This window comes from Streptomyces sp. NBC_00353, assembly GCF_036108815.1.
Taxonomy (GTDB): domain Bacteria; phylum Actinomycetota; class Actinomycetes; order Streptomycetales; family Streptomycetaceae; genus Streptomyces.
The window spans coordinates 3,611,055-3,667,703 of sequence record NZ_CP107985.1; the positions used below are offsets into that span (position 1 = coordinate 3,611,055).

Annotated in this window: 52 protein-coding genes and 5 tRNA genes (2 of these 57 running past the window's edge); 21 read left to right on the forward strand and 36 right to left on the reverse strand. The window is 69.6% G+C overall.

From position 1 onward, the window contains the following. Positions 1-640 carry the 5' portion of a transcriptional repressor NsdA gene (nsdA, locus tag OHA88_RS16370; protein ID WP_093778632.1) on the reverse strand. It extends 836 nt beyond the left edge of the window, so the window shows 640 of its 1,476 coding nt (coding positions 1-640); it begins with the start codon at positions 638-640; its stop codon lies off the left edge, out of view. A 424-nt stretch (positions 641-1,064) separates the two neighbouring features. Here nsdA and OHA88_RS16375 point away from each other — a divergent pair, with 424 nt between their 5' ends. Continuing rightward, the gene (locus OHA88_RS16375) at positions 1,065-1,766 is read left to right on the forward strand and encodes a bifunctional DNA primase/polymerase (protein WP_326626931.1); all 702 of its coding nucleotides are present in this window, start codon (positions 1,065-1,067) and stop codon (positions 1,764-1,766) included. Positions 1,767-1,802: 36 nt separating this feature from the next. On the opposite strand, the gene ftsY is transcribed toward OHA88_RS16375, so the two are convergent. Next, positions 1,803-3,017 carry a signal recognition particle-docking protein FtsY gene (gene ftsY, locus OHA88_RS16380; protein WP_328626087.1) on the reverse strand — a complete coding sequence of 405 codons (1,215 nt, stop codon included), beginning with the start codon at positions 3,015-3,017 and terminating at the stop codon, positions 1,803-1,805. Positions 3,018-3,126: 109 nt separating this feature from the next. Between ftsY and OHA88_RS16385 the strand changes: the two genes are divergently transcribed. Continuing rightward, complete coding sequence (locus OHA88_RS16385; RefSeq protein ID WP_328626088.1) at positions 3,127-4,497, forward strand: purine-cytosine permease family protein; 1,371 nt, start codon at positions 3,127-3,129, stop codon at positions 4,495-4,497. An 82-nt stretch (positions 4,498-4,579) separates the two neighbouring features. Beyond that, on the forward strand, positions 4,580-5,539 hold the full coding sequence (locus tag OHA88_RS16390) for an LLM class flavin-dependent oxidoreductase (RefSeq protein WP_328626089.1): 960 nt from the start codon (positions 4,580-4,582) through the stop codon (positions 5,537-5,539). 75 nt (positions 5,540-5,614) lie between these two features. Here the strand turns inward: OHA88_RS16390 and OHA88_RS16395 are convergent, their stop codons facing one another. The 4 genes from OHA88_RS16395 to OHA88_RS16410 all read right to left on the reverse strand — a co-directional run bounded on the left by OHA88_RS16395 (position 5,615) and on the right by OHA88_RS16410 (position 12,114). Continuing rightward, positions 5,615-7,033 carry a sugar porter family MFS transporter gene (locus OHA88_RS16395; protein WP_328626090.1) on the reverse strand — a complete coding sequence of 473 codons (1,419 nt, stop codon included), beginning with the start codon at positions 7,031-7,033 and terminating at the stop codon, positions 5,615-5,617. 230 nt (positions 7,034-7,263) lie between these two features. Further along, positions 7,264-10,884 (reverse strand): chromosome segregation protein SMC, encoded by a 3,621-nt coding sequence (gene smc / locus OHA88_RS16400; protein WP_328626091.1) that lies wholly within the window; start codon positions 10,882-10,884, stop codon positions 7,264-7,266. A 296-nt stretch (positions 10,885-11,180) separates the two neighbouring features. After that, positions 11,181-11,393 carry a hypothetical protein gene (locus OHA88_RS16405; RefSeq protein WP_018551753.1) on the reverse strand — a complete coding sequence of 71 codons (213 nt, stop codon included), beginning with the start codon at positions 11,391-11,393 and terminating at the stop codon, positions 11,181-11,183. A 439-nt stretch (positions 11,394-11,832) separates the two neighbouring features. After that, positions 11,833-12,114 (reverse strand): acylphosphatase, encoded by a 282-nt coding sequence (locus OHA88_RS16410; RefSeq protein ID WP_326605963.1) that lies wholly within the window; start codon positions 12,112-12,114, stop codon positions 11,833-11,835. Positions 12,115-12,259: 145 nt separating this feature from the next. Here OHA88_RS16410 and OHA88_RS16415 point away from each other — a divergent pair, with 145 nt between their 5' ends. Further along, positions 12,260-13,216, forward strand: coding sequence for a CAP domain-containing protein (locus OHA88_RS16415; protein WP_328626092.1), 957 nt, complete (start codon positions 12,260-12,262; stop codon positions 13,214-13,216). A gap of 1,055 nt (positions 13,217-14,271) precedes the next feature. On the opposite strand, the gene OHA88_RS16420 is transcribed toward OHA88_RS16415, so the two are convergent. After that, a complete protein-coding gene (locus OHA88_RS16420; RefSeq protein ID WP_328626093.1) occupies positions 14,272-15,543 on the reverse strand; it encodes a Gfo/Idh/MocA family protein in 1,272 nt (423 codons plus the stop codon). A gap of 281 nt (positions 15,544-15,824) precedes the next feature. On the opposite strand from OHA88_RS16420, the gene OHA88_RS16425 reads away from it, so the two are divergent. Continuing rightward, on the forward strand, positions 15,825-16,223 hold the full coding sequence (locus OHA88_RS16425; protein ID WP_328626094.1) for a winged helix-turn-helix transcriptional regulator: 399 nt from the start codon (positions 15,825-15,827) through the stop codon (positions 16,221-16,223). A gap of 29 nt (positions 16,224-16,252) precedes the next feature. Here the strand turns inward: OHA88_RS16425 and mutM are convergent, their stop codons facing one another. From mutM to recG, 8 genes are all read right to left on the reverse strand, one after another. Beyond that, complete coding sequence (gene mutM / locus OHA88_RS16430; protein WP_267001402.1) at positions 16,253-17,107, reverse strand: bifunctional DNA-formamidopyrimidine glycosylase/DNA-(apurinic or apyrimidinic site) lyase; 855 nt, start codon at positions 17,105-17,107, stop codon at positions 16,253-16,255. A gap of 101 nt (positions 17,108-17,208) precedes the next feature. Further along, positions 17,209-18,033 (reverse strand): ribonuclease III, encoded by an 825-nt coding sequence (rnc, locus tag OHA88_RS16435; RefSeq protein WP_328626095.1) that lies wholly within the window; start codon positions 18,031-18,033, stop codon positions 17,209-17,211. Positions 18,034-18,052: 19 nt separating this feature from the next. Beyond that, a complete protein-coding gene (rpmF, locus tag OHA88_RS16440; RefSeq protein ID WP_003965982.1) occupies positions 18,053-18,226 on the reverse strand; it encodes a 50S ribosomal protein L32 in 174 nt (57 codons plus the stop codon). Between the two features lie 2 nt (positions 18,227-18,228). Then, the gene (locus tag OHA88_RS16445) at positions 18,229-18,897 is read right to left on the reverse strand and encodes a YceD family protein (RefSeq protein ID WP_030978751.1); all 669 of its coding nucleotides are present in this window, start codon (positions 18,895-18,897) and stop codon (positions 18,229-18,231) included. A 154-nt stretch (positions 18,898-19,051) separates the two neighbouring features. Further along, a complete protein-coding gene (locus OHA88_RS16450) occupies positions 19,052-20,173 on the reverse strand; it encodes an ATP synthase F0 subunit B (RefSeq protein ID WP_328626096.1) in 1,122 nt (373 codons plus the stop codon). Positions 20,174-20,271: 98 nt separating this feature from the next. Further along, positions 20,272-20,751, reverse strand: a complete 480-nt coding sequence (gene coaD / locus OHA88_RS16455; protein WP_267007937.1) for a pantetheine-phosphate adenylyltransferase — start codon at positions 20,749-20,751, stop codon at positions 20,272-20,274. Positions 20,752-20,777: 26 nt separating this feature from the next. Continuing rightward, the gene (gene rsmD, locus OHA88_RS16460; protein ID WP_328626097.1) at positions 20,778-21,362 is read right to left on the reverse strand and encodes a 16S rRNA (guanine(966)-N(2))-methyltransferase RsmD; all 585 of its coding nucleotides are present in this window, start codon (positions 21,360-21,362) and stop codon (positions 20,778-20,780) included. A gap of 190 nt (positions 21,363-21,552) precedes the next feature. Next, positions 21,553-23,763 carry an ATP-dependent DNA helicase RecG gene (gene recG, locus OHA88_RS16465; protein ID WP_328626098.1) on the reverse strand — a complete coding sequence of 737 codons (2,211 nt, stop codon included), beginning with the start codon at positions 23,761-23,763 and terminating at the stop codon, positions 21,553-21,555. 274 nt (positions 23,764-24,037) lie between these two features. Between recG and OHA88_RS16470 the strand changes: the two genes are divergently transcribed. Next, entirely contained in the window at positions 24,038-24,886 is an 849-nt protein-coding gene (locus OHA88_RS16470) for an IS5 family transposase (RefSeq protein WP_267007542.1), read from the forward strand. Next, on the forward strand, positions 24,883-25,287 hold the full coding sequence (locus OHA88_RS16475; protein ID WP_327129827.1) for a hypothetical protein: 405 nt from the start codon (positions 24,883-24,885) through the stop codon (positions 25,285-25,287). The genes OHA88_RS16470 and OHA88_RS16475 overlap by 4 nt, the downstream gene beginning before the upstream one ends. Before the next feature lie 100 nt (positions 25,288-25,387). On the opposite strand, the gene OHA88_RS16480 is transcribed toward OHA88_RS16475, so the two are convergent. Then, the gene (locus OHA88_RS16480; RefSeq protein ID WP_328623705.1) at positions 25,388-25,810 is read right to left on the reverse strand and encodes a hypothetical protein; all 423 of its coding nucleotides are present in this window, start codon (positions 25,808-25,810) and stop codon (positions 25,388-25,390) included. A 200-nt stretch (positions 25,811-26,010) separates the two neighbouring features. Between OHA88_RS16480 and OHA88_RS16485 the strand changes: the two genes are divergently transcribed. Then, complete coding sequence (locus OHA88_RS16485) at positions 26,011-27,822, forward strand: HSP90 family protein (protein ID WP_443044236.1); 1,812 nt, start codon at positions 26,011-26,013, stop codon at positions 27,820-27,822. Beyond that, complete coding sequence (locus OHA88_RS16490; RefSeq protein ID WP_328626099.1) at positions 27,819-30,767, forward strand: tetratricopeptide repeat protein; 2,949 nt, start codon at positions 27,819-27,821, stop codon at positions 30,765-30,767. Before OHA88_RS16485 ends, OHA88_RS16490 begins: the two co-directional genes overlap by 4 nt. Before the next feature lie 138 nt (positions 30,768-30,905). Here OHA88_RS16490 and OHA88_RS16495 read toward each other — a convergent pair whose 3' ends face one another. Then, on the reverse strand, positions 30,906-32,543 hold the full coding sequence (locus OHA88_RS16495; RefSeq protein WP_328626100.1) for a DAK2 domain-containing protein: 1,638 nt from the start codon (positions 32,541-32,543) through the stop codon (positions 30,906-30,908). A 259-nt stretch (positions 32,544-32,802) separates the two neighbouring features. Between OHA88_RS16495 and rpmB the strand changes: the two genes are divergently transcribed. Beyond that, positions 32,803-32,988, forward strand: a complete 186-nt coding sequence (gene rpmB / locus OHA88_RS16500) for a 50S ribosomal protein L28 (protein WP_030928661.1) — start codon at positions 32,803-32,805, stop codon at positions 32,986-32,988. An 80-nt stretch (positions 32,989-33,068) separates the two neighbouring features. Here the strand turns inward: rpmB and thiD are convergent, their stop codons facing one another. Both thiD and OHA88_RS16510 read right to left on the reverse strand, forming a co-directional pair. Beyond that, entirely contained in the window at positions 33,069-33,884 is an 816-nt protein-coding gene (gene thiD, locus OHA88_RS16505) for a bifunctional hydroxymethylpyrimidine kinase/phosphomethylpyrimidine kinase (RefSeq protein ID WP_328626101.1), read from the reverse strand. A 42-nt stretch (positions 33,885-33,926) separates the two neighbouring features. Next, positions 33,927-34,898 carry a thiamine-phosphate kinase gene (locus OHA88_RS16510; protein WP_093778662.1) on the reverse strand — a complete coding sequence of 324 codons (972 nt, stop codon included), beginning with the start codon at positions 34,896-34,898 and terminating at the stop codon, positions 33,927-33,929. A gap of 318 nt (positions 34,899-35,216) precedes the next feature. Between OHA88_RS16510 and OHA88_RS16515 the strand changes: the two genes are divergently transcribed. Together OHA88_RS16515 and OHA88_RS16520 are read left to right on the forward strand one after the other, a co-directional pair. Then, positions 35,217-35,450 carry an Lrp/AsnC family transcriptional regulator gene (locus tag OHA88_RS16515; protein WP_030928667.1) on the forward strand — a complete coding sequence of 78 codons (234 nt, stop codon included), beginning with the start codon at positions 35,217-35,219 and terminating at the stop codon, positions 35,448-35,450. Positions 35,451-35,470: 20 nt separating this feature from the next. After that, positions 35,471-35,959, forward strand: a complete 489-nt coding sequence (locus OHA88_RS16520; protein WP_326626964.1) for a DUF3515 domain-containing protein — start codon at positions 35,471-35,473, stop codon at positions 35,957-35,959. Positions 35,960-36,014: 55 nt separating this feature from the next. Here OHA88_RS16520 and OHA88_RS16525 read toward each other — a convergent pair whose 3' ends face one another. The 3 genes from OHA88_RS16525 to OHA88_RS16535 all read right to left on the reverse strand — a co-directional run bounded on the left by OHA88_RS16525 (position 36,015) and on the right by OHA88_RS16535 (position 39,005). Continuing rightward, positions 36,015-37,172 (reverse strand): D-alanine--D-alanine ligase family protein, encoded by a 1,158-nt coding sequence (locus tag OHA88_RS16525; protein WP_328626102.1) that lies wholly within the window; start codon positions 37,170-37,172, stop codon positions 36,015-36,017. Between the two features lie 73 nt (positions 37,173-37,245). Continuing rightward, positions 37,246-38,256 carry an NAD(P)H-dependent glycerol-3-phosphate dehydrogenase gene (locus OHA88_RS16530; protein ID WP_328626103.1) on the reverse strand — a complete coding sequence of 337 codons (1,011 nt, stop codon included), beginning with the start codon at positions 38,254-38,256 and terminating at the stop codon, positions 37,246-37,248. Further along, positions 38,253-39,005 (reverse strand): lysophospholipid acyltransferase family protein, encoded by a 753-nt coding sequence (locus OHA88_RS16535; RefSeq protein WP_328626104.1) that lies wholly within the window; start codon positions 39,003-39,005, stop codon positions 38,253-38,255. The genes OHA88_RS16530 and OHA88_RS16535 overlap by 4 nt, the downstream gene beginning before the upstream one ends. 151 nt (positions 39,006-39,156) lie before the next feature. Between OHA88_RS16535 and cofC the strand changes: the two genes are divergently transcribed. Then, positions 39,157-39,840, forward strand: coding sequence for a 2-phospho-L-lactate guanylyltransferase (gene cofC / locus OHA88_RS16540; RefSeq protein ID WP_328626105.1), 684 nt, complete (start codon positions 39,157-39,159; stop codon positions 39,838-39,840). 10 nt (positions 39,841-39,850) lie between these two features. Next, a complete protein-coding gene (locus tag OHA88_RS16545) occupies positions 39,851-40,054 on the forward strand; it encodes a hypothetical protein (RefSeq protein WP_267001434.1) in 204 nt (67 codons plus the stop codon). A gap of 120 nt (positions 40,055-40,174) precedes the next feature. Here OHA88_RS16545 and OHA88_RS16550 read toward each other — a convergent pair whose 3' ends face one another. The 4 genes from OHA88_RS16550 to leuC form a co-directional block, all read right to left on the reverse strand. Then, on the reverse strand, positions 40,175-40,822 hold the full coding sequence (locus OHA88_RS16550; RefSeq protein WP_328626106.1) for an HU family DNA-binding protein: 648 nt from the start codon (positions 40,820-40,822) through the stop codon (positions 40,175-40,177). 143 nt (positions 40,823-40,965) lie between these two features. Beyond that, positions 40,966-41,193 (reverse strand): hypothetical protein, encoded by a 228-nt coding sequence (locus tag OHA88_RS16555; protein WP_030978727.1) that lies wholly within the window; start codon positions 41,191-41,193, stop codon positions 40,966-40,968. A 104-nt stretch (positions 41,194-41,297) separates the two neighbouring features. After that, complete coding sequence (gene leuD / locus OHA88_RS16560; protein ID WP_328626107.1) at positions 41,298-41,891, reverse strand: 3-isopropylmalate dehydratase small subunit; 594 nt, start codon at positions 41,889-41,891, stop codon at positions 41,298-41,300. A 5-nt stretch (positions 41,892-41,896) separates the two neighbouring features. Beyond that, the gene (gene leuC / locus OHA88_RS16565; protein ID WP_328626108.1) at positions 41,897-43,321 is read right to left on the reverse strand and encodes a 3-isopropylmalate dehydratase large subunit; all 1,425 of its coding nucleotides are present in this window, start codon (positions 43,319-43,321) and stop codon (positions 41,897-41,899) included. A gap of 174 nt (positions 43,322-43,495) precedes the next feature. Between leuC and ndgR the strand changes: the two genes are divergently transcribed. Further along, positions 43,496-44,212 (forward strand): IclR family transcriptional regulator NdgR, encoded by a 717-nt coding sequence (ndgR, locus tag OHA88_RS16570; protein WP_030928691.1) that lies wholly within the window; start codon positions 43,496-43,498, stop codon positions 44,210-44,212. A 54-nt stretch (positions 44,213-44,266) separates the two neighbouring features. On the opposite strand, the gene OHA88_RS16575 is transcribed toward ndgR, so the two are convergent. Next, a complete protein-coding gene (locus tag OHA88_RS16575) occupies positions 44,267-44,773 on the reverse strand; it encodes a DUF4188 domain-containing protein (protein ID WP_328626109.1) in 507 nt (168 codons plus the stop codon). Positions 44,774-44,873: 100 nt separating this feature from the next. On the opposite strand from OHA88_RS16575, the gene OHA88_RS16580 reads away from it, so the two are divergent. Beyond that, on the forward strand, positions 44,874-45,515 hold the full coding sequence (locus OHA88_RS16580) for a MerR family transcriptional regulator (RefSeq protein ID WP_267001446.1): 642 nt from the start codon (positions 44,874-44,876) through the stop codon (positions 45,513-45,515). 91 nt (positions 45,516-45,606) lie between these two features. Here the strand turns inward: OHA88_RS16580 and OHA88_RS16585 are convergent. From OHA88_RS16585 to OHA88_RS16625, 9 genes are all read right to left on the reverse strand, one after another. Then, a tRNA-Glu gene (locus OHA88_RS16585) sits at positions 45,607-45,679 on the reverse strand. Between the two features lie 18 nt (positions 45,680-45,697). Further along, positions 45,698-45,769 (reverse strand) — tRNA-Gln (locus OHA88_RS16590). A gap of 12 nt (positions 45,770-45,781) precedes the next feature. Continuing rightward, positions 45,782-45,854, reverse strand: a tRNA-Glu gene (locus OHA88_RS16595). A 60-nt stretch (positions 45,855-45,914) separates the two neighbouring features. Then, a tRNA-Glu gene (locus OHA88_RS16600) sits at positions 45,915-45,987 on the reverse strand. Between the two features lie 24 nt (positions 45,988-46,011). Further along, positions 46,012-46,083, reverse strand: a tRNA-Gln gene (locus OHA88_RS16605). Between the two features lie 87 nt (positions 46,084-46,170). Then, entirely contained in the window at positions 46,171-46,890 is a 720-nt protein-coding gene (locus OHA88_RS16610; RefSeq protein WP_328626110.1) for an HAD family hydrolase, read from the reverse strand. Between the two features lie 98 nt (positions 46,891-46,988). After that, positions 46,989-48,461, reverse strand: coding sequence for a glutamate--tRNA ligase (gltX, locus tag OHA88_RS16615; RefSeq protein ID WP_328626111.1), 1,473 nt, complete (start codon positions 48,459-48,461; stop codon positions 46,989-46,991). Then, positions 48,454-49,239 carry a fumarylacetoacetate hydrolase family protein gene (locus OHA88_RS16620; protein ID WP_030978713.1) on the reverse strand — a complete coding sequence of 262 codons (786 nt, stop codon included), beginning with the start codon at positions 49,237-49,239 and terminating at the stop codon, positions 48,454-48,456. The genes gltX and OHA88_RS16620 overlap by 8 nt, the downstream gene beginning before the upstream one ends. Before the next feature lie 82 nt (positions 49,240-49,321). Further along, a complete protein-coding gene (locus tag OHA88_RS16625) occupies positions 49,322-49,510 on the reverse strand; it encodes a hypothetical protein (RefSeq protein WP_267001453.1) in 189 nt (62 codons plus the stop codon). Positions 49,511-50,089: 579 nt separating this feature from the next. Here OHA88_RS16625 and OHA88_RS16630 point away from each other — a divergent pair. The 5 genes from OHA88_RS16630 to OHA88_RS16650 all read left to right on the forward strand — a co-directional run. Next, positions 50,090-53,797: a nitrate- and nitrite sensing domain-containing protein gene (locus OHA88_RS16630; RefSeq protein ID WP_328626112.1), complete on the forward strand. Its 3,708-nt coding sequence runs from the start codon at positions 50,090-50,092 to the stop codon at positions 53,795-53,797. A gap of 9 nt (positions 53,798-53,806) precedes the next feature. Then, positions 53,807-54,220 carry a roadblock/LC7 domain-containing protein gene (locus OHA88_RS16635; protein WP_024495006.1) on the forward strand — a complete coding sequence of 138 codons (414 nt, stop codon included), beginning with the start codon at positions 53,807-53,809 and terminating at the stop codon, positions 54,218-54,220. Between the two features lie 136 nt (positions 54,221-54,356). After that, positions 54,357-54,764, forward strand: a complete 408-nt coding sequence (locus OHA88_RS16640) for a DUF742 domain-containing protein (protein ID WP_030978706.1) — start codon at positions 54,357-54,359, stop codon at positions 54,762-54,764. Further along, positions 54,745-55,326, forward strand: a complete 582-nt coding sequence (locus OHA88_RS16645) for a GTP-binding protein (RefSeq protein WP_267001457.1) — start codon at positions 54,745-54,747, stop codon at positions 55,324-55,326. Before OHA88_RS16640 ends, OHA88_RS16645 begins: the two co-directional genes overlap by 20 nt. A 359-nt stretch (positions 55,327-55,685) precedes the next feature. Continuing rightward, positions 55,686-56,649 carry the start of a sensor histidine kinase gene (locus OHA88_RS16650; protein WP_328626113.1) on the forward strand. Its footprint extends 2,219 nt past the window's final position, so only the first 964 of its 3,183 coding nucleotides appear in the window; it begins with the start codon at positions 55,686-55,688; its stop codon lies off the right edge, out of view.

Here is a 56,649-nt window from a genome sequence, read left to right on the forward strand (position 1 = left end):
CCTCGTGGAGCTGGCCCACGACGGCCTTGCGTCGCAGGCCACCGCCGCACTGGGCGTCCCACTGGCGGAACATCACAGTGGTGGACTCCAGCAGGTCGAGTTCGGGGCTCGAGAGGCGGGAGGGGCGCCGGTCCGCCGCGGACGGCTCCGGATCCGCCGGGGCCGCGGCGGCGACCGGCACCAGCCACCGCTGCATGGGCTCGATGAGAGCCGGGCCCGCGGCGAGGGCGAGCGAGGTGCCGAGGAAGCCGCGGCGGGCGAGCATCAGGTCGCTGCGGGAGAACTCGCTGAGCAGCGCGACGGTCTGCGGGCCCGCCCAGGGCAGGTCGACACCGGCCACCGACGGTGACTGATGGGCGGAGCGCAGCCCGAGGTCCTCGACGGCGACGACGGTGCCGAAGCGCTCCGAGAAGAGCTCGGAGAGGATGCGCGGAATCGGCTCACGCGGCTGTTCACCGTCGAGCCAGCGCCGGACCCGGGAGGTGTCCGTGCTGATGTGGTGGGCGCCCATCTGGCGCGCCCTGCGGTTCACCTGCCGTGCCAGCTCGCCCTTCGACCAGCCGCTGCGCACGAACCATGATCCCAATTGCCCGTTGGGGCGCTTACCGGCATTCGAATCGCCTGCGCCGCTGCCACTCACTGGAACGCCCCCATCCCGCTGAATACGTGTCGCGCGAACCACTATCAGAATGCCGTGGGCCGAAGCCGTCCGTACGGCAGTTGCGCACCATCGAACAGGAAATCGATTTGCCTCCGGCATACCCATCGGCGCACATACTTCCATGGTTCGTGTACCGACGGTAATCCTACGATCACCCGCTCGGCGACCGTGATTACAGAAACGCCACCATTCGCCACCCCATCGAATGAACGCGTTCACCGTCGGGCGCGATTCACTTGACAGACGGCGATCAGTGGCAGACGCAGTGACGCGCACAGGGGCGCGCGGACCGTGTCGCACCACCTGGGGTTCGTGCGTGCGCCGCTCGGTCGACCGGGCGACGGAATGTAACGACCGCACTCCGCGTCGTAACCACCGGCGAGCCGGACCCGTTGGAGGGGGCATGGGCTTCACGATCGGCGGCATCCGTGAGATGCGATCCGGCTCACGGCGGCGAGGCCGTACGGCCGAGTGCACCGCGGTGGCCGAATACACAGGGCTGTGGGGCTGGGCCGTCGCGCCGGGAGCCCGGGCCGCGGCCGGCCGCTGCTCGTGCGGCGACAACGGCTGCGCCTCCCCCGGCGCGCATCCGCTGGACTTCGCCGACGAGGTGCCGGCCGGCGCCACGCTGGACATGGCGGCGAGCGCGTGGGCGGAGGTGCCGGGCGCTTCGATGCTGCTGCCGGTGGGGCGCACGTTCGACGTCCTCGATGTCGCCGAACCGGCCGGGCGCCGGGCGCTGGTGCGGCTGGAGCGGATGGGGCTGCCGCTCGGCCCGGTGGCGGTGACACCGTCCGGACGGGCCCAGTTCTTCGTCGCGCCGGGCGCCGCCGCCGAACTTCCGCAGCTGCTGTACCGGATGGGCTGGGACGACGCGGATCTGGATCTGCGGGCGCTGGGTCCCGGCTGCCACATCACCGCTCCGCCGTCCGACGAGGGCGGCCTCGGCCCGGTCCGCTGGCTGCGTCCGCCGGTGCTGGACACGTCGGGCAGGCCGCCGCAGGCGCGGCTGCTGCTGGGCACGCTGGCGTACATCTGCCATCGCTCCAGGGGCGTGAAACCCAATTGCCGGACGGGCTCGAAAGCGAGCCCGTCCGGCAATTGAGGACGAAACGGCGACCGGGCGGACCCGGCGGCGGCGTCAGTCGCCGATCAGCGCGTCGACGAACGCCTCCGGCTCGAACGGAGCCAGATCGTCCGGACCCTCGCCCAGACCCACCAGCTTCACCGGTACGCCCAGCTCGCGCTGGACGGCGATGACGATGCCGCCCTTGGCGGTGCCGTCCAACTTGGTGAGGACGATGCCGGTGATGTCGACGACCTCGGCGAACACCCGGGCCTGAACCAGGCCGTTCTGCCCGGTCGTGGCGTCGAGGACGAGCAGGATCTCGTCGAGCGGGCCGTGCTTCTCGACGACACGCTTGACCTTGCCGAGCTCGTCCATGAGCCCGGTCTTGGTGTGCAGCCGGCCGGCGGTGTCGATGAGCACGACGTCGGCGCCCTCGGCAATGCCTTCCTTCACCGCGTCGAAGGCGATCGACGCCGGGTCGCCGCCCTCGGGTCCGCGGACGGTGCGGGCACCGACGCGCTCGCCCCAGGTCTGCAGCTGGTCGGCGGCGGCGGCACGGAACGTGTCGGCGGCGCCGAGCACGACACTGCGGCCGTCGGCGACGAGGACCCGGGCCAGCTTGCCCGTGGTGGTGGTCTTGCCGGTGCCGTTGACACCGACGACCATCACGACGCCGGGGGTGTCGACACCGCTCTCCGTCTTGACCGCACGGTCGAAGTCGGTGCCGAGCAGGGCGAGGAGCTCCTCGCGCAGCAGCGTGCGCAGCCCCTCGGGGGTACGGGTGCCGAGGACGCGGACGCGCTCGCGCAGCCGCTCCACCAGCTCCTGGGTGGGTGCGACGCCGACGTCGGCGGTCAGCAGGGTGTCCTCGATCTCCTCCCAGGTGTCCTCGTCCAGATTGTCGCGGGACAGGAGCGTGAGGAGCCCCTTGCCAAGGGTGCTCTGTGAACGGGCGAGCCGGGCACGCAGCCGTACGAGACGGCCCGCGGTGGGCTCGGGGATCTCGAGCGCGGGGGCAGCGGGTGCCTCCGGCTCGGCGACTGCCGGGGCTTCCGCGACGGGAGCCTGGGCGTCGGGGGGACCGGCCTCCTCGATGGTGCGGCGCGGTTCCTCGCGCGGTGTCTCGGCTTCCTCGCCGACATGGGGTTCGGCGGGAGGAGTGAGGGTCGGCGTGCTCGACGGTGCCGGGGGCAGCTGCCTCTTCTTACGGCCGCTGACCACGAGCCCGCTGACCAGGCCGACCACGACCAGGGCGGCGATGACTACAGCAAGGATGACGAATTCCATAACCCACCCAGTATCAGTCACGTCCGCGTCCACGGGCGGCACCGGAAGATCACCCCGGAATCCAACAGGGCGTTATGCACCCTTTGGCGGTAAAGGTACGATCCCGTTCGTGGAGACCCGCGGCCTGGAACCCGTCCCCGACAGCGAGCGCACCGGTCGGGTCCGCACCCTCTTCCCCACCTGGGCCGCCGCCAATATGACCGTCCTGCTGCTCACCGTGGGCGCGGGGCTCGTCGTCTTCAGCGGCCTGAACTTCTGGCAGGTGCTGATCGTCGCCGCCACGGCACCGGTCGTCAGTTACGGACTGGTCGGCCTGGTCTCGGTCGCCGGGCAGCGGGGCGGCGCGCCAGGCATGGCCCTCTCCCGGGCCGTCTTCGGGCAGCGCGGCAATCTGCTGCCCGGTGCGCTGATCTGGATCGCCCGCTGGGGCTGGGAGACCGTGAACGCGGTCACCGGCGCGTACGCCCTGCTGGCCGTGCTCGATCTGCTGTTCTCCGTCCGCTCCACCACAGGCCTGGTCACGGCGGTGCTGGTGGCCTTCGTGGCGAGCAGCTTTCTGGTGTCCGGGCTCGGGGCGGGCGCACTGCGGGAGTGCTGCACCTGGTCGGCGTATCTGTTCGGCGGGTTCAGCGTCCTCGTGCTGATCCATCTGGGGGTCGGGACCGACTGGCGGGCCGTCCTGGACAGACCGGCCGGACCGACGGCGCTGATGATCGCCGGGATCGGCACCCTGGCGGCCGGTGGCATCAGCTGGGTGCCGTCCGGCCCGGACTTCACCCGCTATCTGCCGCGCACCACTCCCGGCAGGGCGGTGGTCGGGGCGACCGTGGGCGGTGCGGTGCTCGTCTCGCTGCCCTTGGTGCTGATGGGTGCGGTGATGGCGGTGGCCACTCCGGGCCTGGCCACCAGCAGCGATCCGGTCTCTTTCATCGGCACGCTGCTGCCGGACTGGATCTCGGTGCCGTATCTGCTGATTGCCGTGGTGGGAATGGTGCTGATCAACGCGATGTCGATGTATTCGGCCGGTTTCACCGCGCAGACGCTGGGATTCACGATCCCGCGCACCTGGGCGGTCGGGGTGAATGCCACCATCAGTCTCCTACTCGGCGGATTGCTGATAATGGCGACGAGTGGCTTTATCGATCCGTTCGTCTCCTTTCTGACGTTGCTCGCGGTGACGTTCTCCGCCTGGATCGGCGTCTTCGGCGTGGATCTGCTGCGGGGGCGTACGTACGATGCGGCGGCGCTGCTGGACACCACTTCCGCCGGCGCCTACTGGTACACGGGCGGCTTCTCCGTGCCCGCCGTGGCCGCGTGGGGTTCGGGGCTGGTGGTCGGGCTGCTGCTGACCGCCGTGGAGTGGTTCACCGGCCCGCTCGCCACCACCTGGATCGGGCGCCACGGTCTGGGCTGGGCGGCCACCATCGCCGTCTCCGGCGCCCTGTACGCCCTGCTGCCGCGCCCGGCCGGGGCGCGGTGACGGCACGCCCCTACACTTCTGACGCCACGTCAGCTACTCTCCCGGCGCGCCAAGCCCGCCCGGCGAAAAGGGGACACCCGTCATGGCCTTCACAGTGGTCCGGTTCAATCTCGTCGATCCCGCCGCCACCCCCGAGTCCCTCTCGGCCCGCTACCGAGCGGCGCTGGAGATGGCCGCGTACGCCGACGGGCACGGCGTCGACACCGTGCAGACCGAGGAACACCACGGAGCCGCCGACTCCTGGCTGCCCTCCCCCTTCGTCTTCGCAGGATCGGTCTTCGGCGCCACGAACCGGATCGCGGTCACGGTCTCGGCGATCATCGGCCCGCTGCACGACCCGCTGCGGCTCGCGGAGGACATCGCGGTCCTCGATCTGCTGAGCGGGGGCCGGCTCGTGACGGTCGCAGGCATCGGATACCGGCCCGAGGAGTACGAACAGGCGGGCGTCGAGTGGGGCAGGCGCGGCCGACTCCAGGACGAGCTGCTGGAGACCCTGTTGCAGGCGTGGACCGGCGAACCGTTCCCGTACCGCGGCCGCACGGTCCAGGTCACTCCGCGCCCCTGTACCCAGCCGCACCCGCTGCTGCTGGTGGGGGGCAGCTCGCGGGCGGCGGCGCGGCGGGCGGCCCGGCTGGGGCTGCCGTTCTTCCCGAGCGCGCATCTGCCCGAACTGGAGGCGTACTACCACGAGCAGCGCGCGGTCCACGGCACGGAGGGGTTCTGCATGATGCCGGCGGCCGAGACGCCGTTGCTTCATGTCTCGGAGGATCCCGACCGGACCTGGGCCGAATACGGTCAGCACTTCCTGCACGAGGCACGGACGTACGCCTCCTGGCAGTCGAAGGACATCCGCTCGGCCGTACGTTCGGCGGCCACGACGGTGGCGCAGCTGCGGGACGAAGGGGTCTACCGGATCGTCACCCCGCAGCAGCTGACCGCACTGGAGGCGGACAGCCTGGTGCTGCATCCGCTGTGCGGTGGGATGCCGGTCGAGGAGGGATGGCGCAGCCTGCGGTTGTTCTGCGACGCACTCGCACGATGACGTAGGCGGATGCGCGCGTCCCCGGCTCGCGGGCGCGGGCCGGGGACGCGTGGTCGAGGAGAGGGGCAGCGGGGATTAGCCCATCTCCTCCAACGCCTTGCCCTTGGTCTCCTTCACGAACTTGAGCACGAAGGGGATCGAGAGCACGGCGAAGCATGTGTAGATGATGTAGGTGCCCGACAGGTTCCAGTCGGCCAGGCTCGGGAAGCTCGCGGTGATCGCCCAGTTGGCGATCCACTGGGCGGAGGCGGCGACACCGAGTGCGGCGGCGCGGATCCTGTTCGGGAACATCTCGCCGAGGAAGACCCAGACCACGACACCCCACGACAGGGCGAAGAAGAGCACGAAGACATGGGCCGCGATGAGGGCGACGACGCCCTGGGCGGTCGGGAGTTTGCCGTTGACCAGATCGGCGGAGAAGGCCCAGGCCTCGAAGGCCAGCGCGATCGCCATACCGGCGGAGCCGGCCAGCGCGAGCGGTTTGCGGCCGATACGGTCGACCAGGACCATCGCGATCACCGTACCGATGATGTTGACGATCGATGTGGTGAACGACCAGAAGAACGAGTCGGTCGGGTCGATACCGACGGACTGCCACAGCGTCGCCGAGTAGTAGAACGCCACGTTGATGCCGACGAGCTGCTGGAAGACCGAGAGGCCGATACCGACCCAGACGATCGGCAGGAAGCCGAAGCGGCTGCCGAGCAGGTCCTTGAAGGTGGACTTGTGCTCGCGGTGCATGGCTGTCTCGATCTCCAGGACGCGGGCGTCCAGGTCGACGGTCTTGCCCTCGACCTCACGGAGGATCTCCCGGGCCCGCTCCCTCTTGCCGACCGAGATCAGGAACCGCGGCGACTCGGGGATCGCGAACGACAGCAGTCCGTACAGCAGCGCGGGAACGACCATCACACCGAGCATCCACTGCCAGGCTTCCAGGCCGCCGATCGTGCCGCGCTGCTTGCCGTCGGCCATCTGCAGGATGCCGAAGTTCACCAGCTGCGAGATGGCGATGCCGATGACGATCGCAGCCTGCTGGAAGGAGCCGAGCCGGCCACGGTAGGCGGCCGGCGAGACCTCGGCGATGTAGGCCGGGCCGATGACCGAGGCCATACCGATGGCGAAGCCGCCGATGATCCGCCAGAAGGCAAGATCCCAGAGGGCGAACGGGAGCGCCGAGCCGACTGCGCTGACGGTGAACAGCACCGAGGCGATCCGCATGCACCGGATGCGGCCGATCCGGTCGGCGATACGGCCCGCCGTGGCGGCGCCGATGGCGCAGCCGATCAGAGCGATGGCGATGACCTGGGCAAGCGTTCCGGAGCCGATGTCGTAGCGGTCCCGGATCGCCTCGACGGCGCCGTTGATCACGGCGCTGTCGTAGCCGAAGAGGAAGCCACCCATCGCAGCGGCTGCCGTGATGAAGATGACGTGGCCGAGGTGTTCCGGATGGGCTGCTCGGGCTCCGGATCCCGGTGTCTGCGATGTGCTGGTCACATGAACTCCTGGTGCCTGGCCGCGTCGTCAGGCGTGGGGGGGCGAGTCGTCAGGCGTGGGGGTGAACTCTTCTCAAGTGGCACACAACTTTTCGTCCGCCACCACTTGAAGTTAAAAACGACGTTTCAGAGAGTATGTGTTCAAGTTTCGAAGTCAAAAATCACCCATGGCCCACTTCTACCCAGGACCACCCAAAAGGTGCGTTGAAGACTTGAAGAATATGTAAAGCTTCAGCGCAGCCGCTGGCTGATGACCTTGGAGACCCCGTCACCCTGCATCGACACGCCGTACAGCGCGTCGGCGACCTCCATCGTCCGCTTCTGATGCGTGATCACGATGAGCTGCGAGCTCTCCTGGAGCTCCTCCATGATCCGGATCAGCCGCTGCAGATTGGTGTCGTCGAGCGCGGCCTCGACCTCGTCCATCACATAGAACGGGCTCGGCCTCGCCTTGAAGATCGAGACCAGCAACGCGACGGCCGTCAGCGACCGCTCGCCGCCCGACAGCAGGGAGAGCCGCTTGACCTTCTTGCCCGGCGGGCGGGCCTCGACGTCGACACCGGTCGCCAGCATGTTGTCCGGATCGGTCAGGACGAGCCGGCCCTCGCCGCCCGGGAAGAGCCGTGAGAAAACGCCCTCGAACTCGCGGGCCGTGTCCCGGTATGCCTCCGTGAACACCTGCTCGACCCGCTCGTCGACCTCCTTGATCACCTGCATCAGATCGGCCCGGGTCTTCTTCAGGTCTTCGAGCTGCTCGGAGAGGAACTTGTGCCGCTCCTCCAACGCCGAGAACTCCTCGAGGGCGAGCGGATTCACCTTCCCGAGTTGCTGGTACGCCCGTTCGGCGGACTTCAGCCGCTTCTCCTGCTCAGCCCTGACGAACGGCTTCGGCTGGTTGCGCGGGTGCTCCGGGTCCTCCGGCAGCTCCTCGCCCTCCGCGGCCGGCGACGGCGGCACCAGCTGGTCGGGTCCGTACTCGCCGACCAGTCCGGCCGGCTCCACGCCCAGCTCCTCGAGGGCCTTCGCCTCCAGCTGCTCTATCCGCAGCCGCTTCTCGGCGCCCAGCACCTCGCCGCGGTGGACGGAGTCGGTCAGCTTGTCCAGCTCGCCCTTGAGCTCACGACCGTGGCCACGCTCGGCGGTCAGCTCCCGCTCGCGCTCCGCCTTCGCCGCCTCGGCCGCGACCCGCTCCTCCTCGGCCCGTACGACGGACACCTCGACGTGGGCGAGGAGCTGACGGGCGCCGGACGCGACGGCTGAGGCGACCGCGGCCTCGTGGCGCAACCGGGTGCGGCGCTGCTCGGCGCGGGCGCGGGCCTCGCGTTCGGCACGGGCGCCGCGGTCGAGGGAGTCGGCGCGGCCGGCGAGCCCCTTGACGCGTTCCTCGTGGGTACGCACCTGGAGGCGGGCCTCCATCTCGGTCTGGCGGGCATTGGCCCCGTCGGCGGCGAGCCGGTCGCGCACGGAATGGTCGGGCTCCTCCTCGACCGGCATCTCCTCGGCCACGAGCAGCCGCTCGGCCAGCTCCTCGGCCTCCTCGGTCGCCCGCTCCAGGGCGTCCTGGGCGCGGGCGGCGGAGGCGGCCGATCGCTCGGCCTCACCCGCGGCGCCGCGCGCCTGCCCGGCAAGCCGCCCGAGCTGCTGGGCCACCCCGGACTTCTCCCGCTCGGCGGCCCTGCGCCGCTCCGCCAGCTCCTCCACAAGTTCGGCGCAGGCGCTGCGCCGCTCCCCCGCGAGCCGCTGGGCCTCGGCCAACTCGGCGCACCGAACGGCAAGTTCCGCCAGCTCGGCAGCGGCCTCGTCGACGGACGCCTGCACCTCGAGAAGACTGGGCGCGCCGGCGGACCCGCCGTGCGCGAAGTGGGCCCCCAGAACATCTCCTTCGCCGGTCACGGCGGTCAGCTCGGGATGCGCGGCAACGAGATCCTCGGCGTCCTCCAGCGTGGGGACGACCACCATGCCCCGCACGAGCCCGCGCACGGCGCCCATCAGCTCGGCGGGCCCCTGAACAAGATCGGCCACGGCCGGCGGGGCGTCCGGGCCCGCCGCACGAGGCACCGGGCCGGACGCCCCGGCGAGCCCGGCGACACCGTGGGCCGGGGCGCCCTGACCCGGTACCTGCCCCACACCCGCCGCGCCACCCAGCAGCAACGCCGCCCGCCCCGCGTCCTGCTTGCGCAACAGGCGGATCGCGTTCGCTGCCGTGGCCGGATCCGTCACGGCCACCGCATCCGCCGCAGCGCCCAGTGCCGCCGCCACCGCCACCTCGTGGCCCGGGGCCACCGTCAGGAGTTCCGCGGCCGGGCCGAGCAGACCCGACAGGCTGTCCTTCGAGGCGAGCAGCACCCCCGTGCCGTCCTTGCGGCGCAGGCCCAGGGCCAGTGCCTCGTGGCGGGCCGCTACCGCCGCCCGCTTGCGCTCCGCACCGGTGGCGGCCTCCCGGGCGGCCGAGAGGGCCGCCTCCGCCTCCGCCAGCTCCCGTCTGGCGGCATCGTGGCGCTCGCCCAGCTCCGCGTCGCCCGCGTCCAGACCCTCCACCTCGGCCTTGAGCTGCTCGTACTCCTCCTGCGCTGCGGCCGCCCGCTCCTGCGCCTCGTCGCGCGAGGCGGCCAGCCGGTCGATCTCCGCCTGCGCCGAACCGGCCCGGCTTCGGGCCGCATTGACCTGTCCGGTCAGCCGCGCCAGCCCTTCGCGCCGGTCCGCGATGGCTCGGGCCGCGTCCTTGAGCCTGCGTTCTTCGGCGGCCAACTCCCTTTCCAGTTCGGCCCGGTGGGCGGCGGTGTCCTCCAGCGCGTGTTCCGCCGCCTCCAGCGCGGCTTCCAGCTCCGCCTCCTGCTCACGGATCCGGGCGGCCTCGCGCTCCATGTCCTCCGGGTCGCGACCGCGCCGCTCCTCCTCCGGTGCGGCGGTGGCGCTCTTCACCCGGGCGTCGGCGAGCGAGATCGTGCCGCGTACCCGTTCGGCCAGCTGCGAGAGCTCGTACCAGGTCTGCTGGGCGCGCTGCAGCCGCGGCGCCAGCCGCCGTACCTCGTCCTCCAGCTCCGCCTCACGTGCCAGAGCCGCTTTGAGCTCTGCCTCAGCCGCTTCCCGTCGCTGCTTCAGGGCAGCTTCGTCGGCGATCTCGCTGCGCAGCGCGTTGCGCAGCCGCATCAGGTCGTCGGCGAGCAGCCGCAGGCGGGCGTCGCGCAGATCGGCCTGGATGACGGCGGCCCGCCGGGCCACGGCCGCCTGCCGGCCCAACGGTTTCAGCTGCCGCCGCAGTTCGTCCGTCAGATCCTGGACGCGGGCCAGGTTGGCCCCCATCGCGTCCAGTTTCCGCAGCGCCTTCTCCTTCCGCTTGCGGTGCTTCAGCACGCCTGCGGCTTCCTCGATGAACGCGCGCCGCCCCATCGGATCGGCATGGAGTACGGAGTCCAGCTGGCCCTGCCCCACGATGACGTGCATCTCCCGGCCGATACCGGAGTCCGAGAGCAGTTCCTGGATGTCGAGGAGCCGGCAGGTGTCGCCGTTGATCTGGTATTCGCTGCCGCCGTTGCGGAACATGATCCGAGTGATCGTCACTTCGGCGTATTCGATGGGCAGCGCACCATCCGCGTTGTCGATGGTCAGCGATACTTCGGCGCGTCCGAGCGGCGGCCGCCCGGTGGTGCCGGCGAAGATCACGTCTTCCATCTTGCCGCCGCGCAGGGATTTGGCTCCCTGCTCACCCATGACCCAGGAGAGCGCATCCACCACATTGGACTTGCCGGAACCGTTGGGACCGACGACACACGTGATCCCCGGTTCGAACCGCAGGGTCGTGGCGGAGGCGAACGATTTGAAACCACGCAGGGTCAGGGCCTTGAGATGCACGCCGCCGGACTCTACCTTTCGCTCTCGGTTTCGCTGATGAAGGTGCAGGGCACATCAGACGGTAAGGGAAGGGGTGTACGTCCGGGGGCGGTCCGGCGCAGGTCCGCGAGATAAAGAAAGAAGGGACGCCGAGGCGCCCCTTTAAATCTTGCTGCTGTGCTGCGTGACGGATCAAGAACGCGGCGGATCAATAGCGCGACAGATCAGATCGATGATCTTCAGTGATCCGGTGACGATCCGGTGATGAACTCAGACGGCTGACGCAAGCAGCCCGACCGGCCCCTGTGGGCCTTCGGTCAGGTCAGCGCCGGCTCCGCCTGGGGTACGTCAATGTCGATGCTGTCGAGCAGCGACTCTTGGTGCTGGGCGGCGGCGTTGAGCGCGTCGTTCTCGTCCTGAATCCGTACGAGCTCGGATTCAAGATCCTGGACGCGCTGCTGGAGCCGTCGCATCTCGGCGAGGAGTCGCGGGTCGGAACCGCCGACGTAACCGAGAAGCGCCTTTGCCATGATGGATGGTCCTCCACACTGAGTGACCGACCGATGCGGTGTGGGTCGTGAGGGAATCGCACCCGCGGTGCTCGGCAGCGCTCTGTCATCACTGCGGTTCTGCTGCCAACCAGCTCTGCCAAACAGCTAAGGTGCGCGGGGTTTTCAGCGTCTCACCAAAAAGTTTGACGGTCAACACGATCACACCCCGTAAAGGCGGGCGTCCCCGGGGCGCGCGGCTTGACGATCATGCGGCGCGACTCTCCTGCGGGTCCCTGAAGGGCGTGGAGATCATCCTTACTGCCGCAGCCTGGCATGCCGGCCGATTCTTGGCAACCACCCGGTCCTTCCGCAGGTCATTTCATGTGTACGCGGATCAGCGGCGCACACCGTCACGCCGCGCCGCCCGTCGAACACGGTCCGAACACGGCCCCGAATTCGGTCGGCATTCGGATCACGGTCAGCGGATGGCGAACCCCTCGTAACCACCGCGCGGGGTGTCCCAGATCTCAGTGACTCCGTCCACGCGGCCGGGTGTGTCGTCGGACTGCAGCCACTCCAGCAGACGGTGGCAATTCTCACGTTGCCCTTCGGCGACAACCTGCACCCGACCGTCGTCGAGATTCAGGGCGAATCCGGTGAGCCCGCCGATCTCCAAAGCATTTGCCCTGGTGAACCAGCGGAACCCTACTTGCTGTACTCGGCCGCGCACCCAAGCAGTGAGCCGCACATCTTCGTCCATGCCGGAACGCTAACCGGCCAATTGCTCAACGAGCACTTCGGCCCCATAGGCCATGGCGTACAGTCCGGTCGCAATAGCCTCACCTGATCGGGTGAGGCATGTTGACGCCGGGAATGGCGTCCAGATCGCCAGAAGGGGACAGCAGATGGGCCGCCATCGACGCTCCGCCGCAGGTCCCGAAGCAGGTCCGGCCGGCGATGCGTACCCGACCGCGAACATCCGCCGCCACCGGGGCGCACGCCGCAGGAAGCGGTCCGCCATGCAACTGCGTACCGGACTGGTCGGCGTCTCCGCGGCCATGGCCGTCGGAGCCGTGGCCGTGGCCTCCGGACTGCTGCCGGGCGGCGCCGGGTACCACGTGAGCGGCGGCACGGCCGCCGACCAGGTCCGCGCGAAGGGGGTGCCGGACCTGCTGACGCAGGGCGGTTCCACCACGGCGCCGGCCGACCGCGGCATGTCGTCGGCCTCGGCCAGCCGCGGTACGGGGCGGTCCCAGGGGCCCGAGGGGTCGCGATCCACCAGTTCCTCCGCAACACCGTCCGCCTCGCCTTCGAAGAAGACCGAGCAGACGAAGCAGGCGGAGAGGACGGAAGAGAGCGCCGCGCCCTCGGCGGCCGACAGGACCGGCGCCGCCCCGGCGACGGCGACCCCGACGGCCAAGGCCTCGGCGCCCCCGAAGGCGTCGGCCGCCGCTCCGACCCGCCAGCCCTCGCCCTCGGCTGCCGACACCTCCGCACAGGCGGCCGTGCTCGCGCTGGTCAACGAGGAGCGCGCGAAGGTCGGCTGCAGCCCGGTGACGGCCAGCGCCTCGCTCGCGTCGCTGGCCCAGGACTTCAGTGACGACATGGCGGCCCGCGGCTTCTTCAGCCACACCGACCCGGACGGCCAGACCCCCTGGGACCGTGCCACCAAGGCCGGCGTGAAGGGGCTCGGCGGCGAGAACATCGCCCGCGGCCAGGCCGACGCACAGGCCGTGATGGCCTCCTGGATGAACAGCGAAGGCCACCGAGCAAACATTCTCAACTGCGACTACAAGACGCTCGGTGTCGGAGTGCACTACGGCTCCGGCGGCCCCTGGTGGACGCAGGACTTCGGCTTCTGAGGTTTTCGCAGGTCGGCGACCTGCCAGCTTACCTGGGCCGTCTCGGGGCCGTTATCGGCAACCGAGGCGGCCCGAACTGTGTCCACGGCCGCCCGCGTACTCCGCCCTCTCTGCTCATGGTCAGCCGTGAGCTCGCAGCCGTCATCAATCCCGGCTGCGCCACGGAGACGGCAGGCCGCACGTACCTGGATCACCTGAACACACTCACGCGCACCGAGGGGCGTGTCACCGTGAGGCTCCGTCCGGGCGGGCGGGGAGCGGCCCCGTAGGCTCCCCGCCGTAGACTTGACAGGGGGCTTGAGCCTTGTCAGCCGTCCAGTTCAGGCGGGCTCCACCCGCCAAGGGCAGCGGGATTGGAGTTTCCCACGGCTCCGGCCACCGCGGGCTCTCTCCAATGAGCGGAAGCCTCTGGCTCGCTTTGTGAGCGGTGGAATCCCCTCAGGAAGGACGTGGGCCAGATGAGCCACCATGTGAGCCAGGTGCCCATCCGTGACATCACAGTGGCCGCTTCGACTGTGCGCTGGATTTTCCCCCATGTGGCCGCGTCGGCTGTGCGCTGGATTTTCCCCGTCGTCATAGCAGTGGTCGTAGTCGCTGTTCTGATCGGCCTCGTCCGGCGGGACTCGCGCCGTCGGTCTCGAGCACGACATCAGGGACCACGGGCCGAGCGTTCCCCCCGAAGCCGGCGGCTGAGGGATGCAGACGATCTCGGGGAAGGTCTCAGCCCATATGAGCTCAACCGGCCCTCTTCGCCAAGGGACACACACAAGGATGACAACGGTGGGGCTTTTGGCAGTGGCGGACCCAGCGGCTGACGGGTCGGCGACGTGGCGGCACGTGTCGAGATCGTCGCGCCTCGCCTGCCCAGAGACGTAACAAAGCCCTGCTGGAGCTGTCACGACCTTCCCCCAGACAGAGCCGAGCAGTCGCGGCCCAGGGCGTCAAGGTCGTTCGCACAGTGGTGGATTGAGGACAGTACGTAAGCAGCGCTCGGAGCTGGTTGGGCACGGATATGAGGATGGACAGCAGCCGAGGACCGGTCCCGGTCCTGCTCGTCAGTTCGTCATGTCCGACAGTGGAATGCTCTCGACGGTGTTGTTGTGCCGGGCTCGTTCGGCGGCCAGTACGGTCAGGTGGCTGGTGAGGGAATCTTGCGGGCCGGACTGCACCAGGCCGGGGTCTCCGGTGGCAATGGCGGCGACGAAGGCATCCATCAGTCCGGCGTCGCCGCCTCCGTGGCCGCCGGCGGCATCCATCGTCCCCTCAGTGCCGAGGTCGATGAGCTCCTCGCTGCGGGTCAGGAAGTCGTAGACCAGGAGGTGTTCGCCGTCGCCTCTCAGTTCGGCGCGGGTTCCGAAGATGCGGGTCTGGCGGTCTGCCTGTTCCGTGAACGCGGTCATGGTGAACGTGCCGGTCGCCCCGGAGGCGAACTCCATCGCCACCACCTGGTGGTCGACCACGTCGTTGTCGCAGGCGTACACGCACCGCCCGTAGGGGCCCTCCCTCAATGCGGTGTCCAGGGCCTGTGGGGTGAATTCGTCGATCACCACACTGAGCGGCCAGCTGTGCTCGCCACGGGCGAGCTGGTCGCCGTAGTCGCGCTTGGCGGAGTACGGGCAGCTGGTTTCCACTGCGCAGTCCAGGCAGCGGTCAGCAGCGCCACCGGGCTTGTTCTCCGGGCGGAAGTGAGAGAGGCGTCCGAAGCTGGAGACGCGTACCGGCGGCCGGCCGAGCACGTACTGCAGCCAATCCAGGTCGTGGCAGGACTTCGCCATCAGCATGGACGTCGCCTCGTCCTCGCGGCGCCAGTTGCCCCGTACGAACGAGTGGGCCTGGTGCCAGAAGCCGACCGGTTCCAGGTGCTGGACGCTGACGATCTCTCCCAGCCTGCCGGAGTCGACGATGCGCTTGAGGGCCTGCGTGTAGGGCGTGTAGCGCAGGACGTGGCCGACCGCGAGAATCACTCCGGCCTTCTCCACCGCTGCCACGATCCGCCGGCACGCGTCCTCCGTCAGCGCCATCGGCTTCTCAAGCATGATGTGGTAGCCCAGGGCGGCGAACGCCAAAACCGGCTCCAGGTGCTCACGGTCCAGCGTGCAGATCAGCACCGCGTCCGCGATCCGCCCACGGGCGGCCAGTACCCGCCAGTCGTCCACTGCCGACGCGGCTTCCAGGCCGTGGTCGGCTACAAGCCGGTCCCGCCTGACTCTCCGAGGTTCAGCCACCGCAACGACCTTGGCCCGCTCCGGATACGCCAGCGCCCAGCCCGCGTGACCGGTCCCCCGGTCGCCGGCACCAACGACAGCAATAGTGACGACGGAGGGCATATGTCTCACTTCCAGGACCGGTAACACATGGGGCAAGCGCTTTCCATCGAGAAGGTAGCGACTGACGATCCCGGAGGACAAGAGTCGGCTCGGTCGAGCCATGCGTCCGGTGAAACGCTCCGTTACGGGGGGGTGGCACCAAGACTGTCCCCCGGTGACACCACGCCACTTCTTCGGCTTCTGACCCGCCGGACACCCGCCCAGGAGCCTTCCCGGCCCCACCGCTTACGCCCGCACAGCGCACTCCGGAAGTGAGCACTGTGCGGGCGTAAGCTGTTTTCGTGGACGAGAGCACCTGGCGGGACGGCGCCGACAGCCTGCCCTTCGACGTGTTCTCCCGGCAGTGCCCCTCGCGCGGCACGCTGGAACATGTCACCGGACGCTGGGGCAGCCTGACGCTGACCGCGCTCCACGATTCCGGTGCCCGCTTCAACGAGCTCCGGCGCAGGGTCGACGGGGTGAGCGAGAAGATGCTCTCCCAGACGCTTCACGCACTGGAGCGGGACGGCCTCGTCCACCGGGAGGCGCAGCCCACCAACCCGCCGCGTGTCGACTACGAGCTGACCCCGCTGGGACGCGAGGTCGCCGGCCGGCTGCGGGGGCTGATCCAGCTCGTCGAAGGCCGGATGCCCGAGGTGCTGGACGCCCAGAACCGTTATGACGAGGCCCGCGAGAGCTGAGGCTCTCCGGCCTGATCGGCCGGACGCGCTCAGGGCCGCGGCGGCCGCTGGCAGCGCGGGCAGAAGTAGCTGGAGCGGTTCATCCACGGGCGGCGGCGCATCGGCGTACCGCAGCGGTGGCAGGGCTCGCCCTCGCGCCCGTAGGCGTCGAGCGACCGGTCGAAGTAGCCCGACTCACCGTTCACATTGACGTAGAGGCTGTCGAAGCTGGTGCCGCCCTGGTCGAGCGCCGCGTTCATCACGTCGCGGACATGACCGAGCAGCTCGGCCGACCTGGGCCGGGTCAGCGTCGCCGTGGGCCGGTCGTAGTGCAGCTTCGTGCGCCAGAGCGCCTCGTCCGCGTAGATGTTGCCGACGCCGCTGATCAGCGACTGGTCGAGCAGGGCGCGCTTGACCGTCGTACGGCGCAGCCGCAGCGCGGTGTGGAACGCGGCGTCGTCGAACGCCGGGTCCAGGGGGTCGCGGGCGATGTGCGCGATGGTGTCGGGCAGCCCGTCGGGGGTGTTCTCGTGGAGCGAGAGACCGCCGAAGGTCCGCTGATCGACGAAGCGCAGCTCGGTGCCGAGGGTGTCGTCGAAGCGGATCCGGATCCGCAGGTGCTTCTCGTCGGGAGCCTCCTGCGGCTGCACGAGCAGCTGGCCGCTCATGCCGAGGTGACCGAGGAGCGAGGAGGACACCTCGTCCAGCGGCACCCAGAGGTACTTGCCGCGGCGCATGGCCCTGCCGAAGCGGCTGCCGCTGAGCCGGGCCGCGAAGTCCGTGGAGCCCGCGATATGGCGGCGGACCGCGCGCGGGTGCAGGACCTCGACGTCGGCGACCGTGCGGCCGGTGATCCAGCGGTCGAGACCTCGCCGTACGACTTCGACCTCGGGCAACTCGGGCACGGTGCAGCTCCTTCAGTTCCTTCGGAACAAGGTTACGTACCTGTCTTTGATTCCGGACACGGCAAACCCCCCGGTGCACAAGGCACCGAGGGGTCGACGCGTCAGGCCGGAGCGACGTCCGTGGACGGCGACGGGTCGGCAGGGGTGTCGGCGGCCCCTTCGTCGGCGGCGGCCTTGGCCGCAGCTTCCCGTTCCTCCGCGGCGGCGCTGATCTCGCGCCAGGCGGACTCGGCCGCCTGCTGCTCCGCTTCCTTCTTGCTACGGCCGGTGCCGGTGCCGTACGAGACACCACCGACGCGAGCAGCAGCAGTAAAGGTCTTCTCGTGATCCGGGCCGGTCTCCGTGACGAGGTACTCGGGGACTCCGAGGCTCTCGCTCGCGGTGAGTTCCTGGAGGCTGGTCTTCCAGTCCAGGCCGGCGCCGAGGTTGGAGGACCTGTCGATCAGCGGGTCGAAGAGCCGGTGGACCAGCTCCGAGGCCGCACTGAGGCCCTGGTCGAGATAGACCGCGCCGATCACCGCTTCAAGGGTGTCGGCGAGGATGGACGCCTTGTCCCTGCCGCCCGTGCCCTCTTCGCCCCGGCCGAGCCGGATGAAGGAGCCGAGTTCGAGGCCGCGGCCCACTTCAGCAAGTGCACGCGAGTTGACCACCGCGGCCCGCAACTTGGCCAGCTGGCCTTCGGGCAGGTCGGGGTGGGTGCGGTACAGCGTGTCCGTGACCACCAGACCGAGCACCGAATCCCCGAGGAATTCGAGCCGCTCGTTGGTGGGCAGACCGCCGTTCTCGTATGCGTACGAGCGGTGGGTCAGCGCACGCACCAGAAGGGCGGACTCGAGGTGATACCCGAGCCGCCCTTCCAGAAGCGTGTGGGACGAGGCTGTGTTGACGTTGTCTGCCTGCTTCTTGGCTTGGGACAACTCAGACATCGGGCCTCTCACCAGCCGCTCAGACCTCGAGGACCTGGCGCTTGTTGTACGTGCCGCAGCTCGGGCACGCGATGTGCTGCAGCTTCGGCTCCTGGCAACGCTCGCACGAAACCAGGGTGGGGACCGCAGCCTTCCACTGCGACCGGCGGTGGCGCGTGTTGCTGCGCGACATCTTCCGCTTCGGAACAGCCACGGCTACTTCTCCTGCTTCTCGTCGACGCCCGCTTCGGCGCCGCCCATGTTGTCCTTCTCGCCGTCCGAAACGGTCTCGGCGAGTCCTTGCAATGCCGCCCAACGAATGTCGACGGCATCGTGGTGGTGACCGGGGTTCTCGTCCAGCCTGATTCCGCATTCGGAACACAGACCGGCACAGGACTCCCGGCACACCGGCTGCATCGGCAGTGCGAGCACCACCGCATCGCGCAGCACCGGCTCGAGGTCGAACAGGCCGTCCTCGATGAAGAGCCTGTCCTCGTCGTCCTCGGCGTCGTCGGCCGGTTCCGCTTTGATGCGGCCCCGGTCATCGGCGTCAGGGTACGAGAACATCTCCTGGAAGTCCGCCGCAACCTCTTGGCGCAGCGGCTCCAGACACCTTACGCACTCCCCCTCGGCCGACGCACGGGCGGTGCCTGTGACAAGCACCCCTTCCATGACCGATTCGAGGCGGAGGTCCAGCTCCACGGGTGCGCCTTCCGGCACACCGATGACCCCGTCGATACCGAGGTCCTTGGGGGCGTCCACCGAGCGGGTCAGCCGCAGGAGGGCACCGGGACGCCGACCCAGCTCGTGCGTATCGAACACGAGAGGGTTTCGGTGGTCGAGGTGGCCGTTCAGGGCTTTTCCTGCTTTCGAAATCGTATGCATGGCGCATCGCGCACCGTGGGAGGGGCCGACCCGTTCGGAGTCGAAGCGGGCAGCCGGGATCGCAGTCCTACGCGCGACCGAACCACCAGGATACTGGACGCGTCACCCTGCTCCCAACCGGGTCCGATTCCGGACCCGAACCGACCGGAATCGGTCAGCGCTCCTGCTCGTACCGGCGGAGCTGATCGAGGTCGATCATGCTGGTGTCGAACAAGCTGGTCTCGTCGAGGGCGCTCTCGCCCTGCTGGTGGAGCCCCTGCTGCGGGAGGGGCTGGTGCCAGCTGTCGTACCCCTGCGCCTGGCCCTGGTCGTAGCCCTGCAGCTGAACCTGGCCCTGGTCGTAGCCCTGCTGCTGCACCTGGCCCTGGCCCTGGTCGTAGCCCTGCTGCTGATAGGCGGCGTACGGGTCGGGCTGCTGCTGGTAGCCGTACATGTCCTGCTGGGGCTGCTCCTGGTACGCGTACGTCTCCGCGTAGCTCGGCTGGGCCTGTGCCGGGAAGTGCGGCTGGACCTGCTGGGGCACCGGTTGCGGCTCCGGGGTGGCGAGCTCGGCGAGACCGGCCCAGTGGTCCTCGTCGCTGGTGTGTCCCTGGCTGCCCGCGGCGTCCTGGGCGGCCATGTGCGCGCCGAGTTCGTCGGTGGCGACCCGGCCGTGCAGCTTCTGCCGGCCGCGGCCGACCGCCTCCAGGGTCTTGGCCAGCACAGCCTCGAAGGCGCCGAGCTTGGTGTCGACGTATTCGTCGGCGCGACGCTGCTGCGTGGCGGGGTCGGTGCTGCGCTCCGGGGCCTCCGCGAAGTCCGGGTCCTCGTACCCCTGCTCGTCGAAGGCCTGGCCGCGGCCGAGCAGCTTCTCGCGGCCCCGGTCGACGGAGCCGATGGTCTTGGTGAGGACGACCTCGAAGTTGGCGAGCTTGCTGTCGACGTACTCGTCGGCCTCGGCGCGGACCTCGTCGGCCTCCCGGCGGGCCTCGTCGAGGATGCGGTCGGCCTCGGACTGGGACTGCCGGGCGATCTCGGTGTCGGAGACCAGTGAGCCACGCTGGGCGTGGGCGGACTCGATGATCCGCTCGGCCTCCTGGCGGGCCTGCTCGACCATCTGCTCCCGGCCGCCGAGGAGCTCCTGGGCATGGGCGAGCGAGCCGGGGAGGGCCTCACGTACCTCTTCGAGCATCGCGAGCAGCTCGGCGCGGTTGACCACGCACGACGCCGACATGGGCATGGACCGGGCGTTCCCGACCGCTTCGACGATCTCGTCGAGCTTCTTCTGCACGTCCACCGTGTGCTCGCCACTCTCTACTGCTGATTGGAGACGGACGGGACGACTGTACGGCCAGTCGGCGCCCGTCCGACACCTGGTGACGGGCTGTCAGTGGCTCACTGCTGGGCGAGCCGGTCCACGAGGGCCCGGTGGACCAGCGGCGGCAGCAGGTGCGAGACATCGCCGCCCCAGGTCGCGACCTCCTTGACCAGGGAGGACGACAGGAAGCTGTACGTGGGGTTGGTCGGCACGAAGAGCGTTTCGACGCCGGAGAGGCCGTTGTTCATCTGGGCCATCTGCAGCTCGTAGTCGAAGTCACTGACGGCCCGCAGGCCCTTCACGATGGCCGGGATGTCGCGCTGCTTACAGAAGTCGACCAGGAGGCCGTGGAAGGACTCGACCTGGACGTTGCCGAAGTCGGCGGTGACCTGGCGGATCAGTTCGATCCGCTCTTCGACCGTGAACAGGCCCTTCTTGGACTGATTGATCATCACCGCGACATGTACGACGTCGTACAGCTTCGAGGCGCGGCCAATGATGTCGAGGTGTCCATTGGTGATGGGGTCGAACGACCCCGGACAGACGGCGCGGCGCAACTTGAGTCCCTCGCTCTCCGGTGCGGTCATCGTGCGTCTTCGCACGTAGAGGCGGCGCGACCGTACCAAAGCGTTCCCTCGCCGTAGCGACGGGCCCGCAGTGGCTCGAATCCCTTGGGCCAGTTGAATTCTCCGCCTCTGGTGCTCCGTTCCACCGTGACGAGCGCATCGTCCGTGAGCCAGCCCTGGGCACGGAGTGTGAGCAGTATCTCGCCAAGATCGTCGTCGGTGACGGCGTACGGCGGGTCCAGGAAGACCACGTCGTACGGGTCCGCGGGCGCCGGTCCTGTCACGATCTGTTCCGCTTTGCCGGTACGGACTTCGGCGCCGGGCAGGCCGAGCGCACGGACGTTGTCCCGGACCGTGCGGACGGCCCTGGTGTCTGCCTCGACGAGCAGGGCGTGGACGGCGCCGCGGGAGAGTGCTTCGAGTCCGACGGCGCCGGAACCCGCGTACAGATCCGCGATACGGATGCCCTCCAGGGTGCCGAGGAGCGCCTCCCAGGTGGAGAAGAGGCCCTCGCGTGCGCGGTCGGAAGTGGGGCGGGTGCCGGTGCCGGGCGGGACGGCCAGGCGGCGTCCGCCGGCCGAGCCGGCGATCACGCGGGTCATGGGTGTCTGATCCTCGGGTCGGGGTGGCCCGCCGGGATGGGGCGGGCGCCGTGCGTCCCACGATATGGCTTCGGCCCCGTTCGGGCCCGGGGGCCCCGGCGGTCACGTGGGTCTCGCCTCCCCCGGTCCTCGGCCGTTGTCGTCCGTCCTGTGCCCGGCTGCCGTCTCCCCCGGTGTTCAGCCCTTGTGCTCAGCCCTTGTCGAGGTACTCCTCGCGCTCCTTGTCGAGCAGTGCGTCCAGGGCGGTGCGCAGCTCGGGCAGGTGTGTCAGCTCCGGGTCGGCGGCGACGACGGCGACGGCCTCCTCGCGGGCGGCGGCGATGACCTCCTCGTCATCGATGACGGTGAGCATCCGCAGGGAGGAGCGGACACCGGACTGGGCCTGGCCGAGGACATCGCCCTCACGGCGCTGTTCGAGGTCGATCCGGGACAGTTCGAAGCCGTCGAGGGTGGCGGCGACGGCGGACAGCCGGGCCCGGGCGGGGCTCGCCTCGTGCGCCTCGCTGACCAGCAGGCAGAGGCCGGCGGCGGAGCCACGGCCGACGCGGCCGCGCAGCTGGTGGAGCTGGGAGACGCCGAACCGGTCGGCGTCCATGATCACCATCGCGGTGGCGTTGGGGACGTTCACCCCGACCTCGATGACGGTCGTCGCGACGAGGACGTCGACCTGGCCCGCGGCGAAGCGGCGCATCACGTCGTCCTTGTCGTCGGGGTTCATCCTGCCGTGCAGCACCGCGATCCGCAGACCGGCGAGGGCGCCCTTGGTGAGCTGCTCGGCGATCTCCAGCACGGCGAGCGGCGGCCGCTTGTCGCCGTCGTCCTCGGGCGGCTGCTTCTTGCCCTTCTTCTTCTCGGTCTCGTCGTCGGCGTCGTCACCGATCCGGGGACATACCACATACGCCTGATGGCCGTTCTCGACCTCCTCGCGGACCCGCTCCCAGGCGCGGGTGAGGAAGTGCGGCTTGTCCTTGGCGGGGACGACATGGCTCGCGATCGGAGAGCGGCCGGCCGGCAGCTGGTCCAGGACGGACGTCTCCAGGTCACCGAAGACGGTCATGGCGACGGTACGGGGAATGGGTGTGGCGGTCATGACCAGCAGGTGCGGCGGCTGCTTGCCCTTGGACCGCAGGGCGTCGCGCTGCTCGACACCGAAGCGGTGCTGCTCGTCGACGACGACCAGCCCCAGGTCGTGGAACTGCACCTTGTCCTCGATCAGCGCATGCGTGCCGATCACGATCCCGGCCTCGCCGGTGACCAGGTCCAGCAGCGCCTGACGGCGAGTCGCCATCCCCATGGAGCCGGTGAGCAGCACCACCTTCGTACCGAGGTCGGAGCCGCCCAGCATCCCTCCCTCGGCCAGCTCGCCCATCATTTCCGTGATGGAGCGGTGATGCTGCTGGGCCAGCACCTCGGTGGGGGCGAGCATCGCGGCCTGTCCGCCCGCGTCGACGACGGCGAGCATGGCGCGCAGCGCGACCAGCGTCTTCCCGGAACCGACCTCGCCCTGCAGCAGTCGGTGCATCGGGTGCTCGGTCGCCAGGTCGTCGAAGATCTCCTTGGAGACCTTCTCCTGGCCCTCGGTGAGGGTGAACGGCAGCTTGGCGTCGAACGTGTCGAGCAGTCCGCCGTGGGCAGGGATCCGCGCCACCGCCGGAAGCTGGGTGTCCGCGTACCGGCGGCGGGCGAGCGCGACCTGGAGGACGAACGCCTCGTCCCATTTCAGCCGGTCCCTGGCGTCGGCGATGTCCGCCTTGGTCTGCGGTCGGTGGATCTTCAGCAGCGCCTCGGGCAGCGGGGTGAAGCCACGCCCCTCGCGCAGCGACGGCGGCAGCGGGTCGACGGCCTCCCGGGCGCTGGGCAGCACGGTGTCGACGGCCTTGGCGATCCGCCACGAGTCGAGCTGCTTGCAGGCCGGATAGATGGGCAGCAGCCGCCCGGCGAAGGCGTCCACCGCCTCCGTGGCCTCGTCGGCGTCCGTGGCGTCGAGCAGCTGGTAGGTGGGGTGGGCGAGCTGCATCTTCCGGTTGAAGACGGAGACCTTGCCCGCGAACATCGCCCGGCGTCCGGGCAGCAGTTCCTTGTGCGGCTTGTGCACGCCGTGACCGAAGAAGACCAGCTGGAGCCGGCCGCTGCCGTCGGTGAGGGTCACCTCCAGGCGTTTGCCCCTGCCGTTGTTGAACATCATGATCCGGGCGTCGGCGACCTGGGCGACGACGGTCACATGCTCGTCCAGCGGGAGGTCGGCCAGCGCGGTCAGCTTGCCGCGCTCCTCGTACCGCCGCGGGTAGTGGTGCAGCAGATCACCGACCGTGTGCAGGTCGAGATGTTCGGCCATCACCTTCGCGGTGGCACCGCCGAGCAGCTTCTTGAGAGGTTCGTCGAACGCAGACACGCGATCCATTGCACACCACACCACTGACAGAAGTCGCCCGCACCACCGGAATCCCCTGGTCACAAACGTCTTCGCGCCCCTAGGATCGGTCCCCCGCTCCTTGCTCGCGATCACCGCCACGGGATCGCCCGACCCGCGCCGTCGCCCGTCCCCCCACCGGCGCTGCGACGATGACATCTGAGAGGGCGGTTTGTGAGTCATTGATGCGTTCTGCCGTCACCTGATGGTGTGGGTGGGGGCGGAATCTGCTGGTCCGTGGCCGTTGGTCTGCTGGGGTGGCGGGGTGAGTGAACGCAAGCCGTACCCGAGCGACTTGTCGGACGGGCAGTGGTCGTTGATCGAGCCGGTGATCACGGCGTGGAAGGACCGGCACCGTTCGGTCAGCGGTCACCAGGGCGCCTACGCGATGCGGGAGATCGTGAACGCGATTCTCTACCAGGGCCGGACCGGCTGCCAGTGGGCCTACCTCCCGCACGACCTGCCGCCGAAGAGTGCGACGTACTACTACTTCGCCGCGTGGCGCGACGACGGGACCGACCAGGTCATCCATGAACTCCTGCGCTGCCAGGTACGTGAGAGAGCCCGCCGATTAGAGGACCCGACCCTGGTAGTGCTGGACACGCAGAGCATCCACGTCGCCGCCGGGGTCCCCGCCACCACGACCGGGCGGGACCCGGCGAAACGGGTGCCGGGCCGCAAGCGGGCACTGGCGGTGGATGTTCTGGGCCTGGTCATCGCCGTCATCGTGCTCGCCGCCAGCACGCATGACAACGCCGCGGGTATCGCCCTGCTGGACCAGGTCGCCGAACGCACCGGCGGCACTGTCAGCAAGGCGCTCGTCGATCAGGGCTTCAAGAAGCAGGTCGTCGTGCACGGCTCCGGCATGGGTATCGATGTCGAGATTGTCGAACGCAACCTGCAGGACAGGGGGTTCGTCCCGCAGCCGATCCGGTGGAGGGTCGAGCAGACCTACGGGATCCTGATACTGCACCGGCGCCTGGTCCGTGACTACGAACACCACCCGGCCTCCTCCGCCTCCCGCGTCTACTGGGCGATGACCCACACCATGACCCGCCGGCTCACCGGCACGATCACCCCCACCTGGCGCGACCCGCAGGCCGTGACCGCATGAACATCCAGCCCCTGCTCGAAGCACTGGATGTCCAGGAAGACGCAGCCCGGACCCTGACCGACGACCTCCGAACCCAAGCCGAAGAGCTACAGGCCCGACTACGGGAGGCCGAGACCCACCTCGAGCACCTCGCGATCACCCGAAAGACCGTCACCGCCCTCGCCGACCGGATCCCTACCCAAACCGCCTCGCCGGACCTGCCCGAGCACCCGGACTACCCCCGCATCCTCGCCGTCTTCAACGAGGCCACCGGCCCCCTCCGCGCCCGCGACATCTGCGATGCCCTCGACCACGAACTACTGCCGAAGAACATCGAAGGCACCCGCGCCAAGCTGAAACGCCTGGTCAAACTGGACATCCTCACCGAGGACGACGCCGGCAGCTTCGCCACGAAGCAGTAACGGACCAAGTACCGCGATCGGCAACGCTGATACTGCCTCACCCGAAAACGACACTCCACGAACAGCCTCATGAAAGGTCGGACAAGGCAGGCGTCGAGCGTTACTGCGCACCGCTTGATGGCGATCGAAAGCGGGCCACGATCTGGTGTGCGTACTGATCCTCCGGGCCGAGGTCCTGGACCGCTAGATAGGCCGTCTGGGCTCGATTTGTCTCGCACAAAAGCCGGACAAAGACGTACAGAGCATCACGGTCACCATCTTTGGCGCGGCTGCGCAGCGCGGCCTCCATCCCCCGCTCGCGAAGCGATCTGTTGAGTCTCCGACGTGCATGGACGTCCGTGCGAGCGAGTTCCATGAGTTCCGGGAGCCGTTCCGAACGGGCGAGCAAATCCATGTGCCACAGATGGTTGTTGTGCATGTAGCGATCGGTGGAGTAGCACTCGGCCTGGGCGCTTACCAACGTGATGGCCGCATCCCAATCCCCGAGTTGTTCCGCTGCCCGGGCCTGCTCGAACCACTCCACAGGACAAGTATCGCGTAGCGCCGCCTCGTACAGCGTGGTGGAAGTGGTCGCCGATGAAGGTCCACCAGGCCCGCGCCCGCCACCCCTCATCAAATACTCTCAAACCGCCCTCTGAGAACTCAGCGAACTCCGCGTCCCCCGATCCGTCCTCCGGATCCTCCTCCGAGTCCTCCTCGGACCGGTCGCCGCACACCTTCCAGGTGGATCTGCGCGGACTGGTCGATCTCCTCTCCCATCACCTCTACTCCTCGCCCCGGGTCTACCTCCGCGAGCTGCTGCAGAACGCCGTGGACGCGATCACGGCCCGGCGCGCCGAGCAGCCGGACGCGCCTGCCCTGGTGAGGCTGTACGCCTCCGGGGGGCGACTGCGGATCGAGGACAGCGGGATCGGTCTGACCGAGGCCGATGTGCACAGTCTGCTCGCGACGATCGGCCGCAGTTCCAAACGCGACGGTGCACAGGGGCTGGCCTCGGCGCGCGCCGAGTTCCTCGGCCAGTTCGGCATCGGGCTGCTGGCGTGTTTCGTCGTCGCGGCCGAGATCAGGGTCGTCAGCCGGTCGGCCCGCACGCCCGGGGCGCCACCCGTCGAGTGGTGCGCCCGTGACGACGGTTCGTACACCGTCCGCACGCTCCCGGACAGCGCCCGCGCCGAGCCGGGCACCACCGTGCATCTGGTCGCCCGCCCCGGCAGCGCGGACTGGCTCGACGAGGAGCGGGTCCTCGCGCTCGCCCGCGACTTCGGTTCACTCCTGCCGTACGACGTGCGGGTCGGTGACGCCGCGGTCACTGCGCTTCCGGCGCCGTGGGACCGTCCGTATCCGAGCCCGGCGGGGCGGCGGGTGGCGCTCGCCCGTCACTGCCATGAGCAGTTCGGGTTCTCGCCGCTCGACGCGATCGATCTGGATCTGCCGCTCGCCGGGATCCGCGGTGTCGCGTACGTCCTGCCGTCGGCCGTGAGTCCGGCGCAGCGTGCGGGCCACCGGGTGCATCTGAAGGGGATGCTGCTGACCGACCGGGCCGATGAACTGCTGCCCGACTGGGCGTTCTTCGTGCGGTGCGTCATCGACACGGACAGTCTGCGGCCCACCGCGTCGCGGGAGGCGCTGTACGCGGACGAGACCCTTGCCGCCGTGAGGGAGGCGCTCGGCGAACGGATCAGTCAGTGGCTGACCGGGCTTGCCGCGGGTGATCCGGAGCGGCTGGCGGAGTTCCTTTCCGTGCACCACCTGGGTGTGAAGTCCCTGGCCCGGCACGACAGCGCCATGCTGCGGACGATGCTGCCGTGGCTGCCGTTCGAGACGACGGACGGCCGGTTGTCGCTGGAGGAGTTCGCCCGGCGCCATCCGGTGGTGCACTTCACCCGGACCGTGGAGGAGTACCGGCAGGTCGCACCGATCGCGTCCGCGCAGGGCATCGGGGTGGTCAACGGCGGCTATACGTACGACACCGAGCTGGTCGAACAGTTGCCGTCGGTCCGGCCGGGAACGGCGGTCGCGGAGCTGGACGCCGATACCGTCACCGCGCATCTGGACACGGTCGATCCGGCCCAGGAGCTGGCGCTCGGCGGCTTCCTGGCCGCTGCCCGCGCCAGGCTCGACCCGCTGGGCTGCGATGTGGCGCTGCGCGCCTTCCATCCGCTGACCGTGCCCGCACTGCATCTCGACGACCGTTCGGTCCGCCATGGGCAGGCCCGCGCCGAGGCGGAGGAGCAGGCGGACGACCTGTGGGCGGGGATCCTCGGGTCGCTGCGCGGGAGTGCGCCGCGCGCCCGGCTCGTACTGAACCATCTCAATCCGCTGATCCGCCGGATCGGTTCGCTGGACACCCCGGAGCTGGCGGCCACCGCCACCGAGGCTCTGTACGGACAGGCTCTGCTGATGGCGCAGCGGCCGCTGCGGCCCGCCGATTCGGCGCTGCTGAACCGGGCGTTCATCGGGCTGCTGGAGTGGGCCACGCACCCGGCCCCGGAGCAGGCTCAGAGCCCCGACCGTCCGCAGGAGGAAGGCCGATGAGCCTCGACATCGCGACGATCCGGCAGGCCCTGCGGGACAACTACGAGGAGCCGGAGGGGCCGGCCCGCAACGCCCGTGCGGAGCGGCTGCTGACCGAGGCCGAAGGGACCGGGGACGCGCCGCTCCTCGTCGAGGCGCTCGCCAACCAGCTGCAGGCGTACAACTACAGCTCGGAGAAGGACAAGATGTTCGTCCCCTTCGCGCGCCTGCTGCGCATGTGGGACGAGCAGCCCGGAAGCTTCGACCAGGTCACGACCCACCACCTCTTCTGGATGTTCAAGTGGGTCTCCAGTTCCATGATCAATCAGCCGCACATACCGCTCGCCTCCATCGAGAAGTGGCAGGGCGAGATGGCGCACCGCTACCGGCTCGCCGGGCATTCCGAACGGGCCGTGCGCCAGGGCGAGCTGCAGATCGCCCGCCATCTCGGCGATCTGGAGCGGGCCGAACGGGCCTACACCGCCTGGCAGGCGGCCGACCGGGACCGAATGGCCAACTGCCACGCCTGCGAACTGCACAGCCAGGGCGCCTGGCAGGTGCACCGTGGGCAGGACGAGGAGGCGCTTCACACCTGGCGGCCGGTCCTCGACGGGGAGCACACCTGCGCCCATGAGCCCCATGCCGTGCTGGCGGCCTCGCTGCTTCCGCTGCTGCGCACCGGCCGCACCGAGCAGGCCCGCGGTCACCACCTGCGCGGGTACCGGATGATCCGCCCGATGGAGTCCATGCGGGACGCCGTGGCGCTGCACATCGAGTTCTGCGCGCTGACCGGCAATGAGGCGCGGGCCCTGGAGATCCTCGCCGAGCGGCCCGCGTACTTCACCGCCACCGGTAACCCCGACTCCCTGATGGACTTCCTGGCCGTCACCGCTCTGCTGATGGACCGGCTGACCGCGCTGGGCCACGACGACCAGTCCGTGCCCGGGCCCGCGGGCACTGACTGGACCGCGCGCTCGCTGGCCGGTCACGCCCGCGAGCAGGCGCTCGCACTCGCCGCCCGTTTCGACGAGCGCAACGGCAATACGCAGGTCAGCGACGTGGTGCGGGAGCGTCTGGCCCAGCAGCCGCTGCTGGACCGGCTGCCGCTCGGCCTACGGGCTCCGCGGCCGGCCGCGGCGGCCCGGAAGCCGGCCGCGGAGCCGGGGACCGCCGTGGACGTGCCGCTCGGCCTTGCCGGGCTGCTCGCCGAGGCCCGCCGGCTCTCCGACGCCCAGCACCCGGACGCCGGGCCCGCCTGGCAGGCCGCCGCCCGCGCGGCCGAAGGCTCGACGGAACTCTCGGGCCACGACCGGGCCTGCATCGACGACCACCGGGCGAGGGACGGGGCCCTTCCGCCGGCCGTGGCGCGGGGACTGTTCCTGTCCGCGGCCGAGCTGTACGGGGCGGCGGGTGTCCCGGGCGAGGCCGTTGCCGCGGCGGCCCGGGGCGCGTACGTCCGCTCGCTGGAGGCCGAGCACGCGGCCGAGGCCCTCGCCGAGGCAGCGGTCCTCGTGGACCGCGCCCTCGCCCTGCACGCGGCGGGCCGGGCCACTGGCCGGCAGGCCGGCGCCGTGCTGGTCTGCCGGGCCCGGATCCTCAATCAGCTGGTGCTCGGTGCCCCGGACGAGTCGTCTGTCGAGACCGCGGTCGACGCTCTCGAGCAGGGGGTACGGGAGCTGCTCGCCTTCACCGAACCGCTGGGCGCGCAGGCCGGGGTGGCCACGGGGACCGCGGAGGCGTTGGGGTTCCTCGGCGACATCGCGGCGTACCGGGGCGACGGGCCGGGAGCGGGCGAGCTGTATGCGCGGGCCGCCGCCGAGACCGACGCGGCCGGACTGCCCTGGTACTCCGTCGCGTACGAGACCAAGGCCGCGCGGATCGCGGTCGAACTGCGGGACCACGCCACGGCCGAGCGCGCCGCCCGCGCGGCCCTGGCGCACGGGGCATTCGTACCCGCGCCGGGCCGCGCTCGACTTCATCTGCAGCTCGCCGAAGTCCTCGGCGGCATCGAGGAGTTCGCCGAGGCGTCCGAGCAGGCGCTCGATGCCGCGCACTGGGCGGACGAGGCGGGCGAGAGCGACGGCCTGGGGGTCCATGCCCGGCATCTGCTCGGCGGCTGGCTGCTTCAGCTGGGGCGGGCGGGGGAAGCGGCAGCCGTACTGGAGGCCGTGCTGCCCGACATCACGGCCGAGGACCACGGCGACGGCATGCTCGTCCAGACGCTCTGGTGGCTCGGTGACGCGCTGACCGCGCTCGGCGAGCCGCGGGAGGCGGCCGGACACTGGCTGAAGGCGGCGGACATCGCGAGGACCTGGCCCGAACAACACGATCACGCGATGCTCGCCAACCTCGCCGGCCAGGCGCTGTACCAGGCAGAGCTCAACTCCCAGGCAGAAAAGGCGTATGCGCGGGCCGGGGAGCTGTGGCGGCAGCTGGGCGACGTCCATGCGCTGGTGAGGACGCTGCGGGTACGGGCCTGGATCGCGGTCCGTGAAGGGCAGCCGGGGCCGGCTGCGGCGCGGGCGTTCATGGCCGCGGCGGAGCGCGAGTGCGAGGCGGCGCTGGCGGCTGCGGAGCCGGGACAGGTGCCCGGGCTGCGGGCGGAACTCGCCGACACCCACCGCCAGACCGGCGAACTGATCGCCAACGCGTGCGAGGGCGAGCCGGACGAGGACGACGACGGAAGCGCGCGTTCGGCCTACGAGGAAGCGCTCGCCCAGGTCGACCGGGCCGTCACCGGCTTCACCGAGGCCGGTCCGGACTTCCTGGACCGGCGGACGGCGGCGGAACTGGTGGCTGCCTGGCTGGAGGCGGATCTGGGCCGCCGCGACGGCGCACGGGCCCGGGCGCGGGGGGTGCTTGCGGTGTACGAGGGGACCGGGGCGGAGGCGGGCGACACGGTGCATGCGCGGCGGGCGGAGGCGGAATCGGTACTCGGGTACGTGGACCGGGCGCCGCACAAGTAGGGACGGGGCCCGCCCGGTGGCCGTTCACGCCGCAATCGGCGGACGGGCTGGATTTCACCCGGCGGACAGTTGGCCGGCCCTTCAAGCCCGTCCGGCGATCGGGACAACGCCTCACGGGCGGCGCCGGCCGTGCGCGCCCTACTCCACGCCGATCAGCAGCGGCGTTCCCTGTCCGCCGCCCCGGTACACCACCGTGTCCACCGCCAGATAGCCCTCGCGCACATGCTCCTCCAGGGCGTCGGCCAAGGCGTCCGGTACGTCCTCGCCCAGTACCAGCGTGACGAGTTCGCCGCCCGCCGCCAGCATCCGGTCGATCACCGCCCGGGCCGTGCCGGGGACGTCCTCGCCGATGACCGCCACATCGCCTTCGATCAGGCCCAGGATGTCGCCGGCCTGGCAGATGCCCGCCATGGTCCAGGACTGCCGTTCGGCGACGGCCAGTTCGCCGTAGCGGGTGGCACCGGCCGCCGCGGTCATCGTCACCACGTCCTCGTCGAAGCTGCGGTCCGGTTCGTGGACGGCGAGCGCGGCGATGCCCTGGACGGCGGCCCGGGTCGGGATGAGGGCGACCCGGATGCCCTCGGTGCGGGCCTGTTCGGCGGCGGCCGCCGCCGTGTGGCGCAGCTCGGCGTCGTTCGGCAGGAGAACCACCTCGCGGGCGTGCGCGCGGCGGATCGCGTCGACCAGTTCGCCGCTGGCCGGCGGCTCCCCGGGCCGGGCGAGCACGGTGGTCGCACCGGCCTCCGAGCAGAGGCCGGAGAGCCCCGGGCCGGGGACCACGACGACGACACCGCGCTGCGCGGGTTCGCCGTGGTGCTGGTGGACCCGGTCGGCGCCGAAGTGGGTGATCCGGATCCGGTACGGCCGGCCGGCCTCGACCCCGGCCTCCACCGCCGCACCCGCGTCGTCGACATGGACGTGGACGTTCCACAGCCCGTCCCCGCCGACCACGACGAGCGAGTCACCGAGCCCGTCGAGCCGGGTCCGCAGCCGGTCGACCGCGTCGTCCCCGGCCTCCAGCAGATAGATCACCTCGAAGGCGGGGCCGTCCTGCGGTCCGCCCGCCGCGCAGTCGTCGGCCGCGGTGGTGGTCACGGGGGCGATGTCGGGGGTCACCCAGGTGCCGTGTTCGGGCGCCTCCCCGGAGACCGCTTCGACGAGCGCCTCGAGGACGGTCACCAGGCCCCGTCCTCCGGCGTCCACGACGCCCGCCCGACCGAGGACGGCCAGCTGTCCGGGGGTCGCGTCCAGCGCCGTGCGCGCCCCCTCGTACGCCGCCTGCACGACCGCCCGCGCACTCGGGTCGCCCGCCGTGCGCCCGGCGGCCTCGGCGGCGGCGGTGGCCACCGTCAGCACGGTGCCCTCGACGGGGTGGGCGACGGCCTGCCTGGCCGCCGTCGCGGCCCTGGTCAGCGCGAGCCGCAGATGGTCGGCGTCCTGCCCGTCGGCCAGCACCCCCGCCATGCCGCGCAGCAGCTGCGCCAGGATCGTGCCGGAGTTTCCGCGGGCGCCGATCAGCGCCCCGTGCGCCATGGCCCGTACGGCATCGGCGAGGGCGGGCACGGACGCGCCGGTCTCGTGCCCGGCGAAGACCGCTTCGACAGCTCCTGCCGCCGACTCCACCGTCAGATAGAGGTTGGTCCCGGTGTCCCCGTCCGCGACGGGATACACATTGATCGCGTCGATCGCCGCACGCTCCCGGCCCAGTGCCTCCAGGGCGAGCGAGCACCAGGTACGCACCGCGACGGCGTCCATGTCGTCGGCGGTCTGCGGCACGTGGTGTTCCTCCTGGAGAGCGGGCCGTGGGCGGCTGGCTGAACCGCAGAGTAGTCCGGCCCGGTGGGCCCGGCAGGGACAGGGGCGGGGCGGACTGCGGCGAAACCCATGGTAGTTTCGTTCTACCGACGCAGCCGTTGTATGCTGCTTCGGTTGCCCGATGAGAGTCGGGCCATTCCTCCGGTACCGCCACTTCAGTCAAATGATTCCGGCGCGCCGGAATTCACTGTAAGTGCACCTGAAGTCTTTGGAGTGACCCGTGGCTGCCAACTGCGACGTCTGCGGCAAGGGGCCGGGCTTCGGCAACAACATTTCGCACTCGCACCGCCGTACGTCCCGTCGCTGGAATCCCAACATCCAGCGCGTGCGTGCCGTGGTCGGTCGGACGCCGAAGCGGCTCAACGTCTGCACCTCGTGCATCAAGGCCGGCAAGGTCGCGCGCTGACGTTCCCGTCGTAGCGCAGCCTTCCGGTTGCCCAAAAAGCCGGTCCACCTCGGTGGACCGGCTTTTTGCTGTGCGCCGAGCTACTGCAGCCGCCACCCGTGGTCGACGGGGCCGATCCCGGCGCCCAGCGGGAAGCCTGCCGCGATCGCCCCGGTGACGTACTCCTTCGCGGCCCGTACCGCCGTCGGTACGTCCTGCCCCCGGGCCAGCCCGCAGGCGATCGCGGAGGCCAGGGTGCAACCCGTGCCGTGGGTGTGCCGGTTGTCGTGCCGGGGGGCACGCAGCCAGTGCTCCTCGGTGCCGTCCGTGAGCAGGTCGACCGGTTCGCCGGGCAGATGCCCGCCCTTGATGACGACCCAGCGCGGTCCGTGTCCGAGGATCTCCCCGGCGGCCCGCCGCATTCCGGGCTGATCCGTGACGGTCACTCCGGTGAGCTGTGCCACCTCGTCCAGGTTGGGGGTCGCTACCGTCGCGACGGGCAGGAGCTTCTGCCGTACGGAATCGAGGGCCTCGGCGGCCAGCAGCGGATCGCCGTGCTTGGAGACCCCGACCGGGTCGACGACGACCGGGGCGTCGGTCGCCGCCAGGAGTGCGGCGACGGTCTCCACGAGTGCGGCCGAGGCCAGCATGCCGGTCTTCACCGCCTGGACCCCGATGTCGTCGACGACGCTGCGGTACTGGGCCCGGACAGCCTCCACGGGCAGCTCCCACGCGCCCTGGACACCCAGCGAATTCTGCGCCGTCACCGCGGTGATCACGCTCATGCCGTGCACGCCGTGCGCCAGCATCGTCTTGAGATCGGCCTGAATGCCCGCACCGCCGCCGGAATCGGATCCGGCGACGGTGAGTACACGGGGCGGTACGAGTGGTGCGGCGGGGGATGCAGATATGGGCATAGCCCGAAATCTACTCCGGGCGCCGGAGCTGCCGGGCGCCCCCTAGTGGGCGTCCTCGATGCCACCGAAGTGGTCCCAGCCGCCCTTACTGGTCCAGGGCGCCCCGTCGACCGTCACCTGGGGCAGCGCCGACGGGTTGAGGACCTCGCCGATCACCTTCCAGCGGGCGGGCAGCTTCACGTCCGCCGGGAACGTGGCGACGATCGCGTGGTCCTCTCCCCCGGTGAGCACCCACTGCAGCGGGTCCACGCCGACCGCCTGGCCGATGTCGGACATCTGCGAGGGGATGTCGATGAGACCGGAACGCAGATCGATCCGGACCTTGCTGGCCTCGGCGATGTGCCCGAGGTCGGCGACCAGCCCGTCGCTGACGTCCGTCATGGCGGTGGCGCCGAGCCCGGCGGCCGCGGGGCCCGCGTGGTACGGCGGTTCGGGGCGCCGGTGGGCCTCGACGAAGGCGCGCGGCGAGCGGAAACCGCGGGAGAGCACCGCGTACCCGGCGGCGGACCAGCCGAGCCAGCCGGTGACGGCGACGACATCGCCGGGGCGGGCGCCGGCCCGGGTGACCGGTTCGTGGTTGCGCAGATCGCCGAGCGCGGTGATCGCGACGGTGATGGTCTCCCCGCCGACCACGTCACCGCCGACCACGGCCGCCCCCGCGACCTGGCATTCGTCACGGATGCCGTCCATCAGCTCGCCCGCCCACGTGACCGGGAGTTCGGCGGGCACGACCAGGCCGAGCAGCAGCGCGGTGGGCACGGCGCCCATGGCGGCGATGTCGGCGAGATTCTGCGCGGCGGCCTTGCGTCCGACGTCGTACGCCGTCGACCAGTCGCGGCGGAAGTGCCGTCCCTCCAACAGGATGTCGGTACTGGCCACGACCCTACGGTCGGGAGCGGCCACGACCGCGGCGTCGTCGCCGGGTCCGAGCCGTACCGCCGGAGTGGTGGTGAGGCGGGAAGTGAGCTCCCTGATGAGCCCGAACTCCCCCAACTCGCCCACGGTTCCCTTCACCGAGTCTCACCTCTCATCTATCGCGCCGGACGGGCGTCCGGCCTGGATCGGCGGCCGGGGGCCGGGACCGTGGCCCGGCCGTCGGAAGCAGTCTGCTCCGGTTGTCGCCGGCATGCCTGTCCCCCATCCGGACCGCTGCACTTGCGGTCGCGAGCCGTCACTGCTGTCGGTACTGTCAAGAGATACGTCAACCGCTGCCATCCGTACGCCACGCGGTGGGACGTCATCCGGTCCGCAGGTCTCCCCGCGGCCCGCGGCAACGCGATACCGTGGCGTCTCTTTCCCCCACATGATCCTCGTGGCCGCCCTGGAGGTTCCGTGGTACAGGCGTACATCCTTATCCAGACCGAGGTGGGCAAGGCGTCGACCGTCGCCGAGACCATCACGAAAATCCCGGGAGTGATCCAGGCAGAGGACGTCACCGGCCCCTACGACGTGATTGTGCGCGCGCAGGCCGACACAGTCGATGAACTCGGACGCATGGTGGTCGCCAAGGTCCAGCAGGTGGAGGGCATCACCAGAACCTTGACCTGCCCGGTCGTTCATCTGTAGCCCCCTTATACGCTGGGCCGGTGACGTCCTTCCGCCGCCGGCTTCGCCGCCCCGTGTTCCTCGGCCCGTCCGCTGCCGTTCTGCTGCTGGCCGCGGCGGGCTGCTCCTCCATGGACACCCATGCATCGATCACGGTTCCCACCCCGACGCCGGAAGCCGCAGCCTACTGCCGTGCACTGCACAAGGAGCTGCCGAAGACCGTCGCCGGACAGAAACGCAACGACCCAGGACCGAAGTCGGAGCTGACCGCCGGCTGGGGGGACGGGGCGATCGTACTGCGCTGCGGGGTCGACCGGCCCGCAAAGATGGACGATCCGATGGCGAAGGGGGCCGAGGCGGACGGCGTCAACTGGCTGCTGGAGCAGCCGGAGGACGCCGGTCCGCGCTTCACCACCACCTATCGCAAGGCGTATGTCGAGGTGTCGCTCTCGACGGCGTACGCACATGACATGAGCCCGCTGGCGGCGTTCGCCGCTGCCGTCAAGAAGACGGTCCCCAGCAGCGTCTAGCGAGTGTCCGCGCAGTCCGGCCCGGCGCCTGTGCGCACATCCGGCCCGGTGTTTCTCAGCGCAGGCCGGTCGGGCGGGTCAACGCCGCCTGGATCAGCCGGTCCACCAGCTCCTGGTAGCTCACGCCGCTCTCCTGCCACATCCGCGGGTACATGGAGATCGGGGTGAAGCCCGGCAGCGTATTGATCTCGTTGATCACGAAGCTGCCGTCCTCGGTGAGGAAGAAGTCGGCGCGCACCAGGCCCTCGCAGGACGCCGCCTCGAAGGCTTCGACCGCGAGCCGCTGGACCTCGGCCGTCTGCTCCTCGGTCAGCGGGGCGGGCACGATCCCGGACGCCGAGTCGATGTACTTGGCCTCGAAGTCGTAGAAGTCGTGCGCGGTGACCGGCGGGATCTCGGCGGGCACGCTGGCACGCGGTCCGTCCTCGAACTCCAGCACCCCGCACTCGATCTCGCGGCCCCGCAGCAGCGACTCGACCAGGAACTTGGGGTCGTGGCGGCGGGCCTCCTCGATCGCCTCGTCGAGGCCGGAGAGGTCGTCGACCTTGGTGATGCCGATGGACGAGCCTGCCCGGGCGGGCTTGATGAAGAGCGGCCAGCCGTGCTCACCGGCGAAGTCCACGATGCGCTTGCGGGCACCGGAGCGGTCGGTGTCCCACTCACGGGGGCGGATCACGACGTACGGGCCGACGGGCAGCCCGAACGAGGTGAACACCCGCTTCATGTACTCCTTGTCCTGGCCGACCGCCGAGGCGAGCACACCGGCGCCCACGTACGGCACCCCGGACAGCTCCAGGAGCCCCTGGAGGGTGCCGTCCTCACCGTACGGGCCGTGCAGGACGGGGAAGACGACGTCGACCTCGCCGAGCGCCTTCGGGACCGAGCCGGGCTCGCTGTAGACCACCTCGCGGCTGCCGGGGTCGACGGAGAGCACCACGCCGCCCTCGCCGGACTCGGCCAGTTGTGCCACGTCCGGCATCTTCCGGTCGGTGATGGCCATCCGCTCGGGCTCGTCGGCGGTGAGCGCCCAGCGGCCGTCCGTCGTGATGCCGATCGGCAGGACGTCGTACTTCGTCCGGTCGATGGCGTTCAGGACGGCACCTGCGGTGACGACCGAAATGCCGTGTTCGGAGCTGCGGCCGCCGAACACGACGGCCACACGCGGCTTGCGGAGCTGCTGCTCCGGGCTCTGGGGGAGGTTCTCGCTGCTCATATCGCGTTGAGCGTACCTGCTGGTACGAGTCACGTCAGCGTCCCCGGGGCCGACCCGCGTACGGAGCAGCCGCTCAGTGGCGCTCGGCCTTCGCGCTGCGCGACATCAGCTCGCCCAGTGCGACCATCGGCGGCTTGCCCTCGTGGACGATGGAGACGACCGTCTCCGTGATGGGCATGTCGATCCCGTGCCGGCGTGCCAGATCGAGCACCGATTCACAGGACTTGACGCCTTCGGCGGTCTGCTTGGTGACGGCGATGGTCTCTTCCAGCGTCATGCCGCGGCCGAGGTTGGTGCCGAAGGTGTGGTTGCGCGAGAGCGGCGAGGAGCAGGTCGCCACCAGGTCGCCGAGGCCCGCGAGTCCGGAGAACGTCAGCGGATCGGCGCCCATGGCGAGGCCGAGCCGGGTGGTCTCGGCCAGGCCGCGGGTGATGAGCGAGCCCTTGGCGTTGTCGCCGAGGCCCATCCCGTCGGCGATGCCCACGGCGAGACCGATGACGTTCTTGACCGCGCCGCCGAGTTCGGCGCCGACCACATCGGTGATGGTGTACGGGCGGAAGTACGGGGTGTGGCAGGCGGCCTGGAGGCGACGGGCCACCGACTCGTCCCGGCAGGCGACGACGGCCGCGGCAGGGCGGCGTTCGGCGATCTCCTTGGCCAGGTTGGGGCCGGTGACGACGGCGATGCGGTCCGCGGGGACCTTGGTGACGTCCTCGATGACCTCACTCATCCGCTCGGCGGTGCCGAGTTCGACGCCCTTCATCAGCGAGACGAGAACGGTGTCCGGACGCAGGTGCGGGGCCCAGTCGGCGAGGTTGGCGCGCAGCGTCTGCGACGGCACGGCGAGCACCGCGAAGTCGGCGCCGTGCAGTGCCTCCGCGGCGTCGGTGGTGGCCCTGATGGAATCGGGTAGTTCAATTCCCGGCAGATAGTCGGGGTTGGCACGGGTCGTGTTGATCGCCTCGACGAGCTCGGCGCGACGGCCCCAGAGAGTGACCTCGCTACCGGCGTCGGCGAGCACCATGCCGAAGGCCGTACCCCAGGAGCCGGTTCCGAAGACGGCTGCTTTGACGGGGTGCGTCACTTGGGTCCCTTCCCTTCGGCCTTGCGCCGCTGTTCGGCACGCGCCTTGCGGTGGTCGTAGAGCTCGGTGGGGGCCTTCTCGCCACGTACGGCTTCGAGCTGGGCGGTGACCGCGGCCATGATGACCTCGGTCGCCTCACGCAGGATGTCGGGCGTCGGCTCCTTGTCGTAGAACCGGGAGAGGTCGACGGGCGGTCCGGCCTGCACCTGGAGTGTCTTGCGAGGGAAGAGCCGGAGCTTGTTCTCCTTGGCGTACGGCGGCATCGCCAGGTTGGCGCCCCACTGCGCGACGGGGATGACCGGGGCCTTCGTCATCAACGCGACGCGGGCGGCACCGGTCTTGCCGGCCATCGGCCACATGTCGGGGTCGCGAGTGAGGGTGCCCTCCGGGTAGAAGGCGACACATTCACCGCGCTCGATGGCGTCGACGGCGGCCCGGAAAGCGTCCAGCGCATTGGTCGTCTCGCGGTACACCGGGATCTGCCCGGTGCCGCGCAGGATCATTCCGACAAAGGGGGTCTTGAAGAGGCCCGCCTTGGCGAGAAGCCGCGGCACCCGGCCGGTGTTGTACTGGAAGTGACCGTAGGAAAGCGGGTCCAGATACGAGTTGTGGTTGACCGCAGTGATGAATCCGCCGTCGGCCGGGATGTGTTCCATTCCCCGCCAGTCACGCTTGAACAGAACCACCAGCGGTGGTTTTGCGATGGCCGCCGCCAGGCGGTACCAGAAGCCGATTCTGCGGCGGGACACTCGGACACCTTCCTCTACGGACCTGACGAGCTGCCTGGCCCTTGGGCGGCCAATTCTGGCCCCAGGCCCCTGCTCTGTCGAGAACACCGTACGCCTCGCCTCCGGGACCGAACCTCCGGGTTGTCACACCGGCAGGCGAGAATGAGCGGCGATGCGCATCGAGGGGGAGATCGCCACGAACACCGACCCGACCGGCCTGTGGTCCCTGGTCGTCCCGTTGAAGCCGCTGGCACAGGGCAAGAGCAGGCTCACGGGGGCGGCCGGCGTCATGCTGCGCCCCCGGCTCGCCCTGGCCTTCGCCCAGGACACCGTGGTCGCCGCGCTGTCCTGCCGGGCCGTACGGGATGTGGTGGTCGTCACGGACGACCCGGAGGCCGCGGCGGCGCTCGCGGCGCTCGGGGCACGCACCGTTCCCGACGAACCGGCCGCCGGGCTCAACGCCGCACTCGTCCACGGTGAGCGGGCGGTACGCGACCGGCGGCCCGCCGCGGCGGTCGCGGCGCTCAACGCGGACCTGCCCGCACTGCGCCCCACGGAATTGACCCGCGTCCTCGATTTCGCCGCCGAATTTCCTCGCGCATTTGTTACGGACGTGGCGGGAATCGGCACGACATTTCTTTCGGCTTCATCCGGGGTGGAATTGCGTCCGGCTTTCGGTGGCCCGTCCAGGGCCCGGCATCTTTCCTCCGGCGCGGTGGAAATCACGTCGGCCGGTATCGATTCGGTCCGCCAGGACGTGGACACCGGCGACGATCTGCGGGCCGCCGTGCGCCTCGGGGTGGGCCCGCACACGGCGGACCGCTGGGCCACGGGCGTGCCCGCGCGGGACCGATAGGCTGCCGTTCATGCAGGCGACCTCGTACACGTACGACCCCGAGACCCGCACCGGCAGTGTGCTGCTCGACGACGGCACCCCGGTGGAATTCGACGCCCCGGCCTTCGACGCGGGCGGCCTGCGGCTGCTGCGCCCCGGGCAGCGGGTGCGGATCGAGGTCACGGGCGAGGGTGCCGACCGGCGGATCACCCTGGTGACGCTGCAGACGTTCTGAAGGGCGCCTCGGACCACCGGGCCCCCTCCGGCAGCGGGCCGGGCCCCGAACAGCCCGCGGGCCGGGCTCCCCGTGGGGAGCCCGGCCCGGCGCGTGTGAGTAGCCCTGCGCTGCTCGGTCTCACTTCTTCCGCGCGACGGCCTTCTTGGCCGTGGTCTTGCGCGCCGTGGTCTTCTTCGCGGGCGCCTTCTTCGCCGTGGCCTTCTTGGCGGGCGCGGTCTTGCTGGCGACGGTCTTCTTCGCCGCCGCGGCCGTGGTCTTCTTGGCCGCCGTGGTCTTCTTGGCCGCCGCGGTGGTCTTCTTCGCGGTGGTCTTCTTGGCAGCGGTGGTCTTCGCCGCGGTCACGGCCTTCTTGGTGGTGGCCTTCTTCGCCGTGGCCTTCTTGGCGGTGGCCTTCTTGGCCGCGGCCTTCGTGGTCGCACGGGTGGGAGCACCGCCCGAGAGGCTGCCCTTGGGCGCCTTCTTCACGGCCACATCGTGCTTGGGGAGCTTCTTCGAGCCGCTCACGAGGTCCTTGAAGCCCTGTCCCGCGCGGAAACGGGGCACCGAGGTCTTCTTGACCCGTACGCGCTCACCCGTCTGCGGGTTGCGGGCGTAGCGAGCCGGGCGGTCGACCTTCTCGAACGAGCCGAAGCCGGTGACCGAGACACGGTCCCCGGCGACAACGGCACGGACGATCGCGTCGAGTACCGCGTCGACAGCGTCTGCGGCCTGCTGGCGGCCGCCGACCTTGTCGGCAATCGCTTCTACGAGCTGCGCCTTGTTCACGTCTTCCCCTTCGGAGACATTGCCAGAACGAAAGTGTTCAAGCGTTTTCGCACGTTAGGCAGATATATACCGCAAATCAAACACGAAACGGGCTAATCACCCTAGTGCCGCAACGAAGTCGACCGCTGCGCAGTTCCGCAGAGTCAGTCACCTTCGGGGAATCGGCCCTCATCGAGGTCCTTCATCAACCGGTCCAGACGCCTTGCCGCATCCGGTAGATCGTGCTTCGCCGCGGCCGTGACGACCAGCAGCTTCCGGGACAGCGCCATCCTTACGCCCTCCGGGACTTGCAGTGCGCGCACTCTTGCGTGCGCTTCCTTCAATTGGTCGGCGACTTGGCCGTAAAGCTTGAGTTGGCTGTCGCGTTCCATGCACCGATTGTGCCATCTGGGGCGAGTTGTCGCCCGACGGGGTCTCAACAAGCGACTGCGCCCTCTACCAGAAGGCAGAGGGCGCAGTACTGGAAACGCGCTGCTCAGGCGTTAATTGTACGCGGCTTGAAGGTCGGCCTTGCCGCCTCATAAGTCGCGATGTCCGCTTCGTTCTGAAGGGTGAGGCTGATGTCGTCCAGCCCGTTCAGCAGTCGCCAGCGGGCGTTCTCGTCGAGCTCGAAGTCGGCGGTGATGCCTTCGGCGCGGACCTGGCGCGCCTCCAGGTCAACGGTGACCTCGGCCTTCGGGTCGGCCTCGGTCAGCTCCCAGAGCGCGTCGACCACCTTCTGGTCGAGCACGACGGTCAGCAGGCCGTTCTTCAGCGAGTTGCCGCGGAAGATGTCGGCGAACCGGGAGGAGATGACGGCCTTGAAACCGTAGTTCTGCAGGGCCCAGACGGCGTGTTCGCGGGACGAGCCGGTACCGAAGTCGGGACCCGCCACCAGGACCGTGGCGCCGTCCCGCTCGGGGCGGTTGAGGACGAAGTTCTCGTCCTTGCGCCAGGCCTCGAAGAGTCCGTCCTCGAAGCCGTCGCGGGTGACCTTCTTCAGCCAGTGGGCGGGGATGATCTGGTCGGTGTCGACGTTGCTGCGGCGCAGCGGGACGGCCCGGCCGGTGTGTGCGGTGAAAGCTTCCATGATTCTCAGACTCCGGCGGACGTACGGGCATCGGACAGGTCGGCCGGCGAGGCCAGGTGGCCCAGCACGGCGGTGGCGGCGGCGACCTGCGGGGAGACCAGGTGAGTACGGCCGCCCTTGCCCTGCCGGCCCTCGAAGTTACGGTTCGAGGTCGAGGCGGAGCGCTCGCCGGGGGCCAGCTGGTCGGGGTTCATACCGAGGCACATCGAGCAACCCGCGTGCCGCCATTCGGCGCCGGCCGCGGTGAAGACCTTGTCCAGGCCCTCCTCGACGGCCTGCAGGGCGACCCGGACCGAGCCGGGGACGACCAGCATCCGTACGCCGTCGGCGACTTTGCGGCCGTCCAGGATCGAGGCCGCGTTACGCAGGTCCTCGATGCGGCCGTTGGTGCAGGAGCCTACGAAGACGGTGTCGACGTCGATCTCGCGCAGCGGCTGCCCGGCAGTCAACCCCATGTATTCCAGGGCCTTTTCGGCTGCGTTCCGCTCCGAGGCGTCCTCGTACGAAGCGGGGTCGGGGACGTTCGCCGACAGGGGCGCGCCCTGGCCGGGGTTGGTGCCCCAGGTGACGAACGGGGCCAGTTCCGCGGCGTCGATGACGACCTCGGCGTCGAAGACCGCGTCCTCGTCCGTGCGCAGCGTCTTCCAGTACGCGACGGCGGCGTCCCAGTCCTCGCCCTGCGGGGCGTGGTCGCGACCCTTCAGGTAGTCGAACGTGGTCTCGTCCGGGGCGATCATGCCGGCCCGGGCGCCCGCCTCGATCGACATGTTGCAGATGGTCATCCGGGCTTCCATCGAGAGCTTCTCGATGGCGGAGCCGCGGTATTCGAGGATGTAGCCCTGACCGCCGCCGGTGCCGATCCGGGCGATGATCGCGAGGATCAGGTCCTTGGCCGTCACGTCGTCGGGCAGTTCGCCGTCGATGGTGATCGCCATCGTCTTCGGACGGGCCAGCGGCAGCGTCTGGGTGGCCAGCACGTGCTCGACCTGGCTGGTGCCGATGCCGAATGCCAGCGCGCCGAACGCGCCGTGCGTGGAGGTGTGGGAGTCGCCGCAGACGACCGTGGTGCCGGGCTGGGTCAGCCCCAGCTGCGGGCCGACCACGTGCACGACGCCCTGCTCGACGTCGCCCAGCGGGTGCAGCCGTACACCGAACTCCGCGCAGTTCTTGCGCAGCGTCTCCAACTGGGCGCGGGAGACCGGGTCGGCGATGGGCTTGTCGATGTCGAGGGTCGGGGTGTTGTGATCCTCGGTGGCGATGGTGAGGTCGAGGCGCCGCACCCGGCGTCCGGCCTGACGGAGGCCGTCGAAGGCCTGGGGGCTGGTCACCTCGTGCAGCAGGTGCAGATCGATGAAGAGGAGGTCGGGCTCACCTTCGGCGCGCCGGACGACATGGTCGTCCCAGACCTTCTCCGCGAGTGTCCTACCCATCGCTTTCCCTCCGGCCGGCGTCTTCGCCGGCCCAACTAGAGATTCGGTGCGCCGCCGTCCGGACCCCCGTGCGGGGCGGTGGCTTCGGGCCGTTGTGTGGCCGCCCCTACAGGTTCGCAACTTCTGCGGAAAATTGAACTTGCGTTTCACAGAGTGAGACGCGAGTATCGTCGTATGGACAACTCTAGCGGCGTCGGCGTTCTCGACAAGGCAGCTCTGGTATTGAGCGCCCTGGAGTCCGGTCCGGCCACCCTCGCCGGGCTGGTCGCGGCGACCGGGCTCGCACGACCCACGGCCCATCGACTGGCCGTGGCACTGGAACACCACCGGATGGTGGCGAGGGACATGCAGGGCCGTTTCATCCTCGGCCCGCGGCTGGCGGAGCTCGCGGCCGCGGCCGGCGAGGACCGCCTGCTGGCGACGGCCGGCCCGGTGCTCACACACCTGCGTGACATCACCGGCGAGAGCGCGCAGCTCTACCGCCGGCAGGGAGACATGCGGATCTGCGTGGCGGCCGCGGAGCGGCTGTCCGGACTGCGGGACACCGTTCCGGTCGGCTCCACGCTCACCATGAAGGCCGGCTCGTCGGCCCAGATCCTGATGGCCTGGGAGGAGCCGGAGCGCCTGCACCGCGGCCTCCAGGGCGCCCGCTTCACGGCGACGGCGCTCTCCGGCGTCCGGCGGCGCGGCTGGGCCCAGTCGATCGGCGAGCGGGAACCGGGCGTCGCCTCCGTCTCGGCGCCGGTGCGCGGTCCGTCGAACCGGGTGGTCGCCGCCGTCTCGGTCTCCGGACCGATCGAGCGGCTGACCCGTCACCCGGGCCGGATGCACGCCCAGGCGGTCATCGACTCGGCCGCGCGGCTGAGCGAGGCCCTGCGCCGCAACGGCTGACGTACTCGTTCTCCCCTGATCCGAAAGGCCGCCCCAGCGTCGTGGCGGCCCTGCTCAGCCCTTCCGCTCCGTGACCGAGCGATGCGCGAGACGATCCGCCGCGCGACGGCCGCGCCCCTCGACGGGCAGCACACCGGTCACCGCAGCCAGTCCGTACGGCGGCATGTCGGCGTAGATCGATTCGTACGCCCCCTCCGGCGCGATGTACGTCTCGTGCCACAGCCCCACGTGCTGCCTGGACTTCTTCTCCTTGCGGTTCATCATCGCCCAGGCCTTGCGGTGGAACATGTCGGGAGCGCTCGCGTACGCGTACAGCTTCTCCTTCGACTCCCAGTACTGGACGACGTAGTACGTCCTCGGCGACCCGGTGAGCAGTGTGTAGCCGAGCAGTCCGCGACTCCTGTCCCGGCTCAACTCCCGCAGCATGCGCGGCATTGCGGCGAGGACCGGCAGCCAGTGATGCACGCCCCGGAAGTGGTTGATGCGCATCCCTATGAGCAGCACGACCACCTCCCCCTCAGCAGCCGCGGTCGTCCGCCCAGGTATCGGCTTCGCAAACATGCAGTGCCCCCTGTCTCGTGGCCGATCATTGGAGAGCGTCACTATCCAATGATTGGATAGTGGCACTGCCCAAGGGGTGGCGCAAGGGAAGGCACCGAACATGCGACTGTCGGAACTGAGCAAGCAGAGCGGCGTCACGACCGCGACGATCAAGTACTACCTGCGTGAGGGGCTGCTGCCGCCCGGTGAACGCGTCAGCGCTACCCAGGCCGAGTACGACGAGAGCCATCTGCGCCGGCTCCGTCTGGTGCGGGCACTGATCCAGGTCGGCCGCCTTCCGGTGGCAACGGCCCGCGAAGTACTGGCACATGTCGATGACGAGTCCCTCGGCCGGACGATCCGCCTCGGCGCGGCGCTGTGGTCCCTGCCGCACGGCCCCGAGCCGGACGAGGACGCCCCGGAGACGGCCGTGGCACGCCACGAGGTCGACCGGCTTCTCGACCGGCTCGGCTGGGCGTTCGTGCAGGATCTCGGCTCACTGGACCCCGTACATCGCGCACTGGTCGCGTCGATGGCCACCCTCATCAGGCTCGGATACCCCTGTGACATCGAGTACTTGGCGGAGCAGGCCCGCCTCATGGAGCAAGTGGCCGTCCACGACCTGGACATGATGGAGTCCTATCCGGCGGGCGCGGAGCAGGTGGAGATGGCGGTCGCCTCGGTGGTGCTCTACGAGCCGCTGCTGCTGGCGCTGCGCAGGCTGGCCCAGGAGGAGGAGTCGGCCCGGCGGTACGGCCTCTGACCACAGCGGGTTCCCCGCGCACAACAGGCCCCGGACATACGGCCAAGGGCCCTTCACCGAAGTGAAGGGCCCTTGGTTTTCTGCTCTGTTGTACCCCCGACCGGATTCGAACCGGCGCTACTGCCGTGAGAGGGCAGCGTGCTAGGCCGCTACACAACGGGGGCGTGATACTGCATCTTGCGCTGGGCTACCAGGACTCGAACCTAGAATGACGGTACCAGAAACCGTAGTGTTGCCAATTACACCATAGCCCATGGTGTTACAAGTACCCCCGACCGGATTCGAACCGGCGCTACTGCCGTGAGAGGGCAGCGTGCTAGGCCGCTACACAACGGGGGCCCTAGCGATCCTGCATCGAAATCGTGGGTGCGACCCAAATGATCTCGCGGGAAGGATCTGTACCCCCGACCGGATTCGAACCGGCGCTACTGCCGTGAGAGGGCAGCGTGCTAGGCCGCTACACAACGGGGGCGTGTTTTACAGATGAAGCTCTGCGCTGGGCTACCAGGACTCGAACCTAGAATGACGGTACCAGAAACCGTAGTGTTGCCAATTACACCATAGCCCACCAAAACTCAACCCCCAGAGGGGGTTTTGTTCGGCTTGCGCTTCCCGGCCGGATCTTTCGGCCCGCTCGGGCGGCGCAGGAAGAACATTACCCGAAGGTGTCCGACGCTCCAAAACGGGTATTGCCCGCCAACAGTCCGGGGAGCTGATCAAGGCCGGTGATCCGGACCAGATCGGGGCGTCCGCCACGCCCGTCCCTGTCCAGCCAGACCCCCTTCAGTCCGGCCGCCACCGCCCCACCGGCGTCGATGTCCGGGTGGTCGCCGACGTACACGGCGTCCTGCGGCGCCAGCCCGAGCGTGTCGCAGGCGGCGTGGAACGCCCCGGCCTCGGGCTTGGAGACGCCGAGCTCCACCGCGCACACCACGGCCTCGAAGCGGTCCCGCACGCCGAGGGTGCGCAGTTTGCGGTCCTGGTTGATGATGCTGGAATTCGACAGGACGGCATGCCGGTAGCGGCCGGCCAATAGGTCCAGGGCCGGCACGGCGTCCGGGAAGAGCGCCCACGCGGCCTCGTAGTGCACAACGTGCCGGCCGAACCATTCATCGGCCTCCGCGTCCGTCAGCGGCCGCCCGAGGAACGCACGGACCCGCTCCCGGCGCTGCCCCTGGAAGTCGGTCTCCCCCGCGGCGAGACGCGCCCACTGGACGTCGGTGATGGCCCGCCATGCCTCGAGGGCCTGCTCGACGGACGCGTACCCGCCGGGCAGGCCCTCGCTCGCCAGATGTTTGCGCATACCGACACGGTCGGCGCCCGTGTAGTCGAAGATCGTGTCGTCGATGTCCCAGATCACGGCTCGGATCGGCATGAGGCCACGCTACCGCTCAGCCGGGGCTCAGACACATGGAAGGGGGCGGCCCCCGGAACGAAACCGGTGGCCGCCCCCTTCGGGCGTGCAGGAGCCGCTTACGCGGCCAGCTTGGCCAGTGTCGCGTCGATGCGGGCGATCGTCTTCTCGCGGCCCAGGATCTCAAGGGACTCGAAGAGCGGCAGACCGATCGTCCGGCCGGTGACGGCGACGCGGACCGGGGCCTGGGCCTTGCCGAGCTTCAGGCCGTGCTCCTCACCTGCGGCGAGGATGGCGTTCTTCAGGGCCTCGGCGTTCCACTCGGCGTCGACCAGCTTCGCGCGGGCGGTGACGAGCAGGGCGTCGGAACCCTCCTTCATCGCCTTGGCCCAGGACGCCTCGTCCTCGACCGGCTCGTCGAGGAAGAGGAAGTCGACGTTGGCCGTGATGTCCGAGAGGACGGTGACGCGGGTCTGGGCGTAGGGAGCGATGGCTTCGAACCGGGCGGCGTCGAAGGCCTCCGGGGCCCAGGGGGCGAACGGGGCCTTCAGCCAGGGGCCGCACGCCTCGGTGAAGGTCTTCACGTCGAGCATGCGGATGTGCTCGGCGTTGATGTGCTCGCACTTCTTCAGGTCGAAGCGCGCCGGGTTGGCGTTGACGTCCTTGATGTCGAACGCCGCCACCATCTCCTCGATGGAGAAGATGTCGCGGTCCTCGGCGATCGACCAGCCCAGCAGGGAAAGGTAGTTGAGCAGACCCTGAGGGAGGAAGCCGCGCTCGCGGTAGAGGTTGAGCGAGGCCTGCGGGTCACGCTTGGAGAGCTTCTTGTTGCCCTCGCCCATGACGTACGGCAGGTGCCCGAAGACAGGAGTCTCCTTGGCGATGCCCAGCTCGATCAGCGCCTTGTAGAGAGCGAGCTGACGCGGGGTGGAGGAGAGCAGGTCCTCGCCGCGCAGGACGTGGGTGATCTCCATCAGCGCGTCGTCGACCGGGTTGACCAGCGTGTAGAGCGGGGCTCCGTTGGCCCGGACGATGCCGTAGTCCGGCACGTTCTCCGGCTGGAAGGTCAGCTCGCCGCGGACCAGGTCCGTGAAGGTGAGCGCCTCGTCGGGCATCCGGAAGCGGACGATGGACGTCCGGCCCTCGGCCTCGTACGCGGCGGTCTGCTCGGCGGTCAGGTCGCGGCAGTGGCCGTCGTAGCCGGACGGCTTGCCGGCGGCGCGGGCGGCGTCACGGCGGGTGTCGAGCTCCTCGGTGGTGCAGTAGCAGTGGTACGCGTACCCGCCGGCGAGAAGCTTCTCGGCGACATCCTTGTAGATGTCCATACGCTGCGACTGCCGGTACGGGGCGTGCGGGCCGCCGACCTCGGGGCCCTCGTCCCAGTCGAAACCGAGCCAGCGCATCGAGTCGAGCAGCTGGTCGTACGACTCCTCGGAGTCGCGGGCCGCGTCGGTGTCCTCGATACGGAAGACCAGGGTGCCGCCGTGGTGCCGGGCGAAGGCCCAGTTGAAGAGGGCGGTGCGGACCAGGCCCACGTGGGGGTTGCCGGTCGGGGAGGGACAGAAACGTACGCGGACGTCTGTGTTAGCCACGCTTGATCACCTTGTTGGTGAGAGTGCCGATGCCTTCGATGGAGACGGCGACCTCGTCGCCGACATGCAGGGGTCCGACCCCTGCCGGAGTGCCGGTGAGGATCACATCGCCCGGGAGCAGCGTCATGGCCTCCGTGATGTGGACGACCAGATCCTCGATGGAGCGGATCATTTCGCTCGTACGGCCCAGTTGACGTTGCTCGCCGTTGACCGTGGCCTGAATGGCGAGGTCGCTGGGGTCGAGGTCGGTCTCCACCCAGGGGCCGAGCGGGCAGGACGTGTCGAAGCCCTTGGCCCGGGCCCACTGCTTCTCGCGCTTCTGGGCATCGCGGGCGGTGACGTCATTGGCGCAGGTGTAGCCGAAGATGACGTCCTTGACGCGCTCACGCGGCACTTCGCGGCACATCCGGCCGATGACCACGGCCAGCTCGGCCTCGTAGTGCACTTCGTTGGAGAAGGAGGGGTACTCGATGGCGTCCCCGGAGCCGATCACCGACGTGGTGGGCTTGAAGAAGGCCACCGGTACGTCCGGGACCTCGTTGCCGAGTTCCGCGGCGTGCTCCGCGTAGTTGCGGCCGATGGCCACGACCTTGTTGGGGAGCACGGGCGGCAGCAGTCGGACCTTGCTCAGCGGGACCTTGGTGCCGGAGAGCTCGAAGTCGGCGTACGGGATGCCCTTGATGATGTCGAGGACGAGGTCACCGGAGTCGACGGTGCCGTCGCCCTCAACCGCGCCGAAGGCGACATTGCCGTCGATGGAGAACCTGGCGATGCGCACGGGATGCTGTCGCCCCTCACTTGCTGGCTGGCTGAAGACTGACGCCCCAGGCTAACGCGGGTGAGGGGGACAATCGCGCGCATTACTCGGCGGTGGCGGCCATGGCCGGGGCTTCCATCAGGATGGTGCGACGCGGGTTGGCCGTCTGCGTCGGCAGGTCGACGGCGTGCTCCGGCTGGTCCGGCGTCTGCAGCGCTTCGGCGTCCTTGAGGTGCGCCAGCGTGGTGCGCCGGGGGTTGGCAATGTTGCGGAACATCATCGTCGTCTTCATCTGCCGTCAGGACCCTGTTCGGTACGGGCGCCGCCCGGAGGGGCGCCGGTTGTCGGATTTGCCATCCCTGTAAAGCGTCAGGCTAAACATCCAATTCCCTCCGGATCCCCGGAAGAGACGACGATCATCATGTGAGTTTCCTCACGAAGCAGTCGACAATTGCCCCATTCCGGGCGCCTGATCTTGATCGAAGAAACGGACATTGCATCACTGAATGAACCATTCCGCTGCTGATCATGTCGACTGGGACACCCCTCACCCTCGCCGCATCCGCCCACCATGAACCGGTTTGCCCCTAAACACTCTCTACGACTTGTCACCCAGCCATCACAACGAGTCACTCCGGTCACAGCGTGACGCGGGGGCCTTGTTGGAGATCCGGCACTGTGCTGGAATTCCACGCACCGCCGCGGGTTTCAGGCCGGCGCGCAGGGGCGCAACGCAGCGCCGAGTGGCGGCGGGAAGGGGAAGAGCGCCGGTCACTCACGACCACCATGGGGCGGGAAAAACGCCCCACGACGCCGACACCGTCCCGTCCGTCTACGCGGGGGGACGCCTGGTCCAGAGGTTGCGACGCTAGTGCAGGGACGTTTCAAGAGGGATGGCAGCGCTGCGGCGGAACAGGAGCCGCACGGCGGGACCGACCGCGGTTCCTCGCCCCAGCACGCCCAGAAGCCCGGACCGGCCGCGGCCGGCGACGCCGGCGAGCGCTCCCCGCGCTCGGCCGTCACGGCGAGCAGCACCGCCGATCCGATCACTCCACTCCAGCCCCGGGGCGCCGTCAACACGGGCTCGCGAATCGCGCTTCGCAACTGGCGGATCAGTACGCGCCTGGTCTCGCTGCTCGCCCTTCCTGTAGTCGCCGCGACCACCCTGGGTGGCCTGCGCATCAGCGACTCCATGAACGACATCCAGCAGCTGGACCACATGCAGCTGCTCACCCAGATGACCAAGCAGGCGACCACGCTCGCCCAGGCGCTCCAGGAGGAACGCGACCGGTCGGCCGGTCCGCTGGCCAACGGGGTCAAGGCCGACGACTTCAAGGTCGCCGAACCGCGCAAGAGGACCGACCGGGCGAAGGCCGCGTTCTTCAACGCCACGACCGAGATCGGCAACACCGACGGCGACGAGGCTCTTGAGGGCATTCACGCGAGCGTCCAGCAGATCGCCAGCCAGCTCGGACAGATCCGTGACATACGCAAGGAGGCGTATGCGAAGGGCAGCCCGAGCCTTCAGACCGTCGATGCGTACAGCCAGCTGATCACCTCGCTGCTGAGCCTCTCGCAGGACATGGCGCAGGCGACCAGCAACCCCGAGATGATCAAGCGGACCCGTGCCCTGGCGGCGTTCTCCTCCGCCAAGGAGTACGCGTCGGTCCAGCGGGCGATCATCGCTGCGGCGCTGCCGGGCGGCGGTGGCCAAAAGGGTTCGCATCTCGACCAGAACGACCGGCAGTTCGGCCGCGCCGCCCTCCACAAGGAGACGCTGGCGCTGAAGTCGTTCTCCGTGACCTACACGGCCACGGGACAGAACGCCGAGGAACTGACGGCGACGCTGGAGAACGGCAACCCGGAGATCAAGGCCGCCGACACCTACGCGCAGAAGGTGCTGGACAGCCCCACCGGCCTGGCGGGCACGGCGCCGCGTTCGTACCTGGACTGGTACGAACAGAGCTCCAACAAGATCCAGGCGATGAAGACCATCGAGGAGACCCTCCTCAGCGACATGGAGGGCAAGGCCCGCGAGCTCCGCGACGAGTCGAAGCGCGAAGCCATCATCAGCGGTGCGCTCATCCTGCTGGTGCTCGGTGTCTCCCTCGTCGGCGCCTTCGTCGTCGCCCGGTCCATGATCCGCTCGCTGCGGCGGCTGCAGGACACCGCGACCCGGGTTGCCCAGGACCGTCTGCCGGAGCTCGTCAAGCAGCTCTCCGAGGCGGACCCGCAGGACGTCGACACCTCGGTCGAGTCGGTCGGTGTGCACTCCCGTGACGAGATCGGCCAGGTGGCCGCGGCCTTCGACGACGTGCACCGCGAGGCCGTCCGCCTCGCCGCCGAACAGGCGCTGCTGCGAGGCAACGTCAACGCGATGTTCACCAACCTCTCGCGGCGTTCGCAGGGTCTCATCCAGCGTCAGCTCTCGCTCATCTCCGAACTGGAGTCGCGCGAGGCCGACCCGGACCAGCTGTCGTCCCTCTTCAAGCTCGACCACCTCGCGACCCGTATGCGCCGTAACGGCGAAAACCTCCTCGTCCTCGCGGGCGAGGAGCCGGGCCGCCGTTGGACCCGCCCCGTGCCGCTGGTCGACGTTCTCCGCGCCGCCGCCTCCGAGGTGGAGCAGTACGAGCGCATCGAACTGGCCGCGGTGCCCGCCACCGAGGTCGCCGGCCGCGTGGTCAACGACCTCGTGCACCTGCTCGCCGAGCTGCTGGAGAACGCCACGTCGTTCTCCTCTCCGCAGACGAAGGTCCGGGTCACCGGTCACGCACTGCCCGACGGCCGGGTGCTCGTGGAGATCCACGACACCGGTATCGGCCTCTCCCCCGAGGACCTCGCGGCGATCAACGAGCGGCTCGCTTCGCCGCCCACCGTGGATGTCTCGGTCTCGCGCCGCATGGGTCTGTTCGTGGTCGGCCGGCTGTCCCTGCGTCACGGCATCCGGATCCAGCTGCGGCCGTCCGACTCCGGTGGCACGACCGCGCTGGTCATGCTCCCCGTCGATGTCGCGCACGGCGGCAAGCAGCCGGCACCCAAGCCGGCCGCGGGTCAGCAGCGCGCCGGTGGCAACGGCGCCGTTGCCGGAAACGGCAACCGGCCGGGCCTCGGCGCGGCTGCCGGTGCGCAGCGTGGACAGGTCGGTGCGGGCTCCGGTCCGCGGGCCGCACTGCCGGCGCGTGACGGCGGCGGTCCTCGCCAGCCGCAGAACCAGCAGGGCCAGCCGAATCAGCAGGGTCAGCAGCCTCAGCCGAACTCCGGGTTCCAGAGTGCTGGACTCTCCGGCACCGGCCCGCAGGACTTCGCGCGGCAGGAACCGCCGCGTCAGGGCGGCGGGCTCTCCGGCGCCTTCGGCGGCGGCGCACGGCCCGGTGCACCGGGCGGCCAGGGCGATCCCGGTCGTACGGAGCACGGTCAGTCCAACCTGTTCGGTCAGAGCCGGCCGGGGCAGTACGACCAGCCCGGTCAGCCCGGCCACCAGAACGGTCCGGCCGGACGGCAGGCGCCGCAGCCGCAGCAGGCCCGGCACAACGCCCCCGACAACCAGGGCGGCTTCCAGCAGTCCGGCGGCCCGGGCAACCCCGGCCGTCAGCTGCCGCCCGTCGGTGGTCCCCGTGCCGAACTGCCCGGTGGCAACCCGCAGCCGCAGCGCCCGCAGGCCGCCAGCTGGGGCACGGAGAACCCGTCGGTGCCGCGGCGCAGTCCGCTCGACGCCCCGCGCGGTCACGAGGAGCCCGAGTCCACCGGCCAGTTCCAGCGGCCGATGAACCCGGCCATGGGCCAGCGTCCCCCGCTGGACGACCGGCAGGGCCCCGGCTCCACCGCCGAGTTCGCCCGCCCGGACTTCTCGGCACCGGCCCCGCAGGCCCACCTCCCGCAGCACCAGGACCCGGCGGGCACCGCGCAGTTCGCCCGTCCGGACTTCGGCCGTCCGCAGCCGTCGCAGGACCAGGGGCTGCCGGCTCCGCGTCCGCGCGGCCGGGACAACGAGGACTTCCGTGCCCCGCGTCCGGCCACCGCTCCCGCGGGTGAGGCGCAGTACCGTCCGGTCCTGCCGCCGCAGCCGCAGCCCGAGGCGCTGCCTCCGGCGGGCCCCGGGGACGGCCGTACGCCGTTGTACGACACCCTGGAGACGAACTGGTTCCACGGCCCGCAGCAGGGCGGTCAGCAGCCGCCCGCCGGGCCGCAGGCACCGTCCGTCCCGCAGCAGACACCACAGGACCGTCCCGCTGCCCCGATGCCGCGTCGCGGTGCGGGTGACACGGGCGCCACCACCAGTACCTGGCGTACCTCGCCGAACGACGAACTCGTCCGGCAGGCGGAGCGGGCCAAGAAGCCCGCAGCAGGCGGAATCACCACTTCCGGTCTGCCTCGCCGGGTGCCGCGTGCCAATCTGGTGCCGGGCACCGCCCAGCAGCAGAGTCACCAGTCGGGACCTCAGGTTTCGCGTGCGCCCGATGATGTGCGCGGGCGACTGACCAATCTCCGCCGGGGTATCCAGCAGGGTCGGCAGGCCAACAACGGCTCGTCGACCGGCAGTTTCCCACTCGGCCCCACTCACCAGCAGGAGCGTTAGTTGAGCCCGATGAGTCAGGCCGCACAGAATCTGAACTGGTTGATCACCAACTTCGTGGACAACACCCCTGGGGTGTCGCACACGGTGGTGGTGTCTGCCGACGGACTCCTGCTGGCCATGTCCGAAGGATTCCCGCGGGACCGTGCCGACCAGTTGGCGGCCGTCGCTTCCGGGCTGACCTCGCTGACCGCGGGCGCCTCCCGGATCTTCGAGGGCGGCGCCGTCAGCCAGACAGTGGTGGAGATGGAGCGCGGGTTCCTCTTCCTGATGTCCGTCTCGGACGGCTCCTCGCTGGCCGTGCTCGCCCACCCGGACGCCGACATCGGTCTGGTCGGGTACGAGATGGCCCTGCTGGTCGACCGCGCGGGAACAGTCCTGACCCCCGATCTCCGCGCCGAGCTCCAGGGCAGCCTGCTCCACTGAGGCGGCCATGAACCGGTGACCGACGCGATCCCCCCAGGTACCGCACTCCCACCCCCTCGACCGTCCGGCCGCTTCCTCCCCCCACCGGCCCCTTCAGACGGCAAGCCGACACCAAGCTGTCACGCCCGGAGGATTCATGACCCCGCCACCCGCCTCACCCGATCCGTACGGCGCACTGCACCACGCGTCGTACGAAGGTGAAGGCGACCAGCCGCTGGTCCGTCCGTATGCCATGACCGGCGGCCGGACCCGGCCGCGCTACCAGCTCGCCATAGAGGCGCTGGTATCGACCACGGCCGACCCGGCGCACCTGGGGACTCTGCTCCCGGAGCACCAGCGGATCTGCCACCTCTGCCGTGAGGTCAAGTCGGTGGCCGAGGTGTCGGCGCTGCTGTCGATGCCGCTCGGTGTGGCCCGGATCCTTGTCGCGGATCTGGCGGAAGCCGGCATGGTGGCCATCCACCAGCCGGGCAACGGAGAGGCCGGCGGCGCGCCGGATGTGACACTGCTCGAAAGGGTGCTCAGTGGACTTCGCAAGCTCTAGCGGCGGTGCGGCCCGGGCCACCACCTCGGCAAAGATCGTGGTGGCGGGTGGCTTCGGCGTGGGTAAGACCACGTTCGTCGGTGCCGTTTCGGAGATCAACCCGCTGCGTACAGAAGCCGTGATGACATCCGCGTCGGCGGGCATCGACGATCTGACGCACACAGGCGGCAAGACCACCACGACGGTGGCCATGGACTTCGGCCGTATCACCCTGGACCAGGACCTGATCCTGTACCTCTTCGGTACGCCCGGTCAGGACCGTTTCTGGTTCATGTGGGACGACCTGGTCCGCGGCGCGATCGGCGCCGTCGTCCTCGTCGACACCCGGCGTCTCGCCGACTGCTTCCCGGCCGTCGACTACTTCGAGAACAGCGGACTGCCGTTCGTCATCGCCCTCAACGGCTTCGACGGACACCAGCCGTACACCCCCGAGGAGGTGCGCGAGGCCCTGCAGATCGGCCCCGACGCCCCCATCATCACGACGGACGCCCGCCACCGCGGCGATGCGAAGAGCGGCCTGATCACGCTGGTCGAGCACGCGCTGATGGCTCGGCTCAAGTAGCCGTGGACTCACCGCAAGTCGGAATGCGGATACGGAAGTTGCTGTAGTCGCACGGGGGTGGACTGTGTCCTTCGACACGATCCGCCCCCGTGTTCATAACGTTTCGACAGAGAATTACTCCGGCTTCAGCACCCGATGCATTCGCCTGGTGTCGCTGTGCTCACATGAGCCCCGCCTTTTGACGGGGCTCGCTCTTTATGCCCGTTTTATCTGAGGCTTGGACCACTCGGAATGGCTGATTCCGACTGTTTGGAACGCGGCCGGTCCCCGTGCTGCAATTCGACGAAACTCCCGAGTAGTACGGCCCTGAACGAAAAACGGCACAGCGTAGGTGCCGACGCCGAGAGGTTGTTGGTCGAGTGAGGCGTAGCAACGAGGGCTCCGCGGCGCAGCAGGAGCGGGGCAACTTCACCCCGCCGCCGCGCATCGCGGCGCCACCCGCCGAAGTGTCCGAAGAGGCACCGGCCGGCGGCAGTACGAGTCGGCTGTCCCCGCGCAACTGGCGGGTGCCCACCCGGCTGAACGCGATCCTTCTGATCCCTGTACTGGTCGGCCTGGTCATGGGCGGCTTCCAGGTGAAGGGGTCGATCGACACCTGGAGAGAGGCGCAGGACGCCGAGAAGACTGCGCTGATCGTGCGCGCGGCCTCGGAGTACGGACAGGCGCTGCTCAACGAGCGTGACCTCTCCGCCCAGCCCTTGCTGTCGAACAAGCGCGACGAACCCGCCGTCGACCAGGTGTACGCCACCACGGATGCGGCCGCCGCCAAGTTCGACGAGGCCGTGCAGGGCATGCCGAAGAAGGAGGGCCTGCAGCGCCGTCTCCAGCTGTTCAAGCAGGAGGAGCCCAAGCTCCCGGAGCTGCGCAAGGCCGCCTACGCCGAGGCCATGGACCCGGTGAAGACGGAAGAGGGCTACGTCAAGGTCCAGCACTCCCTGATGGAGTTCTGCAACGAGCTCGGCCTGGGCACCGGCAACATCACCAGCTACGGCCGCACGGTCTACGCGATCGAACTGGCCAAGGCCGCAGAATCGCTTCAGCGCTCCATCGGTATGCACCTGCTCGTGCGTCCGAGCCAGGAGAACGCCAAGTTCGGCGCCCAGGTCAAGGCCTTCGGCTCGTACAACTACCTGGAGCAGATCGCACTCGGCGAGTACGTCTCCGGTGGTACGGAGGCCGACTCGGTCCGCCTGAAGCAGGTCATGACCGCCAAGGCGGCCGAGGGCGCCAAGAAACTGAAGGCCGCCAAGGCGCAGGCGGACGCGGCAGGTGTGCCGTTCGTCGCGCCGCCCAGCATCGACGGCTCGGTCTTCGACGGAATGG

What these genes read in the sequence shown, in the direction of transcription:
- OHA88_RS16375 (WP_326626931.1), top strand. Translation starts at nt 1,065, where the DNA reads ATGGGCTTCACGATCGGCGGCATCCGTGAGATGCGATCCGGCTCACGG.
- ftsY (WP_328626087.1), bottom strand. Translation starts at nt 3,017, where the DNA reads ATGGAATTCGTCATCCTTGCTGTAGTCATCGCCGCCCTGGTCGTGGTC.
- OHA88_RS16390 (WP_328626089.1), top strand. Translation starts at nt 4,580, where the DNA reads ATGGCCTTCACAGTGGTCCGGTTCAATCTCGTCGATCCCGCCGCCACC.
- OHA88_RS16405 (WP_018551753.1), bottom strand. Translation starts at nt 11,393, where the DNA reads ATGGCAAAGGCGCTTCTCGGTTACGTCGGCGGTTCCGACCCGCGACTC.
- OHA88_RS16410 (WP_326605963.1), bottom strand. Translation starts at nt 12,114, where the DNA reads ATGGACGAAGATGTGCGGCTCACTGCTTGGGTGCGCGGCCGAGTACAG.
- OHA88_RS16415 (WP_328626092.1), top strand. Translation starts at nt 12,260, where the DNA reads ATGGGCCGCCATCGACGCTCCGCCGCAGGTCCCGAAGCAGGTCCGGCC.
- OHA88_RS16420 (WP_328626093.1), bottom strand. Translation starts at nt 15,543, where the DNA reads ATGCCCTCCGTCGTCACTATTGCTGTCGTTGGTGCCGGCGACCGGGGG.
- rnc (WP_328626095.1), bottom strand. Translation starts at nt 18,033, where the DNA reads ATGTCTGAGTTGTCCCAAGCCAAGAAGCAGGCAGACAACGTCAACACA.
- OHA88_RS16445 (WP_030978751.1), bottom strand. Translation starts at nt 18,897, where the DNA reads ATGCATACGATTTCGAAAGCAGGAAAAGCCCTGAACGGCCACCTCGAC.
- rsmD (WP_328626097.1), bottom strand. Translation starts at nt 21,362, where the DNA reads ATGACCCGCGTGATCGCCGGCTCGGCCGGCGGACGCCGCCTGGCCGTC.
- recG (WP_328626098.1), bottom strand. Translation starts at nt 23,763, where the DNA reads ATGGATCGCGTGTCTGCGTTCGACGAACCTCTCAAGAAGCTGCTCGGC.
- OHA88_RS16475 (WP_327129827.1), top strand. Translation starts at nt 24,883, where the DNA reads ATGAACATCCAGCCCCTGCTCGAAGCACTGGATGTCCAGGAAGACGCA.
- OHA88_RS16490 (WP_328626099.1), top strand. Translation starts at nt 27,819, where the DNA reads ATGAGCCTCGACATCGCGACGATCCGGCAGGCCCTGCGGGACAACTAC.
- thiD (WP_328626101.1), bottom strand. Translation starts at nt 33,884, where the DNA reads ATGCCCATATCTGCATCCCCCGCCGCACCACTCGTACCGCCCCGTGTA.
- OHA88_RS16525 (WP_328626102.1), bottom strand. Translation starts at nt 37,172, where the DNA reads ATGAGCAGCGAGAACCTCCCCCAGAGCCCGGAGCAGCAGCTCCGCAAG.
- cofC (WP_328626105.1), top strand. Translation starts at nt 39,157, where the DNA reads ATGCGCATCGAGGGGGAGATCGCCACGAACACCGACCCGACCGGCCTG.
- OHA88_RS16545 (WP_267001434.1), top strand. Translation starts at nt 39,851, where the DNA reads ATGCAGGCGACCTCGTACACGTACGACCCCGAGACCCGCACCGGCAGT.
- OHA88_RS16555 (WP_030978727.1), bottom strand. Translation starts at nt 41,193, where the DNA reads ATGGAACGCGACAGCCAACTCAAGCTTTACGGCCAAGTCGCCGACCAA.
- leuD (WP_328626107.1), bottom strand. Translation starts at nt 41,891, where the DNA reads ATGGAAGCTTTCACCGCACACACCGGCCGGGCCGTCCCGCTGCGCCGC.
- leuC (WP_328626108.1), bottom strand. Translation starts at nt 43,321, where the DNA reads ATGGGTAGGACACTCGCGGAGAAGGTCTGGGACGACCATGTCGTCCGG.
- ndgR (WP_030928691.1), top strand. Translation starts at nt 43,496, where the DNA reads ATGGACAACTCTAGCGGCGTCGGCGTTCTCGACAAGGCAGCTCTGGTA.
- OHA88_RS16575 (WP_328626109.1), bottom strand. Translation starts at nt 44,773, where the DNA reads ATGTTTGCGAAGCCGATACCTGGGCGGACGACCGCGGCTGCTGAGGGG.
- OHA88_RS16580 (WP_267001446.1), top strand. Translation starts at nt 44,874, where the DNA reads ATGCGACTGTCGGAACTGAGCAAGCAGAGCGGCGTCACGACCGCGACG.
- OHA88_RS16610 (WP_328626110.1), bottom strand. Translation starts at nt 46,890, where the DNA reads ATGCCGATCCGAGCCGTGATCTGGGACATCGACGACACGATCTTCGAC.
- OHA88_RS16625 (WP_267001453.1), bottom strand. Translation starts at nt 49,510, where the DNA reads ATGAAGACGACGATGATGTTCCGCAACATTGCCAACCCCCGGCGCACC.
- OHA88_RS16635 (WP_024495006.1), top strand. Translation starts at nt 53,807, where the DNA reads ATGAGTCAGGCCGCACAGAATCTGAACTGGTTGATCACCAACTTCGTG.
- OHA88_RS16640 (WP_030978706.1), top strand. Translation starts at nt 54,357, where the DNA reads ATGACCCCGCCACCCGCCTCACCCGATCCGTACGGCGCACTGCACCAC.